The organism is Herbaspirillum sp. Sphag64, from assembly GCF_014192645.1.
Taxonomy (GTDB): domain Bacteria; phylum Pseudomonadota; class Gammaproteobacteria; order Burkholderiales; family Burkholderiaceae_D; genus Herbaspirillum.
Genome location: NZ_JACHYE010000012.1, coordinates 57672 through 114104, shown reverse-complemented (window position 1 = coordinate 114104; position 56433 = coordinate 57672). Strand labels below are relative to the sequence as shown.

The following is a 56433-nucleotide window of genomic DNA, read 5'->3' as shown; positions in this document are numbered from 1 at the left end:
GGATCGTTTGATGGGTAGTGTCGGCTTGTCAGGACGGGCTTTCATTCCCTTGCTGTCGAGTTTTGCCTGTGCGATTCCGGGAGTCATGGCAACGCGTACGATTCAGAATCCACGGGATCGGCTGGCGACCATCATGATTGCGCCGCTGATGACCTGTTCGGCTCGCTTGCCGGTCTATGCGCTCATCATTGCTGCATTCATTCCTAATCGTGATGTGGGGATTTTCAATCTGCAGGGATTGGTTCTGTTTGGCCTGTATCTGCTGGGTATCATTGCTGCGATGGCGGTAGCCTATGTATTCAAGCGGTTGATCACCAAGGATCAGCCGCAGCCATTGATGCTTGAGCTCCCGAACTACCATCTTCCCAACTGGCGCAATCTGGCGCTTGGCTTGTGGGAGCGGGGTCGTATTTTTGTCTCGCGCGTCGGTACCATCATCCTGGCGTTGATGATTATCCTGTGGTTCCTGTCGACCTTTCCTGGTGCGCCAGCAGGGGCGACCGGTCCGGCCATTGAATACAGTCTGGCCGGCAAGATCGGCGCGGCGTTGCAGCCGTTGTTTGCGCCCATCGGCTTCACCTGGGAAATCGTGATTGCACTGATTCCTGGCATGGCTGCCCGTGAGGTCGCTGTTGGGGCGCTGGGCACCGTCTACGCGCTGTCGGCAACTGGCGACGAAGTCTCATCAGCGCTGGGCCCGATGTTGCCACATCTGTGGACCTTGCCAACCGCATTGTCTTTGCTGATGTGGTACGTGTTTGCGCCGCAATGTATTTCAACCTTGTCGATTGTCAAGCGCGAGACCAATTCGTGGACGCCAGCGTTGGTCATGGCGGGCTATATGTTTGCGTTGGCGTATCTGGCCTCGTTTGTGACTTATCAGTTGGCAGTGGCCTTTTTATAAGGAGTAGAACATGCAAGAGATTATTGTCGGTGCAATCGTCCTTTTCGCTTGCTGGGCGGTTCTCAAGCGTTACCTGCCGCGATCGGTCCGTGCTGGACTGACCCAGCGCCTGTCAGATGTCGCGGCCAGACTCGGCTGGCAGCAACTGGCCCAACGCCTGCGCAGCGCCAGCATGACGGTGTCGGCCAAAGGGAGTTGCGGTGGTTGCAGTTCCTGTGATTCAAGCAGTGGCAAAGTCAACAAGGTGTCGAGCGCCAGCATCACACCTGAAGCACTGAAAAATACTATCCGCCGCTAGTTCTTCTTCAGATCGAAGCCCCTGTTACTGGCTTACTTTGCCAGCAAAGGGGTGACGATTCTCTCCAGCCTCTCGACAGTCCAGACAGGATCGTCTTCATTCCAGCCGTTGTCGGCCAGTACCCCATTACGATCAATCGTGAAACTGACCGGAATGCGCCACATGCGTCCATAGTCTCCAGCCCATGGGCTGCCCAGCAAACCAACCGGGAAATTCAGCCGACTCGCAAACCTGCGTACTTCCGGCAAGTTTTCGGCACCATCCAGGCTAAACCCGAGTATCTCCAGACCTTGCTTGCGGTGCCGCGTTAGATACTCGGATAGCAACGGCAACTCTGTCAGGCAGGGACCGCACCAGGTCGCCCAGAAGGTGAGGATGACCACCTTGCCGGTCAGCTCTTTGCTGGAAATGCTAGTGCCGTCAAGCGTATGCAATACCAGCTCAGGTGCAGGTTTACCTACAGCAAGTGCGTTGGCACTGGCGGTATTGCTCCAGCTGCCAAGACCGACACCCGCTGCGAGGCTGAGCGCTGCACGCAGCAATGTACGGCGCTCAGCCGAAGGCGCCACATTGGCGCCCCCATGTAAAAATGATGCTTGCTTAGAACGCATAGCTGGCACCCACGCTGGCACTCCAGCGTGGGAACAGTTGATAGCCAGAAAGCTGACTATAGACGGCCTTCTGAATGAAGGTGTAGACATGTAGCTTGGAGGTTATTGCAAAGGTCGCTCCTGGACTCAGATAGGCAACGGTACCGGCAGTATCGGTGGTATCGGCCAATGCACCCTGATCGGCACTCTTGTGCGTCACATTGATTTGTACCTGGGGCACAAATTTTGGATCTGCTTCATAACGCAGCCCGAAACTGACATTGCTTTGATTGCCCGGACGATAGTCTGCATTGGTCTCATCCAGTTTATGCGCCACTGCCGCCTGGAATTGGCCATTGATAAAGAAATCGAAATTTTGGCTGATCGGTTGATAGTAGTAAGCACCAATGATCAGGTCGGTACTGCCGGTGCCAGGTTGCAGACTGGTATCGAGTGCCTGACTGGCATTCGGGCCGGTAGAAAAAAACACCGGGTGGTGGCCGACAACGGTGCCGTCTGCCGTTTGTCCACCGTAGTTGCCGGTAGGTAGTTTGATACCAAGCTGTACCCCCAGATTATGGGTCGGCAAGAAGCCTTGATAACTGCCAATCAGCTTTATATCGCCAACTCCGGTACTACTGGCGCTGCTCAAATTGTCGCTAGTTAGTGTCGAAACGCCCTGGATACCATACGTCGTATGGCTGCGATCAATGTAGGGAATAATGGAGCTGATATTCCAGTCCGGCGATGGGGTATAGCTGATGCCCAGATTGATGTAGCGATTGATGGTCTTGTGTTCGACTTCCTGCTGCCCATTGTTATCATTGATCGCCGCTGGTACCGTTGCGCCGACTGCACTTGAGCCTGAGCGCAACTGGCTTTGGTTGATGAAGTTATAGTCGAGGTTGATACGCCATCCCGTTTCAGCGGAATAGCCCATTGCAGCATCGCTACTGAGCGAGCAGCCGCAAGTAGCGCATGCATGTGCTGCAGTAGGAACACCGACGCTCAGCGCGAGCGCGAGCGCATAGGGTAGGGATTTTTTTTGTAATGTGATCATTGTGTTACTCCAACCGAGAATACGGGGCTGAGCCCCTATGTTTTCTGCCAATAACGGAATGGACTCGCGCCTTTGAGAGCAAGTCCGGTTTTTTGTCAGAGAACAGCGGGAGGAGCGCGTGGGCGTCTGGAGGGATAGCGCGCTGTGCGCGAACCATGTATCGCCAGCGCAGTAATGGTCAGGGCAATCAGCAAACGCACCAATTGAGGCGCAGTTACCACTGAGGTAGGCAGCGACGTGTAATGATCAAAGAAACTGCAGTAGCCACAGACATCGGTCTGCCCACTGGCGGCCTTGTGCTGGGAGGATTTGTCATCAGTGCCATGCGTATCGCTTTGCACGACACTGGACATTGCCGGATCACCGACCTTCATCCCGCAATACATCATCGACGGTGTTGCGCCATGTGATGCTGCGATCAATTGACTTGCCAGAGGCACGCAAGTGACCAGCAGCATGGCAATCATGCCTAACCATGCTACTAGTCGTTTGCGGGATTCACGCGTCATCATTGGCTGCACTTGGCGGTGTCTGGCGTATTTTCTGGGATGGAAAAGCTGTCGAACGTTGGTCGGGCAGAATGGCCTAAAATCAGTGTCGATGACATCAAAGAATGACCGCAATCAACCTGATGAAAAACAGAAATATCGGCATCAATACATCGCAAGATATTAGCAGTTAAGCGCGTTCTCAGTCTTACGAACAACTGACTCTGACGTCAATCTACCTGCGACATTTTGTCGCAGGTAGATTGATGGGGAGATAGGAGGATTGGAGCAAAAGCGTAGTTTCAGGCTCGATTTGTAAATTGAGTCTGGCGTTGAATTATTTCGGTGCGCTCAGCATACGTTCGACATAACGGGCAATCAGATCGATTTCCAGATTGACCCGACTGTCGACTTTCAGGTGCTTGAGTGTGGTGACTTCAATGGTATGCGGGATCAGATTGATCGAAAATCGGCAACCGGTATCCGTATCTTCAACCCGGTTCACCGTCAATGAGACGCCGTTGACGACAATCGATCCTTTGTAGGCCAGATATTTTCCTAGCGACTTGGGCGCTTCGACCACCAGCTCCCAGGATTCTCCGACCGGCTCAAACTTGCGCACAGTGCCTAGTCCATCGACGTGTCCCGAGACCAGATGACCGCCAAGGCGCTCTGCCAGTGTCAGCGCTTTTTCAAGATTGACTTCGCCGGGCTCCGACAGACCGACCGTCAGGTTCAGGCTCTCACGCGAGACATCAACCGTGAAGCCCTGTGTGTTTTTTTCAACCACCGTCATGCAGGCACCATTGAGCGCAATCGAGTCGCCCAATGCCACATCCGCCATTGGCAGGCCGCCAGCATCAATGTTGAGTCGGACCCCGGCATCGGCGGTGTTGCCCAGAGCGTGAACGGACGTAATACGCCCAATGGCGGCGACGATTCCTGTAAACATGATCAATTCCTAACAATGCATTAACTTAACTGAAGCGTGCAAGGATACGCAAATCTTCGCCGATTTGCTTGACCTGCTGCAGACGCAAGGTAAATTTGCCGGACAAGTCTTCCAATGCCGGCAGTTCGAACATGCTACGGCCATCGCCCAGAAGGCTAGGGGCATAGTACAGCAGCAACTCATCGACACAGGCTTCACGGATCAGCGAGCCACCCAGCTTGGAGCCTGCTTCGATATGTACTTCATTGAGTTGGCGGCGGCCCAGTTCGGCAATCACCGCGGGCAGATCAACTTTATTGTTGGCATTGGGCATGACGATGACTTCTGCACCCTGAGCTTCCAGCGCAGCAATTTTGTCGTGCGCATGCTCGGCAGTAAAAATCCAGGTGCCGCCACCGGTCAGAATATTTGCCTGCGGATCAATCCTCAGCTTGCTGTCGATGACGATACGGCGAGGCTGTCTCGGCGTTGCTACGGCACGTACACTCAGCTGGGGGTTGTCGTCCTTGACGGTTCCAATGCCGGTCAGAATGGCGCAGGCACGGGCACGCCAGAAATGGCCATCGTCGCGTGCAGCGGCACCGGTAATCCATTGACTCTTACCGTTATGCAAAGCCGTTTTTCCATCGAGGCTGGCAGCAGATTTGAGGCGTACCCAAGGCCTCCCGGTGCGCATCCGCTTGAAAAACCCAATGTTCATTTCCTGTGCTTCATCCTGCAGCACACCAGCGCGGACGGCGATATTGGCCGCCTGTAGTTTGGCAAGGCCCTGTCCGGCGACCAGCGGATTAGGATCCATCATCGCCGCAACGACGGTTGTCACGCCAGCCCGGACCAGCGCATCGGCACAGGGTGGGGTGCGACCAAAATGACTGCAGGGCTCTAGCGTGACGTAGACGGTTGCACCGCGCACGTCATGACCGCGTGCGGCGGCGTCATGCAGCGCTTCAATTTCAGCGTGATTACCTCCCGGTGGTTGGGTAAATCCGGCACCAATAACACGTTGTCCTTGCACGATGACACAGCCTACGCGCGGATTCGGGGTTGTGGTGAAGAGACCCCGCTGTGCCTGCTGCAGTGCCAATGCCATGGCCTGCTGATCATTGTCTATATCGCTGTCGTAGAGCGCCGTTGTGGAGGTCGAATCTGTCATGGCTATTCTGTATAGGAGGTATCGTCAGTCTCAGTCACTTCGGCAAATTGGCAACTGTTGTCAGTGGCCGGATTGCACATCCGTGCACGGCCCGCCAGCGTGAGTCTGATCAGCCTGGCCTGGCCGTTCAGGGAAAATTGCCACGAGCCCCACTGCCTGGTCAAGGTGCTGACGTTGGTGCGGGTTCTGCCGCTTGCATTGTAAGCGATGTAGGCGCCGCTCCGGTCGCTCAGGCGAGCGACCAGTTTCAGCGGCAGCTTCAGTGGTGCATGGCTGTGGATCAGTTCGTCATCGCTACCAACGGTATACTTGTCAGCGCCTGACTGACGCACAAAGACCTGCCAGCCGCTTTGCCAGTCGTTGCCATCGCGCGCGGCCAGATCGACGCGGGTGCCGCGTCGCATCGCTTCACTACGTGCCAGATTGAGGGCGAACAGAAAGTCGCCAGCAGCATTGTTGACTTGCTGTGTTTGCAAATAGTGACGAAAGCTTGGCACCCCAGCGGCCAGTAATAGCGCGACGATACTCAGCACGATGAGCAACTCCACCAGCGTCAGACCAGCCGCACCGTTGATATCTGGCTTAATGGCAGACATCAGGTGCCTCACTTAGTGGCTGCCCGGCGGCACGTCGTTCGCCACGGCTATTGAGGCTCAGTACGCCACAGACTTCATCGGTATAGTGCTCATCCACCAGGGAACCACCCGGTCGGGCCGACAAAGTGACACATTGCACCAGGGCCTGATTCGCGCAGGGCGCAGCGCTGATCTGATAGGCGCTGGAGCGCGCATTTTCACCGGAAAACCAGATAAAGTTATGTCCGGTTGCCGTGCTCGGTCCATCGTAGGCGGCATAGCGATTGGTTTGTGTGTAATAGCGTTCCTGTTGCTGCATGGCACGCAGCAGAGCGGTATGCGCCTCGGTGCGTTTGCTCTTGCGCACGGCGCTGCGGTAGGACGGATAGGCGCTCAACGCCAAAATGCCGATGATGCCCAATACGATCATCAACTCGATCAGGGTAAAGCCTCTGCTGTGGCTGGTAGGGCTGGATAAACGATGCTGCTGGAACATGAGGCTAACTCCTATAGGTCGAGATCGGCGATTTCACGCCAACTGAGGCGTCTGTCTGGTCGTAAGCTGTTGTCAGGTGTCGACTGGATTGACTCGATGGTTTGCAGAATCACCCGTTGTTGCCGTTGTGGGCCAAAGCCGATGGCGGTGATACGGTAACGCTGGCGAGGAGCTTGCTCTGGCGATGTATTGATTTCGCCGATCTGCAACAACTCAATCAGATAGCGTGGTGGCTCAGCCACAAGTAACTGTGCGCCGTGGGGAAAGTCGCGACCGGTAAAGCTGCCATAGGCAACAGACAAGCGTGATAAAGCAGCAGTCTTCCACAAGGCAGTGCCATCACTGAAACAGAGACCTGCCGTCTGCTGCGCGCCACATTCTCCTGCCAGCGCGGGGAACGCCTGGCGTGTACCACGACCGGTGTGCAGATCGTGCAGCGCATCTGTCAATGCGGCTTCTGCAGCCTGAAAGGCGAGCAGGCGATCACGCGCATTGCGGCTGGCCTTCTCCTGCATGAGCGTCATATTGGCTGTGGTGGCGCCAAGCAGCATGCAGATAGTCAACAGCATCAGTGTCGTCAACAAGGCACTGCCGCTTTGGTGCAACTGCTTCATGTCGGTAGATTCCGCAATTGAACTGTGCTGCGGAAGATCTTGCGCAGCTTGCGGTGCTGGTCTTTTGCCGTAATCGTAACGATGCCGTCATCATTGTTGTGATAGGTCGAACCAAATAGCGGATAGGTTTCGTTGCTGCCATCGGTAGTGAAATGTTCACCGCGCAGCAGAAGTGCGAATTGCACGGCCACTACCTTCGGCCATTGCTGCGCCGTCAACGCGTATGCCGGGAGAAATTGCGTCAGTTGGCCATCGGTCGAGGCACTAACTTCGTATAGGACGTGGAATGCTTCGACGTTGCGCACGATTGCCGTTGAGTTCCATCCACCAGCCTGAGTTGTATATTTACAGCGTAGTTCTGGCGTGCCAGTGCTATCTGCAGCAATAAAAAAAATACTCCAGCCTTGCTGTGCTGCCAGATTGTTTGGTTTCCCTGGCTGACGCGCGATTGCCTTCACGGCAAACCCAGCGCAGTTGAACAAAGGACTCGCACTGTTACCAAGAAAGCGCACCGCCAGAACATCGCTGGCATGGTTGGCTTGGTTGTTTACGGCCTGTGTGATGCCGGGGCTGGTCACTGGGAGTCGGCTGTTATCCAGTCCGATCACGGCTGGCAACAGCTGCTGTAATTCCTGGACATCCCAGTTTGCTTCATCGTGTGGCACATAGCCGGCCTGACGTAGCGCCTGACTGATGACCTCGGTGGCGTAATGTCCACTATCCTGTATCAGGGCTTGATCGTAGACCGACAAATAGCTGAGTTTGACGGTGCTCAGCAAAGCGGTTGCGGCGAGGGTAACACCTATGCCCAGTGCCATGGCGATCAGTAGTTCGATCAGCGTCAGTCCTTGCTGCTGATGGCGTGGTGTTGGGTTGTCGCGGTCTTGCATCAATTACCCAACACAAAGATCAGACCGGGTACTTCGCTGGAATGAGACCGTGTAGCCCAGCCGATCTTGATGACCAGTGCGCTGCCAGGTTGCTGATCGCAATCCCAACGCGGTGGCGCATCAGTACTCGTGCTTGCCTGGTCGCGGCAGACAGTGGCACGCGCTCGGGGTAAGCGTTGCTGAAGCGTGGTTTGCCAGTCGCTGAGAGTAAAGCTGGCCAGCATCGAAGGGTAGCATGTGGTGTGGTAGCAATCTGTCGCCGTATTTGTATCCGTAGCGCCATCAGCGGTGGTGTCAAATGCGAACAGATAGTCTTCAACAGTATGTTCGTGCATGCGTTCAGCCAGCTCTGTTGCCAGTTGGCTGGCACTCAGGAGAAATCCGCTTTCCTGTGTCATGCGCATCGCATGCATCTGCATCGTGACTATCCCGCTGGCACCGATTGCCAGAATGAGAATGGCTACCAGCACTTCCATCAGAGTGAATCCATCGGCCGGTGACAGATGCTGTGCCTGATGTTGCGCTAATGGGCCTGTTTTGGTGACTTGCATGGTGGTTGATCCGATTGATCCGATTCTGAGGAGGAACAGACAGCAACGTCCAGGCTGGGAGTTCGCCTGTGAGCATTGGAGTGTAGTGGCCCGCCGCAGCGGCTACCATCGGATAGATACGGAAAATCTATGGCACAACCAGAACGGTGTGATCAGGCTTGCGGTGTTGAAGAGTGAGGATCACGACCTGGTGAACACCAGGTCAGATGGAAATGCACTAGCAGAATCATCTTCTGATTCAGACCGAACGGACTTCCGGATGCTGGGTCACGACGTAAGCGATGGTGTCGAATTGTCCAGGGTTGTAAAAAGTGTGAGGCTGGTCAGCATCGAAGAAAATGGCGTCGCCAGTACTGAGGAGCTGACGATGTGAATTCATGCTGATTTCCAGCACACCGTGACTGACGACCAGATTTTTTTGCGTCCCTGGAAGCTGTGCCGCGATACTCTCAGTGGCTTGCGTTGCCAGCGTCAGCGCCTGAAACTCAAAGCGGCGCTCGCCGGCTGGCTGCAGGGCGCGACTACTGAATTGTCCATTGCCACTGACCAGTCGTGGCGATGCATGCAGCGGCAATACGGCATATCCTTGCGGCGCAAAGTCACGCAGAAACGCTGATACCGAGACCTGTAACGCCGCAGCAATCCGCTGCAGTACGCGAATTGTCGGCACACTGCGACCCGATTCGATCTGTGCCAGCATGGCGCGGCTGACGCCGGATTTGCGCGCCAGACCATCCAGCGACAAATGGTGCAAAGCGCGCAGACGCGCCAGATTGTGTGCGACGACATCTTCAATGTCAGACTTGCCTTCAGCTGTGCCAACCGAACGCGATACGACGGCATGCAAATGCGCTGCCGGGACATGCTCACCAGCCGGTTCCACTTCCTGGAAGTCAGTGCGAGCAAGCTGGGTGGCGGTGTGCATGGAAGTCTCCTGAAGGTGGCGCGATGCCAATGACGAAAGTTGGCAGCGTAACATTCAGTACATTAGATCAAAACGAATACTTCATTACATCCTTATGCGGATTCAGAATGATGAATTGGGTTCTTGTAGAAAGGCCGTCTCTTCGGCGCTGGAGGCACGCCCGAGAATCGCATTGCGATGCGGGAAGCGGCCAAAGCGGGAGATGATGGCGTGATGCTGGCGGGCAGCCTCGGCGAACCGGTCAAAAGCCGGCTTGGCGGCAGGGTGCTGCTTGCAACCATCGCGCGCCAGTTGGCGTATCAGCTGCAAGACCTGTTCCTGATCATCAAGATCTTCCGAATGCTCCAGCGGAAGGTAGAAGAACAGGCGTTGCAGCAGTGGCAACTGCTGATCGACACCCATTGCCAGGCCAAGATGACTGCACTGTCGCGCCAGCTCATCGGCGGCAAAGGCCTGTGGGGTGTTGCGAAAGCAATTGCGGGGGAATTGATCGAGCAACAGAATCAACGCTAGCAAGCCATCTGGGGTCTCGCTCCAGTGGTCGAGCTGATTGCCGTACGCCGCTGCCATGGTGGTTTCAAAGCGCGCATGCAGCGCCTGATCGACTTCGGGGTTCTTGCCCCACCACAGGCCGGACTGGCGTTCAGCAACGACTTCCACTGCATCTTCCGGGCCAAACCAGAATGTCAGAACATCGCCGATGCTGGCAATGGGCGCGCTGCTCATCATAGCGTTGTCGCGATCACACGGATGCGAACATCGCCCAGCGTGACGATTTGTCCCGCGGTGATTTTGCAGGTCTTGCGCAACTCGGTCTTGCCATTCACCTTGACCTGGCCGTCGGCCACAATCATTTTTCCGGCGCCGCCGCTGTCGCATATGCCGACCAGTTTGAGCAATTGATTGAGCTCGACGTAGGGGCCTTGCAGTTCAAATTCCAGATGTTGCATGCTTGCTTTCAGTTTTTAGTTCAAGGGACAATCGGTATTCAGGTTCACATCAGGGTGCGTTCGGCTTTGTGTAGCCACAATGCCAGGTTGTTGAGCAGGTCTTCCTGACTGAAGGAACAACTTTCTTCGGTAAACAATCGGCCTGCTTCCAGTCTGGCCAGTAAATCTTCGGCGACTTCGGTGTAGCGCGGCGGCAGGCGGTTCAGCAAGTCTTGTTGCGCGCGCCAGAGGATGCAAAAGCGCGCAATATCGATGTTCTGGTCGCGCAGATCATTGAGGGTGTCGTGCAAGGTCTGAATGCTGGGATGAGACATGGTGTTTGTTGGTAATGATAAATACGAAGAATCAGTCGGCACGAAGCGACGCCTCAGCCGTGACCATACAATGCCGCCGAGACGAACAGAGCAATGACACAACCATAGCCGATGATCCAGGCCAGCGAACGCAAACTGGACAAGTCGCGCAGATACAACATGGTATAGATCAGCCGCACAATGATGAATGTCAATGCCAGCGTATCAATGCGTGTCTGGGCTACACCGGTTTGTTGCGCAACCAGCACTGCTGCAGCGAAGAATGGGAACGCTTCAAAATGGTTGCGATGCGCGTAATCAGCACGTCGCCGCAAGCCAGTCAGACGCTCCATCCAGGCGCGCGGTTCATGATTGTCAAAGTCACGCTTGCCCCATTTCGCCACGGCAACCGTGATGATTGGCAAGAGACCAGCCACCAGAATGCACCAGTAAGCGATTGCCATGTTTTTCCTTTAAGAATGGTTGCGAATAGGGTTTCAGTCCGCGGCAGGCTGGTGCTTGCGAACGTAGCTCCTGCGGCACCCGCATTGTAATAGAGGTGATGCTATCGAGTCTGGATCAGATTGGCACCGTTGATTGTCTCGCCAGCATGGCTTTTTCAATGATCGTGAACGTTTTATAATTGACTTCTCTTTTTACCGTAGCGCAGTGCGCGCATTCCTGTCATGTCCACATCCCCTAATCTGCAAGCTGCGCTGAAACAAAATCAGGCGCCAGCGTTTCACTGGCTTAATCCGTTCAAGCCCACCACGTTTCGTGTGATTGTTGGCTTGGGGCTTGGTGCACTGGTCTTGCTCCTCATTAACACCTTTTCTTCCGAGGCGTTGACAGTAGCGGCCTATGTCTGCGCGCTGGTCACCGCTGCGCTCTCCTATGTACTGGCCGAGGTATTACTGGTAGCGCTGGTCGCGTTGGGGCCTTTTATCGGCTTCGTATTTGGTGTGATTGCTTATTTTACCCACTGATTACGCGCGGATTTTCTTCTCGTCCGGCAATAAAAAGCCCATGACATCACGGTCATGGGCTTTCTTTTTGGGTGTGGAACAGAAGCTGACAGGGTCAGTTTGGTTCACTCATAGGCGGTAGCCAGCTTTTCCGGTAAAGGCACGTGTAGCCACTTCTGCACGATGCGGTTGAGTTCTCCCGATTTCTTTGCCTGAGTCAGGATTTGATTGAGGCGAGCGGCCAGGGCGGTCTCACCCTTGTTGACGCCCACGACACAGCGTGATTCCTGAATCACATATTTGAACACGGGTTTGCGGCTCGGATTTTGTTCGCCCAGCGTAATGGCCACAAAGTCGCCGGTACCAATCAACTTGACCTGTCCGGAAGAATACGCCGAGATCAAGGTGTTGTTATCTTCATAACGCTTGATGACGGTGCTCGGTGGTACGGTCTTGGTCAGCAGAATGTCTTCAAAGGTGCCGCGGGCTACCCCCACGGTTTGTCCTGCCAGGTCCTCCGGTGCACTGACCTTGATATCGGCTGCACCGAAAACGCTATTGTTGTACGGTGCATAGGGTTGAGAAAAATCCATTACCTTTTCACGTTCGGCATTGCGTCCCAGTGTGGAGATCACCAGATCAACCCGGTTTGATTGCAAGTAGGGAATGCGATTGGCGCTGGCGACTGGAACCATTACCAGCTTCAGTCCCAGACTGGCGGCAACCAGCTTTGCCACATCAATATCAAGTCCTTGCAATTGCATGTCGGCATTGACCGAGCCATATGGTGGAAAGTCCTGCGGCACGGCGACGCGCACGGTACCGCTCTTGGTGATATCGGCCAGCGTGTCGGCCTGGGCAGGCATGGAGATCACGGCGGACAAAGCGAGGCTGCAAGTCGCCAGGAAATACGTCAATTTCATTACGGTTCCCCCATATTGCGTTGAAAGAGCAGGATCTTGATTTCACCCTCCTGCGATGCACTGTGAGCATAAGCAAGCGTCATGCCGAGTCATGCTGTGGCCCAGCCTATGCTGGAAGCGTGCCTAAATCAAGTGCATTGAGTGCTACAAATCTGCTCAGCATGCGATGTTTCTTGCAGAATGCGCAGGATCATCTGCGCCAGACGTTCTGCCGTGGCTTGCGAGTCGATATTGGTAAAGCCCAGTAGTAGCGCGGGAGCGGCTGATGTGCCAATAGTGCGCTCCGACAAGGCATTGGCGGCAAGGCCATGGACCCGCATGCACGCTGCAATCGCACGGTCGCTCAGGCCCTTGCGTAAGCGCAGGATCAGATGCATGCCACCCGGTTGTGGCGCGATCTCAAGATAGTTGCCCAGCACCTTGGACAAGCCATTTGCCGTATGCGTGCGACGCTCGCCATAGAGTTTGCGCATGCGTTGCAGGTGTCGCGCAAAGTGGCCTTGTGTCATGAACTGGTGAACGATCTTTTGCGTGAGCAATGGCGCTCCGCTATGTACCTTGCGGGCTGCTGTCTGGAAGGTGGGGACCTGCGATGGTGGTACGACCAGATAGGCCAGGCGCATCCCGGGAAACAGGACTTTACTGAAGGTGCCAGCGTAGAGCACACGTTGTGCGTCATCGAGACTTTTTAGCGCCGGCAGCGGTCGGCTCTGGTAGCGATACTCACCATCGTAATCATCCTCGATGATCCAGGCTTGCTGGCGGATTGCCCATTCCAGTAAATCCAGCCGACGTTGCAGGGACAGTGCCACACACATCGGGCTTTGATGAGCCGGCGTCACAATTGCTGCGCGTGCCGTCGGCGCCAGGGCGATCCCCTGTGCGACCCGGAGACCCTCGTCATCGACTGCAACGGCGACGGCGCGCATGCCGGCATGCGTGAGAACGTGCGCGGTAGCGGGATAACCAGGATCTTCGGTCCAGACCTGATCTTGCGTCTTTAGCAGTGCTGTGCAAAAAAGATGTAGCGTTTCACGGTAGCCAGCTGTGATGAATACCTGTTCAGGTTGACACGTCACACCGCGCGATACCTGCAGATAGGTCGCTATTTCCTGACGCAGTGAGTGTAATCCCTCTACTGGCGGATAGAGCATGTCTTCCTGACCAGTCGCACGTATTACCTGTGCGGCCAGACGGGCCCAGATTTTGCGCGGAAAACTATCCAGCGCTGGCAAGCCCATCTGAAACGGAAGCGTACTACCATTGCTGGCCATTCCCGGCTTGTGTGCTGCATGCTCAGCGAGCATTGACACAGCAGGCACAGTAGACACCGTAGGTGTCTCGCCTCGGGAGCGTGCAGGTAGTTGTAGATTGAGTGAGACGATTGTCCCCGCCGGACCTCGCGTCTGGACATAGCCTTCCGCTTGCAGCAGGCCATAGGCGGCTTCTACCGTGCCACGTGCAATTCCCATTTCCTGCGCCAGCGCGCGCGCCGCAGGAATGCGATCGCCGGGTTTGAGCACTTGTTGCGTAATCGCCAGGCGCAGCCGTGTGTAAATCTGGCGGTATAGTGGTTCGACTGGCGTGTCCGGTGAGTTTGTCTGTGCCGACAATAGCAACGACGGAAGACAGTGAGTAGAGGTGGGCATGGAATGAGGTGATGGACCAGTAGGGATGTTCAATCTTGGCTCTATTTATTATGCCATCGAGCATTTACTCTGCCACGTGCTTCGCGACATTTTCTTGCAATTTTCGCTACAGAAAGACTGATCATGACATCCTCTCAAGTCCCGCCTGCATTGCAGCCTGTCGTCACGCCCCAGCAACTCGAGGCCTGCTATCCCTTGATGCGGGTGTTGCGTCCCCACCTTCAGAGTCAGGACGAGTTCGTCACAAGAATCCAACGCCAACAAGAGGAGGGTTACCATTTACTAACCATTTGCCGGGATCAGGAAGTGCTTGCGCTGGCAGGTTACCGTTTTCAGGAAAACCTGGTGTACGGTAAATTTCTCTACGTTGATGATCTGGTGACGACACCTCAGCAACGTAGCAGCGGCTATGGCGCGCAATTGCTGGCGGCGCTGAACACGGCGGCGCAGCAGGCCGGATGCGCGCGACTGGTGCTGGATACGGGGTTGTCCAATGCGCTGGCACAGCGGTTTTATTTTCGGGAGGGTTTGCTGAGTACGTCGATGCGCTTTGGAAAAGCGATTGAGCCCGGGGTATCTGACTGATACCTCAGGAGCTGGCAGGACAGGTTCAATAACGGCTTGGAGCAATCATCTCGGCATAATCATAGAGTGCGCCAAGGATTTCTTCTCCGCGCTCATCGACCTGGTCAGATAGCGCATCGATTTCTTCAAACATTGCATCAATGGTACGTACGCCGCCTTCTCCTTCGAGCAGGCGCGCCATCCGATGTTCTTCCCAGCGTTGGGTTTCTTCGGCTGACAAGGTCTCCGGGAAATTGCGTGCTCTATAGCGAAACAGCAGTTCCTCCAGGCGCAGGTCATCAAAGCTGATGCTTGCCTGCGCCAGTTCTTGCGGTGTGAGTGCACGTAACTGGGTTAGCTGACGTCGGTCATTGCTACCGATGAATCCACCGTATAAGTCCTCATCAACATCGGGCGTTGCTTCCTTGGGTCGCTGGAATACCTTGCTCCACACATGGCTCAACTCCGGCAGGGTGGCAGCGATGCTGGCATGCTGCGCAGCGATGTCCAAATCCAGCCCGAGCTCCGCGGCACGCGCCGGAGTCAGAGTTTTCAGGCTGGCGATTACCATTGGCGACTTGTTCAGATGAATGGACTTGACCGGCAAGCGCGTGACGCCCTCAGGCAAGGCATCGCTCTTGCTGAACAGGCGCGTGCGGATGGTGTCTGCATCCAGACCTGGCAATTCGCTGGGATCGTAGCGCAGGTCCCAGGCCAGGATTTCGTTTTTGTTGGTCGGATGTACGCCGAGCGGCCACATCACCGCCAGACAGCCCTGTGTGGCGGGGAACATGCCAGACACATGCAGGAAGGGTTTGGCGACAGGCCAGCCGATCTCGCTGGCGACTCTATCCTTCTTGTGTAATGCCAGACAAAAATCAAACAGTCTTGGCTGGCGTTCGCGAATGAGTCTGGCGAAGGCGATCGTTGCCCGTACATCGGAGAGCGCATCATGTGCTGCCTCATGTAGCAAACCGTTGGCCTTGGTCAGATGTTCCAGTTTAAAGCTCGGATTGCCATCTTCCTTCGTCGGCCAATGAATCCCCTCAGGGCGCAAGGCGTAAGTCGTGCGAACGACGTCGAGCAAGTCCCAGCGGCCGCAATTGTTTTGCCATTCGCGCGCATAGGGATCGATCAGATTGCGCCAGAACATGAAGCGGGTAATTTCATCGTCGAAGCGGATGGTGTTGTAACCCACGCCAATGGTCCCCGGCTCGGCCAGCGCCTGTTCGATGGCCGCAGCGAATTGATATTCAGGGATGCCACGTTCCAGACAGACTTGCGGTGTGATGCCGGTGATCAGGCAAGACTGCGGATCCGGCACAAAGTCAGGCGCCGGTTTGCAGTAGATCATGATCGGATCGCCGATTTCATTGAGTTCAGCGTCAGTGCGGATCGCCGCAAACTGGGCAGGCCGATCACGGCGTGCCTGAGCGCCAAAGGTTTCGTAGTCGTGCCAGAGGAAGGTATGTGTGGACATCGCGGAAGTTAAATGGAAGTTTCCGCGATTTTACCCGAGCACTTCCTGTACTGCGGCGTTTGTCAGGAGTGTTGTCAGGCGCGTATTGTTATTGCGCGGTTGGCTTGGTCGGTAGCGTTCTTTTGTAAGCGCTATCAGCCAGGATATTCTGGAGGAATTTTTGCAGATCGCCGCTATGCTGACCGCTACTGGCGGTGCCGCTATAGACAATATTGTCGATGACCCAGCCCCGCGCATCGCGCGTCAGCACGATTCGGTCAATTGATTTGCTGAGAGTGGTTTGTCCAGCATCGCCATAGAGCAGCTCGGTCGAGCAGTTGGCATTATTTTCATCAAACTGGCACATCAGCAGTCGGTAGCTGGTCGCGCCTTTAGGATTGGTCGTAAAAAGATCGCCATCGACCAGTGCGGGAGCGTCTGGGTCTCCTTGCGACTGGCGTGCTTCTTCTGCGACAGAGACATCCTTGAGCAGTTCGAACAGCTGAACCGACATGAAGTTGCGAAACGTGATCAACTGCTTGAGTGTCAAGGCGCCATTAGGACGTGCAGACTGATGTAGCTGATAGAAATTGTTGACCAGATCACGCGCTTCCTGCTCGCTGTTGTCACTGCAGCCAGCGAGCAAGATCAGTACTGCCAGAATTGCTTTTTTGCCAAATCGCACCACGGTCTTGATCTCCCAGATGTTTTTCTTGTCGCCTCGATAACTTTTTTTGTTTGCCGTCCTGCGTTGCCAGACAGCACAGGCGGTGCATTGATGCTTATGCTACCGTAAGCCGGGCAGAGTCTTGAGCTGAGTTTGCTGGGAGAACGCCTGTATTTCTTCGATTTGCAAAGCAGGTTTGGGGTGTCTGCTATTGATAATCGTTGATGACGCTGTTGAGCGTATCAGTCAGATACTCATGTTGTGCAGACTGGTCGTTACCGACAAATTCGATATCATCAATACGCCATTGTTGATTTTCCTTGATCAGCAGCAGTTTATCGGTCCATCGCTCGTCGCTGCCATTTTTTTCATCCGCAGTGGGAGTATGGCGCAGACGCACCAGGCAAGTCGCACGATTTTCCTCGCTTTCACAGCTATCCAGAGAAAACGACGTTGCCCCTTCAAACAGAGAGCTGAACAAGTCACCATCGACCAGCGGTGGAACCGGTGTTTCGGCAGCTGCGTGATAGCGCGCTTCGACATCGGATGCTTTACTCAGTAGCGCAAACAGGGTTTGTGAGAGATACGGTTGTATCTGTTTTAACTCGTCAGGACCCGGAATCCCGTTACTGTGATTCTTGATGTGCTGTTGGTAAAAGCCATTGATGACTTGTTCTTGCTGGCGATTGCCGTTAGGCGTTTCCCCGCAGCCAGTCGCAAACATGGCCGCCGACAGCGCCGCGAGGCAGGTTAGGATTCTCATGCAATATTCATTAAAATCTGGATCAGACAGGATGTGCCATCGAAGCTCGTAATTTGGCTGCGTCGGACACGATTCCTGGTACCACATCGCCAGCAAATTGATCAGGCCAGTTGCACCGGCCCGTCGATCACAGACTCAGTTTGATTCGGTCAGCAGGTTGAAATGTTCTACGTGTGGGGCACTCGCAAAATGCGGCCCGACGATACCACGCCATTCTGCAAAAGCAGGCGATTCACGGAAATCTACCATATGGTTTTCCAGCGTCTCCCAGTAGATCATTAACACGTAGCGTTCAGGTGTCTCGATACCTTTTTGAACCTTGTGACCAATATAACCTTTGGATTTGCTGATCACTTCGGCGATACCGCGCTGGATCGCTGCATCGAATTCTGCCTGTTTGCCCGGGTTGATGCGGATGTCGGCGAGTTCCAGAATCATTTTGATTTTCCTAGGTTGGGTAAGCGAGGCGTAGATTATTACATTTTCCAAATGAGATTGCTCATGCGTGTCTGCTCAAATTGGTGAGTCCGCGCTCGCTGAAAGGGGAAAACGCACCTTCATGGCGCAATCATCGATACCAGCGAATTTTTACGTATGAACAGTGCGTAAAGCAGGGGTATTTCATTGTCATTTTTTCTCTGCCTTACTAAACTAGCCTCCGGTTATCCAACAACAAGACGCGTCAGTGCGACTGGCGACAACAACTGATCGGAAGGAAGTTCATGGCAGGTTCCTATTTTCCCCAATGGCGTTTGCGCACCAGCCTTGCTGATGGCCAGGCACAGGTAATTTCCACGGACGAGCGCCTGCCCGTGCCGCAGACGGTTGCGATGGGTGTGCAACACGTGGTTGCCATGTTTGGCTCTACCGTACTGGCACCGTTGCTGATGGGTTTTGATCCTAATCTGGCGATCCTGATGTCAGGTGTTGGCACCTTATTATTCTTCCTGCTGGTCGGTGGCCGCGTGCCGAGTTATCTCGGTTCAAGCTTTGCGTTCATTGGTCTGGTCATTGCCGTTACCGGCTATGCCGGGCATGGAGCCAATGGCAATCTGGGCGTCGCTCTGGGGGGCATTATTGCCTGTGGCGCGGTCTATACCCTCATTGGTGTACTTGTCAGCGTCATCGGTACACGCTGGATTGAAACCCTGATGCCGCCGGTCGTTACTGGTGCGGTGGTGGCAGTGATTGGGTTGAACCTTGCGCCGATCGCCGTCAAGGGCGTTACCGGCAATACCTTTGATGCCTGGATGTCGCTGGGTACCGTCCTGTGCGTCGGACTGGTCGCGGTTTTCACGCGAGGCATGATGCAGCGCCTGCTGATTCTCATCGGCTTGCTGCTGGCCTATGCGATCTATGCCATTCTCACCAATGGTGCTGGCTTGGGTAAACCGATTGATTTCTCAGGTGTTGTCAACGCTGCCTGGTTCGGTATTCCGAATTTTTCCGCACCGGTGTTCAAGCTGGATGCGATGGCTTTGCTGGCCCCGATCGCCGTCATTCTGGTGGCGGAGAATCTGGGGCATATCAAGGCGGTCAGCGCCATGACGGGGCAGAACCTGGACAAATATATCGGCCGTGCCTTTATCGGTGACGGATTGGCAACTATCCTCTCAGGCAGCGTCGGTGGCACAGGTGTCACGACGTACGCTGAGAATATTGGCGTCATGGCCGTGACCCGTATCTATTCCACGCTGGTGTTTGTCGTTGCTGCCATCATTGCTATTGCACTGGGGTTCTCGCCCAAGTTCGGCGCTGTGATTCTGACGATTCCTGGCGCCGTGCTGGGCGGTGTTTCGATTGTAGTGTTTGGCCTGATTACGATCTCTGGCGCGCGCATCTGGGTCGAGAACAAGGTCAATTTCTCTGACAATACCAATTTGATTGTCGCCGCGGTAACCCTGGTTCTTGGGGCTGGAGACTTCACTCTGAAACTCGGTGGTTTTGCCTTGGGTGGTATTGGGACCGCAACATTTGGCGCGATCATTTTGTACGCATTGTTGCGCAAGAGACAAGCCTAAGTATTCGGGGGGAATGGGCGCAGGAGGTTCCGCCTGCTCCCGGAATTTTGCGTCGTGCTTTTATTTGAGGAAATCGCAGTAAACTTGCCGAATTGCTATTGAGCAATTTTTATTAGCTTACTATAATCCGAAGCTGTGCTGAACGTTGTCTTTCGGCGCCGTTCTATCGCCAGTTTTAAAACCCGGTTGGCCGGGGTCATCTGATCGCATAGTGTCATTCAAATAACTGGAACAACCCGTATGAATATTTCATTGAAATACTGTGCTGTTCTTATTTGTCTGGCAGTGCCTATGCTGACAGCATGTGACAGTTTCAGTGGCAAGAAAGACTATGCCTATTTCCGTCAGCATGTTGACGAGGCCAAGTCTGTGTCCGACGAGTGCCAGCTTAATGGCACTTCCGGCATGGATCAAAAGAAGATCGCGGAGTGCGATGCTGCACGGCAGGCTTACTCGAACCGCAATTTTACTTATTGATAGTCAGTCCCCTGAATTGAACAACGCCCCACTCGATATGATTGGGGCGTTTTTTTTGGCGAGATCAGACGCAAGGCGTCAGAGCCGTCAACTCTACGATTCAATGCTGTCCGATGTAATCGCCTTTGCCGATTTCAACACCGTTATGGCGAAGGATATCGTAGGCGGTCGTGACATGGAAAAAGAAATGTTGCAGGCCGTAATGCAACAGATAGTCTTCTCCAGTGAAACGTTTTTCCTTGGGAGTGCCTGGGCGCAAAACGATTTCACGTTCGCCAGCGCCATTGAATTGTTCCGGCTTGAGGCCATCAATGAATGCCAGGGTGCGATCCAGTCGTGCCTGCAGATCCGAGAAACTGTTTTCGTTGTCGTCATAAGGCGGAACTTCAATCCCTGCCAGTCGAGCAGGCACGCCCTTGGCGAAGTCCGCTGCGATTTGTACCTGACGGATCAGGTGGAACATGTCTGGAAACAATCTTGCCTTGAGAAGGGCATCGGCTTCCAGATGTTTTGCCGTCGCATGCTGTTCGGCTTTGGCGAGGATGGCTTTCAGGCTATGTAATGCTTGCTTGAAGACCGGAACAGAGGCGGTGTAAAAAGAGATGGTCATGGCATTCCTTCCAGATAACAGATAAGGGCGTCTTGTCAGGACGTCGGTTTATTTCTCGTATTCGATTTCCAGCGAACTGAATTTGGAATACAGCCAGAGCCCACAGGCGAACAGCGTGCCGAGGAACCCTGTAAATATCAATGCCAGCATGATGCCGACAAATGGTGAGGCAATCAGGCCCATCAGGCCAGTCAGGTGCTGACCATTCCAGACGATGGTCTGCGCACCGAAAAATGCAAACAGTCCCATCAATACCGAAATCGGTACCATGGAGCAGCCCGAGGCGATTGCCAGAATCTTGTAGACGGTAGCAAACGAAAAACGCCTGATTTCAATTGTTTCAAACATCTTGGTTCCAGATTTCCGAGAATGACCAGTTTGACCGGGACCGATGCTGAGTCGGCCGCCGATTTTGCCTATTATTTTGCTACCCAGCTATCCTTCAGGGTGACAGCGCGGTTGAATACTGGCTTGCCTGGCGTTGAATCCAGACGGTCGGCAACGAAATAACCATGCCGCTCGAATTGATAGATTGCGCCAGCTTCGGCAGTCTTCAGTGTTGGTTCCAGATAGGCATGAATGATTTCCTTGGAGTTGGCATTGAGGGCCAGCTTGAAGTCTTTGCCACCGGCATCGGGATGCGGGTCGCTGAAGAGGCGATCATACAGACGCACCTCGGCGGCCAGTGCATGCTCGGCGCTGACCCAGTGCAAATTGCCTTTGACCTTGTAATTAGCGCTGCCTTCGGTACCGCTCTTGCTATCCGGGAAGTAGTTGCAATGCACGGCAATGATATTGCCGTTTTCATCCTTGTCGCAGCCGGTACATTCAACCACATAGCCATAACGCAGGCGGACCTTGTTACCAGGGAACAGACGGAAATAACCTTTCACGGGGACTTCCATGAAGTCTTCCTGTTCGATCCACAGTGTCTTGGTGATCGGGAACTTGCGATGTTCGCTATCGTGCTGTGGATGTGCTGGTGGATAGACCGGTGCGCTGCACTCAACACTTTCGCCTTCCGGGAAGTTGTCGATAATCAGTTTTAATGGGCGCAGAACAGCGACGGCACGCGGTGCTTTCGGGTCAAGGTCGTCACGCAGGGCACCTTCGAGAATGCTGTAGTCAATCCAGCTATTGTTCTTCGATGCGCCGGTACGATCGCACATCAGGCGGATCGCTTCGGGCGTATAGCCACGACGACGCAGGCCGACAATGGTTGGCATGCGCGGATCATCCCAGCCAGACACAATATTCTCGTCTACCAATTGCTTGAGTTTGCGCTTGCTGGTGATGATGTAGGTGAGATTGAGCCGGGCAAATTCGTATTGATGTGGCAGTGGCTTCTTGAACAATCCCTCGGTGGCGAGGCGCTCCAGAACCCAGTCGTAAAACGGCCGCTGATCCTCGAATTCCAGGGTGCAGATTGAATGGCTGATGTTTTCCAGTGCATCCTCAATCGGGTGTGCGTAGCTGTACATTGGATAGACACACCACTTGTCACCGGTGTTGTGATGCGTGGCATGACGGATACGATAAATCGCCGGATCGCGCAGATTGATGTTGGGACTTGCCATGTCAATCTTGGCGCGCAGGATCAGGCTGCCATCGGGATGCTTGCCATCACGCATTTCTTCGAATAGGCGCAGAGACTCCTCTGCCGGGCGGTTGCGCCACGGTGAGTCAGTACCAGGTTCGGTCAGCGTGCCGCGAGTAGCGCGCATTTCATCAGCGCTTTGCTGATCGACATAAGCATGACCGGAGCGGATCAGTGCTTGCGCACCGGCGTACATCACATCGAAATAATTGCTGGCGTAATAGAGATGCTCATTGCCATTGTGCTGCCAGTCAAAGCCTAGCCATTTGACCGAGTCAATGATGGTATCGACGTATTCCTGATCTTCCTTCTCCGGATTGGTATCGTCAAAACGCAGGTGGCAACGACCGTTGTAGTCGCGTGCCAGACCAAAGTTGATGCAGATCGATTTGGCATGACCAATATGCAGATAGCCGTTAGGCTCAGGCGGAAAACGCGTCACCACTTGCGGTAAGGGCTGGCCCTGGCTGTCGCTGCGGCTGCTGTAGGTTCCAGCAGTCAGATCAGCTTCAATAATGCCGCGCAAGAAATTGGAGGAGGGGGCTGGGATGTGACCGTTTTTCAGTTCGTTGCTCATGGATGACGAATAGATGCTTTTATATATAGACATGCATTTTACCGCAGCAAGCGTCATTGCAAGGCATACCGGGCTGGTCTGTGAGCAGTTGCTACGAAATATTTGATTACACCTGAAACGGCTGGGAATTACCTCGCCCATCGTTTTGACGGCAATCTGTGCTCCATCGTCAAGTCCAAGGAGTACAACATGAAGAAACTGATCAAACTGGCCATCGCTGGTGTTCTGGTCGCAACCACCCTGTCGGCCTGCGTGGTTGTGCCAGCAGGTCCGGGGCCGGGCTACTACCGACCTTACTACGGGGGGTATTACGCCAGGTAAAAAATTTCTTTATGGCAATTGCTTTGGGTGAATAAATCAATAAAATACGCAGTCTCAATCCTTATGGAGGTTTTAAAAAAATGAACAACATCAAACCACGTATCAAACAATTGGCACTGCTGGGCTTGCTGCTGCCGGCTTTCTCAGCAATGACCGCGATGAGTGCTCACGCCGACGAGCCTGGTCGTCATCCGTTCTATGCACATGCAGAGGCGGATTTGCATCAGGCACACTGGCTCATTGAGCATCGCCCGGGCGATAACTGGGAGATGGGGCGCGATGAGCAGCGTGCACTCGAAGAAATTGATCGCGCCTCGCAGATCGTGATGCAACTCGGGCTGGATGTTGGCAAGGATATGTATCACCCAGAGCATAGCGATGCCCATCCGGACCACCGCGGTCGTTTGCACGATGCGCTCGACAGCCTGGGCAAGGCGCATGATGATCTGGCCCATGAAGAAGATGATCCACGGGTACGCGGCATGCAGCGTGACGCCGTGCATCACGTCGACATCGCGATCTCTGCTTTGCATCACGCCATTGAAAGTGCTGGCTACTAACTGTTCCTGGACTTGATGATGTGCCCGCCCCTTAACAGGGCGGGCATTTTTTTGTCTGTATTACTATGCGCGGTCAATGTGCTGACGGTGCGATGTGATTTACATCGGTTTGAGTAAATGCGAAAAAAGCCGACTTACGGTCAGTTTTTCCGTGCGTCCATGTAGATTTACCAAGAGTTTGCCAGTCTCGTCGCGTTGTGCCGATAGGATGGCGCCGGCGCGCACGATGGTGCTGCGATGAATTTGCCAGAATTGATCTGGATCCAGCCGAGCCATTAACTCCTTAAGGCTGCTACGAATGAGAACTTCGTCGTCGGCCGTGACGACATTGATGTATTTGTCAGTTGCCGAAAAATACACGACCTGCTCAATGGGAATGAGCTTGATACGCTTGCCCTGTGTCGCCCGAATCATTTTCAGCGGGGGCTGCGCAATTAGTGCTGCCGGCATGATGACTTCGTTCAACTGACGCAGCTGTACCAACGCTTGCTGCGTGCTTTGATCTGCTTGTTTGGCGATGTCACGGCGATCAATGCGTTCCTGCAAGCGGGTCATCGTTTTGCGCAAGCGCTCCTCATTCACCGGCTTGAGCAGGTAGTCTGTCGCAGCCTGCTCAAACGCGGCGATGGCGTAGTGATCGTAGGCAGTGACAAAAACCAGTAGGGGAAACGGCCTCTCTTCAGGCCAGATGTCGGCCAGTGCGGTGGCCGCATCGAGTCCGCTCTGACCAGGCATTCTGATATCCAGAAACATCACATCGGGCAGCGCTTCGAGTGCCATGGCAACCGTTTCCAGACCATTGGCGGCAATGCCCGTCAGTTCCATCTGTGGCCACAGTTTCTGCAGACTGGTGGCCAAAGCGTTGGCTAGTAGTATTTCATCTTCGGCGATCAGGACGCGAATTGGTTTGTGCGGCAACATGGCGGGGCGGCGCGCGTCTGACTTATGGTCAGTGCATGCGTAACGCTGTCATTGGGATGGTGATCTGCGCGATGGCTCCCTCAGGAATGTTATGCGTGAGGGTCAGTTCCGCCAGATCGCCATATAGGGCGTCCAGACGATTGCGGATATTCGCCAGCCCGAGATGACTGGAATATGGCTTGTTGTAAGCCGCATTGCTTTCCAGACCAAGGCCGGAGTCGATCACACTGAGGATCAGTGTCTCGTGCTGCTGTGAGACGCGTACGGTGCAGTCACCGCCTTCAACTTTTGGTTCGAGTCCGTGGCGGATGGCATTTTCGACCAGCGGCTGCAGCAGCATCGGCGCAATGGGTATGCCCTCGAGTTCCTCTGGTAACTCAAGCGCATAGGTCAGGCGCAATCCCATGCGCAGCGACATCAGACCGAGATAGGCCTTGATCAGTTCGAATTCCTGGCCCAGCGTGGTTTGCTCACTACGTGACGCCGACAGTGTGGCGCGCAGGTACAGGATCAACTGGTCCAGCATATGCTGGGCGCGCAATGGTTCGTGCGAGATCAGGGTTTGCAGGGTTGCCAGGGTGTTGAACAGCATGTGTGGTTCGATCTGCGCCTGCAGCATTTGTAGCTGCGCCAGTACTGCCTGCTTTTCGATGGCAGCATTACGGGCTTTCAGTGATGCCATTTTGCCGCGGTTCCAGAAATACAGGGTGCCGCTGACGCTGGCCAGAAGCGTCAGCACAATGAAGCCGGTAATGTTTTGGCTATGCGTCAGCGAAAGCAAGCTGGTGGGTTGCCCGCGCAGGCTGGAGGCAATGAAGCTGCCAATAAAAAATGATAGCGGTGCAATCACCGCCAGTAATGCCAGCAAGCCGCCCTCATGCGGCTCGTTCGCGCCCCACAGTACTAGCCGCCCACCATCAATGAGCAACATGGCCGTGACACCGATACAGGTTGAAAACAGCAGGTTTTCTCCAAAACTGCCACCGACATGCATCAGATAAGTCACTGCCAGTGCGCATAGCAATGAAATGATGAGCGTGGAGATTAGCCCACGTGGCAGATCCTGTAAAAAGAGTTCTAAACGTGAGGCAGTGGGAGTCATGACTTCTTGTTTCTTCATTCTTATCGGGTCACATGCGCCCGGTTGTGCCGGGACGGTCGCTCGTACGCGGTGAAGCCCGGAAATAGTACCTTGATTCTCGCCAACAAGTCACTGCTTTCTCTGCAAACGCGCACCATCGTTGGCGGATGGTGGGGCGATGTAATGCAATAGAAAAATTTCCGTATGGAAATGGTGAGTTTGCATTGTGATTTGATCGGGCGCCGTTGGGGCTGTTCTACGAAGCGGGCAAGGCTTAGAATGCTGCCACCAAAAATTCTAGAAGGATTGCATCATGTGGCCTTATCCAATCGTTGCCGCACATCGTGCCGGTGGCACTCTGGCACCTGAGAATACGCTGGCGGCGTTCCGTTGCGGGATGGATTATGGTTTTCGGGCGGTCGAATTTGACGTCATGCTGACCGCGGATGAGCAGACCATCCTGATGCACGACGCTCAATTCGGACGCACGTTGCCGGGTGTTGGCAAGGTAGCGGAGCACACGCTGGCACAACTGCAAAAGCTCGATGCCGGTGGTTGGCATAGCCCGGCATTCAAAGGTGAAACAGTCTGTACGTTGGCGCAGGCGTTGCTGTTCTGCAAGGATCATGGAATCTGGATGAACATTGAAATCAAGCCGTCATCCGACGCTGCAGCCGCCCGCACAGGTGACTTGACTGGGGTCGAGGTAGCCGCATTTTTTGCCGATGCTCTGGCCGCATATGTTCCGGGACAGAATGACCGTAGTCTGCCGCTCTTTTCATCATTCTCCTTCGATGCGCTGATGGCGGCAAAAAAGGCCGCACCAGGAATTCCTCGCGGGTTCCTGATGGATCAGGTCACGCCTGACTGGCGTGAGCGCCTGCAGCAACTTGAGGCGGTTGCGCTACATACGAATCATCAGTATCTGACCCCGGCGCTGGTACAAGCTATCAAGCAGGATGGGTACGGTCTGTTCTGCTACACCGTCAATGATCCTGTGCGCGCCATAGAAATCCTTGATTGGGGTGTAGATGGATTTTGTACCGATAGAATTGATTTGATTGGGCCGCAATAGAAAATTGTTCGTTGAAGTACTAAAAACCCCGATAATTCCTGATGCAGGACGGGCCTGATCCCGTTTAAAATGTGTCAACGCGAGCAAAAAGCGTCGCGTTAAATAGGCATAGCGCGTGTGTCAGATCAGCCTGTCGACAGGACAGGACGGAACTGTAAAAATGTCAGCGTATTTGTAATGAACTAACTTGAGAGGAAAACGATGAAACTGAATAAACTGTTGGCAGCTGTGCTTGTCGCCGCTTTCGCGATGCCGGTTCTGGCTCAGAACGCGCCTGCGTCTGCTCCGGCTGCTGATGCTGCACCGGCTGCTACACCCCACGCCAAGCACAAAAAGCACCACAAGCACAAAAAGCATAAGAAGCACCACAAGCATCACGGCAAGAAGAGCGTCGACAAGACCTACCAAGGCGCTTGATGCATTGTCGGTAATGTCGCCTTGCTGCATTGCAGCAGGTGCAACAGACCAAAACCCGTTGGGAGCAATCCGAACGGGTTTTTTTATGCTTGCGCCTGCTCAGCCGCTTGAAGCCCGGCGCAGAGCGTGATTGTGAAGCGGCTTCTCACGTATAATCAACGGTTCGCAACCTTTTTTGCACCGCTTTCTTTATAGTCCTTGAACATGAACTCAGCCGAAATCCGCGATAAGTTTCTGAAATTCTTCGAATCCAAGGGACACACCGTCGTCCGTTCCTCCAGTCTGGTACCGGGCAACGATCCCACTTTGTTGTTCACCAATTCAGGCATGGTGCAGTTCAAGGACGTGTTTCTTGGTACTGACAAGCGCAACTACGTGCGTGCAACGTCTGTACAGCGCTGTCTGCGCGCTGGCGGCAAGCACAACGACCTGGAAAACGTTGGTTATACCGCGCGTCACCATACCTTTTTTGAAATGCTCGGGAATTGGTCGTTTGGAGACTATTTCAAGCGTGATTCGCTCAAATGGGCATGGGAACTGCTGACCAAGGTGTATGGATTGCCTGCCGACAAACTGTGGGCTACCGTCTATGAAACCGACGATGAAGCCTATGACATCTGGGTCAACGAAATCGGTTTGCCTAAAGAACGGGTCGTTCGTATTGGCGATAACAAGGGTGCACCGTACGCCTCTGACAATTTCTGGCAAATGGCCGACACCGGCCCTTGCGGTCCCTGCTCTGAAATTTTCTATGACCACGGTCCGGATGTCTGGGGTGGTCCTCCAGGAAGCCCGGAAGCTGACGGTGATCGCTATATCGAGATCTGGAACAACGTGTTCATGCAGTTCGACCGGCAAATTGACCCGGCCACAGGCGAGGCAACACTAACCCCGCTGCCGGCACCGTGCGTCGACACCGGGATGGGACTGGAGCGTCTGGCCGCGATTCTGCAACATGTTCATAGCAATTACGAAATTGACCTGTTCCAGCGTCTGATCAAGGCCTCCGCTCGAGAAACCAACATCAGTGATCTGACCAATAATTCGCTCAAGGTCATCGCGGACCACATTCGTGCGACCTCGTTCCTGATCGTCGACGGCGTGATCCCTGGCAATGAAGGTCGTGGTTATGTCTTGCGTCGTATTATTCGTCGCGCATTGCGTCATGGCCACAAGTTGGGACAAACGCAGCCATTCTTCTACAAGCTGGTTAAAGATCTGGTCGCTGAAATGGGTGCTGCCTATCCAGAGTTGCCTGAAGCTGCAGCGCGTGTTGAGCAGGTGCTCAAGCAAGAAGAAGAGCGCTTCGGCGAAACGCTGGAGCACGGCATGAAGATTCTTGAGGCCGCCTTGGCCAAGAACGCCAGTAAGCTGGACGGCGAAACCGCCTTTACTCTGTATGACACCTACGGCTTCCCGCTCGACCTGACTGCAGACATCTGCCGTGAGCGCAATGTCGAACTGGATGAGGCAGGTTTCGCTACTGCCATGGAACGCCAAAAAACAACGGCGCGTGCGGCAGGTAAATTCAAGATGGCAACGGCCATTGAGTACAGCGGCGACAAGACACGTTTCGTTGGTTACGACGCACTCACTGAGCAAGCTAAAGTCGTTGCGCTGTATGTTGAAGGCAGTGCCGTCAACAAGATCAATGCCGGACAGGATGCCATCGTGGTTCTCGATACCACACCTTTTTACGCGGAGTCTGGTGGTCAGGCTGGTGATGCCGGTTTGCTGGAGTCGGCAGGCGTGACTTTTGCGGTCGCTGATACACACAAGATTCAACCGGATGTGTTCGGTCATCATGGCACCCTGGTCAAGGGCTCTTTGGCTGTGGGCGATAGCATCTCGGCGCAGGTCAACTCTGAGCAGCGCGCACGTACCATGCGCAATCACTCTGCTACGCACTTGATGCACAAGGCGTTGCGCGAAGTATTGGGTAGTCATGTTGCACAAAAGGGCTCGTTGGTCGATGCCGACAAGACCCGTTTCGACTTTAGCCACAACGCACCGGTAAGTGCTGAAGAAATTCGTCGCGTGGAAGAGATCGTCAATCGTGAAATTCTTGCCAATGCTGCAACTGAAGCCAAGGTCATGGGCTTTGATGATGCCGTCAGTGCAGGTGCGATGGCATTGTTTGGCGAAAAATACGGGGATGAAGTCCGTGTTCTGTCGATTGGTTCGTCACGTGAGCTGTGCGGTGGTACGCACGTATCCCGTACGGGGGATATCGGTCTGTTCAAGATTGTCGCCGAAGGTGGCGTGGCTGCTGGTATTCGCCGGGTTGAGGCAGTGACCGGTGAAGGCGCTCTGGCGCTGGTGCAGGCGCTGAGCAACCGTGTCAACGAAGCGGCCGCAGCGCTCAAGGCACAACCCGAAGAATTGACCCAGCGTATTGTGCAGGTGCAGGATTATGTGAAGGCGCTGGAAAAAGAATTGTCTTCGCTGAAGTCGAAGCTGGCGTCCAGCCAAGGCGATGAGCTGGTATCTCAGGCCGTGGATGTGAACGGTATCAAGGTGCTGGCTGCGACCCTGGAAGGTGCTGACGTTGCTACCTTGCGTGAGACTATGGACAAACTCAAGGATAAGCTGAAAACTGCCGCCATCGTGCTGGCCTCGGTCAAGGATGGCAAGGTTAGCCTGATTGCCGGTGTAACAGCGGATGCAACCGCTAAGGTCAAGGCTGGTGAGCTGGTCAATTTTGTGGCCCAGCAGGTTGGTGGCAAGGGTGGTGGTCGTGCTGATATGGCGCAAGCCGGCGGTACCGATCCAAGCGGCTTGCCGCAAGCGTTGCAAGGCGTTGTTGGCTGGGTCGGCAGCAAGGCTTGAGGCATTCGACGTGAGCGAGTTCAAGTTCTGTCCTGTTTGTGCCGCCAATCTGGTGCTGCGGGCGGACGATGATGATGCGCGCAAGTTCCGGCTGGCTTGTCCTGATGGGCATTGGACCCATTGGGATAATCCCTTGCCGGTACTGGCAGCATTAGTAGAAATCGACGGCAAGATGCTGCTCGCCCGCAATGCCGCCTGGGCGGAAGGGCGGTTTGCGTTGATTACCGGCTTCATGGAGCGCGATGAGACACCTGAACAGGGTATTGCGCGTGAGATTCGTGAAGAAACCAATCTGGAAGCATCTGAAATCAACCTGATTGGCGTGTATGAATTCATGCGCAAGAATGAGCTGATTATCGCCTATCATGTAAAGGCAACGGGTAGCATTCGGCTGTCTCCAGAGTTGCTTGAATATCGTCTGGTGGAACCGCCCGATTTACGGCCTTGGCCGGCAGGAACAGGTTATGCGGTGGCAGACTGGATGAGGCGACAGAATTTGCCTGTCCAGTTTGTCGAGTTCGCCGGATCTTTCACTCCGTTAATTACTCCCGCACAACAGTAGTGCGCGAAATACAACAGAGTATGTTGCGACGCACCAACACGGTTCATGTTGGAGTAGAATTCTCTCGTGCTCACTAGGAAGCGTTGATCAGCGGTATGGTTATTGAATTTGACAGAGAATTGGATGCGCGTGGACTGAACTGTCCGCTGCCGATATTGAAAACCAAGAAGGCGTTGGCCGATATGGTAAGTGGGCAGGTGTTGCGTGTGACGGCAACGGATACTGGTTCGGTGCGTGATTTCCAGGCGTTCGCCAAACAGACCGGAAACGATTTGTTGTCGCAGTCGCAGGAAGATCATGAGTTCATTTTCTTCATGAGGCGCAAGTAGCGTCAGTTTTGCACATTTTTGGTGCGCTCGCGTGTGTCGTAAATATTAAAAAGCCCGCTGTCATCATCCGCGGGCTTTTTTTATTGCAGCAGGGGAATTGCGAATGTTCAGTGACTAGTGCCGTTGAGCTCGGGATGAAAGGAGTCTGCCCGTGCTACAGGCCAATATTTTTCGTAGACCGGATAGCGGTAATTTCCATTCAACAGGTCTCCGGGTTTGAGATAGTCCAGCATATCCGACAATAACTGCACCTGATGATCATTGATGCGGTGGACGATATGGAAAGGCCTCAATGCCGATGTGTGCGGCAAGCCGGCTGCCTGCACCAGTTCCTGCAGCGCATGAAGTGTGCTCTGATGGAATCGATACACGCGTTCTGCTTTGTCTGGGACCACAAGGGCACGAGCGCGGGTGGGATTCTGTGTTGCTACGCCAGTTGGGCAGCGATCAGTGTGGCAACTTTGGGATTGAATACAGCCAAGTGCGAACATGAAGCCACGCGCCGAATTGCACCAGTCGGCACCCAGTGCCAGCGTACGAGCAACATCAAATGCCGTAATGATTTTGCCGCTGGCACCGATTTTCACACGATCCCGGACACCGATGCCGGTCAGTGTGTTGTGCACCATGAGCAAGCCCTCCTGCAGTGGCATGCCAACATGATCCGTGAACTCCAGTGGCGCTGCACCGGTACCACCCTCGGCGCCATCAACTGTAATGAAGTCAGGGACGATGCCTGTTTCCAGAATGGCTTTGGCAATACCGAAGAACTCCCATGGGTGGCCTACACATAATTTGATGCCGGTTGGTTTTCCGCCTGAGAGATTGCGCAGGCGGTCAATGAATTCCAGCAATCCTATCGGTGTTGAAAACGAGGAATGTACTGCTGGTGAAATGCAATCGGTCCCCATAGAAATACCGCGTGTCGCGGCAATCTCAGGGGTGATTTTTGCGGCAGGCAGGACGCCGCCGTGGCCCGGTTTCGCGCCCTGGGAAAGTTTTACTTCAATCATTTTTACTTGCGGTGCTTTGGCTTGCGTCGCAAATTTTTCGGGATCAAAGCTGCCATCAGGATGGCGGCAGCCAAAATATCCAGAAGCAATTTGCCATACCAGGTCTCCTCCGAATTCGCGGTGGTAGGAAGAGATGGAGCCCTCGCCGGTATCGTGTGCGAAATTCCCCTTCCTGGCTCCCTGATTCAATGCGCGAATGGCGTTTGCGGACAACGCGCCAAAACTCATCGCAGATACATTGAAGACCGACATCGCATAAGGCTGCGCGCGGTCAGCGCCCACCGTGATGCGGAAGTCGTGATTGGCAAGTCGTGTAGGTGCCAGCGAATGTCCGATCCATTCATAGCCAGCTATTTTTACATCCAGTTCAGTACCAAAAGGGCGGCTATCCACATCGCCCTTTGCGCGTTGGTACACTACGCTGCGTTTTTTGCGAGTGAATGGTGCGCCATCATTCTCGCCCTCAAAGAAATATTGACGCAGCTCAGGCCGAATAGCTTCCAGCATGAAGCGGAAATGCCCGATCAAGGGATAATTGCGCAGTACGGCGTGCCGCCTCTGCAGGATGTCGCGAATGCCGAGAGTGGTCAGCAGCAGCGGGATCATGCCGCACCACCAGCTCATCTGACCGGCTGCGGCAAGCGTTGCCAGAACCAATGTCAACAATGCCATCATCCAGAAAACCAGGTATCGAGTAGCCCACATCACCGCATCCTCATTATCGTTAGTCAGGGTGTTGCGATTCTACTTCGGCATGTGCGTTGATGTTGAATAAAAAACAGCAGCTTTGTCTTTAGTATTTTGTATTTGTCATGGTTATCTGGAGTTGTCCGGGCAAGGAGCTTGCGCGGACAGAACGAAATGCACGGGGTGGCACCGTTATTGCTAATGATAGGCTTTCTCATCGTTCGACATAGTGCGGAATAGCAATGCCGCTGACGATGATTGCAACGCTATTTGCCATATTGATAATTCCACGTAGCAATATTCTTGTCATCGGTAATGAAAGCCCTCGCCTGTTCAATGTCATCGAACCACTCAGCTGTCATTTCTTCCATTGCCAGGCCGCCACGCCTGCTTGAAACATTGCTATCCAATCTTGATGGCATGGTCTATCGCGGCCGGCTTGATGATGATTGGACGATGGAGTTTGTCAGTGAAGGATGTTCTGCATTGACTGGTTATGAGCCGCAGGCGCTGTTATTCAATCGACGCATCTCCTACGCCCGCATCATCCATGCCGACGACCTTGCCAGGGTAAATGATGTCATCAGGAGTAGCGTTGCGGCCGGCCATCGTTTTGAGCTTGAATATCGGATACTGCGCGCGGATGGGCAGGTGCGTTGGGTCTGGGGGCGAGGGGTCGGGATTGCCGGTGCGGATGGTAAGCTTCAGTGGGTTGAGGCCTATGTGCAGGATGTGACCTCGCGTAAAGAGTCGGATCAGGCATTGCTGGAAGCGGAACGGCGCTATCGAAGCATTTTTGAAAATGCGATTGAAGGTGTGTTCCAGTCCACTGCCGATGGCCGCTATATTGCCGTCAATCCCGCACTGGCAAGAATTTATGGCTATGCGTCGCCACAGGAGTTGATCATTGGGCTGCGCGACATCGAGCATCAACTCTATGTCGATCCTGAGCGCCGTGCAGAATTCATGCGGACGATGGCGGAAGTCGGTAGTGTCTCGAATTTTGAGTCGCGTGTGTATCGACGTGATGGTCAGATTATCTGGATTTCTGAAAATGCTCGTACGGTACGCGACGACGCTGGGACGCTTTTATTTTACGAGGGAACCGTCGAGGCAATCACCGAGCGCAAGTTATATGAAGCCGAGATACGTCATCAAGCCAACCACGATGCGTTGACCGGTTTGCCCAATCGCAGCATGTTGCACAAGCATTTGCGACGTGCGCTGCAGAACCGCGAACAGGGCCGCTCTGGGGCCATGATGGCGGTGGCCTTTGTTGATCTTGATCAGTTCAAATTCATCAACGACAGTCTTGGTCATCTGGTCGGCGATGACTTATTGAAAACCATCGCCCGGCGTCTGGTCTCCTGTGTGCGTGACACTGACATGGTGGCCCGCCAAGGTGGTGATGAGTTCGTTCTGGTGTTGCAGAACCAGGCCGATGAAAGCCGTATTTCCGAGGTGCTGCAGCGCATTCTGGTCACGGTGGCACAGCCTTGGGCTAACGGGGATCGGGAATTTCATATTACCTGCAGCATTGGCGTCAGTCGCTGTCCGACAGATGGCGACGACGTGGAAACCTTGCTCAAGAATGCGGATGCGGCGATGTACCGCGCCAAGGAGCTAGGGCGTAACAATTTCCAGTTTTTTGCAGGCTGGATGGATGTGCAGGCGAGCAAGCGACTGGATTTGCTGGTGAGTTTGCGGCGTGCGGTCGAGCGCGAAGAGTTTTCTCTCTACTATCAGCCTAAGATCAGTATGGCCGATGGACGCCTGATTGGTGCTGAAGCGCTGATTCGCTGGAATACGCCATCCCAGGGAATGATTGCTCCGGATCGCTTTATTCCGCTGGCAGAGGAAACCGGACTCATTGCGCCTATTGGTGAGTGGGTTTTGCGTACCGCCTGTAGTCAAAACAAGGCCTGGCAGAAGGCCGGATTGCCGCCGATGTGCGTCGCCGTCAATTTGTCGCCGCGCCAGCTTGATCGTAATTTGCCCGAGCTGGTCAGTCAGGTCTTGAGTGAAAGTGGTCTGTCTCCTTCTTGGCTGGAGCTGGAAATTACTGAGAACGTGGTCATGAAGGATGCCGGCAAGACTGTCGCCACGCTCAATGCGCTGAAACGACTTGGCGTCCAGATATCGGTTGACGATTTTGGTACTGGGTATTCTAGTTTGAGCTACTTGCGACGCTTTCCCGTGGATGCTTTGAAGATTGACAAGTCATTTGTCCGAGATATTGCGCGTGACAATGATAGCGCTGCCATTGTCAAGGCAGTCATCTCACTTGGGCATATTCTTAATCTGCGCGTCATTGCGGAGGGGGTTGAGGATCAGGAGCAATATAATTATTTATTGCACAACGGTTGTGATCATGTACAAGGCTATTTACTGGGCAAGCCCGTCTCGGTAGAGGAGTTCACGCGTCGTCTTGCTCTGGAGGCGGGGGCGTCGGGCGATGCACGCAATCAAGTGCAGGCTTTGCGCGATCCGGTTTAAATTCTGTGTGAAGCGCGCAACGGAACGACAAACAAAGAAGGCTTTGTGCTACACTCTGCGCAGTACATTTTGCATTTTGCTTGTGGCGCTCCCGAAATGGCGAGGGCCACTCTCAAGGTCAAAAGTTGAAATGGTGCGCGAATCTGGGAACGCAAGATTCTTCCTTCGCAGCCAAGCCTTATTTTCCCGCTCATCTTCAACCTCCTACAAACGAGCGCCGGGAAGCTGCATCAACAGCATCAAAGCATTTTCAGATCAAGTGCCTGTTAGCACTGCTGGTGCTGTGTTGTAACTCAATCCGTGCAGCCGGCTTCGTAGTGGTTAAGCCTCTAAGCTTTTGTTAAACAAGTCGCACAAGAGTCGTACATGAATACTATTGAGGCCAAGAAAGTCCTCGAAACAGCATTGCTGTGTGCTCACGAGCCATTGTCAATCAACGATTTGAAAAAACTCTACGCTTCCGAAGAAGGTGCCGAAAGCGAGATCACCGCCGATGTCATTCGTCAGATGTTGGCGCAGTTGCGAGAAGACTGGGCTGACAAAGGGATTGAAGTGGTCAGCCTGTCGACTGGTTGGCGCTTTCAGAGTCGACCAGAAATGAAGGTCTATCTGGATCGGCTAAACCCGGAGAAGCCGCCCAAATACACGCGCGCCACACTGGAAACCTTGGCAATCATTGCTTACAGGCAACCTGTTACGCGCGGTGATATCGAGGAAATTCGCGGTGTCACAGTCAGTACGCAGACGGTCAAGTTACTGGAAGATCGTAGCTGGATTGAGGTTATTGGTCAACGTGATGTACCTGGGCGGCCAGCCTTGTTCGCCACTACCAAACGTTTTCTTGATGATCTTGGTTTGACATCGCTGGATCAATTGCCGCCGCTGCAGGCCGTGACCAAGGATGTCGCCAGTCCGGGTGCTCTGCTGGAGTTGCAGGCACTGGAGGCGGAAATGCAGGCAAGCCTGCTTGAAGAAGTTGCTCCATCTGATGTTGTTGCTGAGTCAGTATTGCTGGCCGAAAGTGTCAGCCAGGAAGTAGTTGATGAAAATATTGAGAACGACGTGGAAGAAGTTATCTCCAACGTCGCCAAAACGGAACCAGTGCAGGTCGAAACCCCTGCTTCTACGGAATTAATTCACACCAAGGACCTCGCCACCGGTCATGCAGATGACATCGCGTCTGGTCTGAACAACCAAGATTCAAACAATGAAACCATCTAGTTCCAATGACACGCAGTCTGGCGATCTCGCCGGCGTGGCTGACCAAGCCGATGTTGCTGCGGTGAAACCAGTTCGTAAGCGCACCAAAAAAGTGGCGACTGAAGCAACCTCGGCAGAGCCTGTTTCCGCCGAGCTTGAAGCTGCGCCGGTAAAGGTTGTTAAGCCAAGGGCGCCGCGTACCGTCAAGGCTAAGTCTGCCGCAGTGGACGTGGCGCCTTCGGTGTCTGTTGTTACTGCGACTGATGCGCCTGAGTTTGAAGCAGTTGCGACCTCGGAGGCGCCGGTTAAGCGCGCTCCGCGCACCCGCAAGGTCAAGTCCGAAGAATTGATTGCATCGGATCCGGCGCCGGTTGCAGCAATCGATATGCCCAAGGTAATTGTGACCATTGGTGAGGCAGTCACTGCCGCACCGGTATTGTTGGATGCGCCCAGTGATAACGCACAGCGCTCCAAGCCGGCGCGTCGTGGTGTGCGCGGACCGCGTGCATTGCGTAACAATCGTGCGGCGCAGCGCGCTGCCGAAGGCAGTGTGCCGTCGCATCAGGGTGCTGCTCCGGCTGAGCTCGATGGTGCGAGCGATGCCGCAGCACCGATTCCGGTAGCAGACCAGGCGGCGCGTCGCGATGGGCAGGATCGTCAGCGGCAGCAGAAGGGCAAGAAACAGTTTGCCAAGGGTGGCAAGCCAAAGGCGCCCCAATTAGGTTTGCGCGCACAGGATGCCGGTGATGACGTGTTTTCGTTCGTCACCTCGGAAGCCTATGACAAGGAAGATGGCGCACGCGGTGGTGCGCGTGGCCATCAAATGCGCGGTAAGAATGGTCGGCGTGACCTGACATCGGAAGATGATGCGCCCAAGTTGCACAAAATCTTGGCCGACTCTGGTCTGGGTTCGCGTCGTGACATGGAAGAGCTGATCGTTGCGGGTCGGGTCTCTGTCAATGGTGAACCTGCGCATATTGGGCAGCGTATTCTGCCGACCGATCAGGTGCGTATCAATGGAAAGTTGTTGCAGCGCAAGGTCAGCAAGAAGCCGCCGCGTGTGCTGGTCTACCACAAGCCAGCGGGTGAAATTGTGAGCCACAACGATCCAGAAGGACGCGCTTCTGTGTTTGATCGATTGCCCACAATGCGTGCTGCGAAATGGCTGGCTGTTGGGCGTCTCGATTTCAATACTGAAGGTCTGCTGTTGTTTACAACGTCGGGAGACCTGGCCAATCGTCTGATGCATCCGCGTTACAACATTGAGCGTGAATATGCTGTTCGTACCCTCGGGGAGCTCGAAGAAGGTATGCGGCAAAAGTTGTTGCATGGCGTTGAGCTCGATGATGGTATGGCGCAATTTTCCAAGATCGCCGATGGCGGTGGCGAGGGTGTCAACAAATGGTACCGCGTGACGATTGGTGAAGGTCGGAATCGCGAAGTGCGCCGGATGTTTGAGGCCATCGGATTGACTGTGTCGCGCCTGATTCGTACTCGTTATGGTGCATTCACCTTGCCACAGGGTCTCAAGCGTGGTCGCTGGGAAGAGATGGAGGAAAATGCCGTACGTGATTTGTTGACGGCCTGTGGCCTGGAAAAGCAGGCGACGCCAGACTCCTCCGGCAAAGGTAAGCCAGCTCCGCGCGGCAATGGTCAGCCGCGCAGCAATGCCAATGCTAATCCGATGCAGTCGAATGGACCGCGTCGCGATCAGTGGCAAGGTCAGGGGCGGGGTCAAGGTCAGGGGCAAGGACAGGGTTCACGTCAAGGTCAGGGGCAGGGTGGCGGTGGTCGTCAGCCGGGCAAGAGTCGTCAGCCTGATCCGTTGCAAACGGCACTGGGTTTCCCGGATGCTGGTCAGCGCCGCCAAAATCGCCCGCAGCGCAATGGGTTTGCTAACCCCGGACAAGGTGCCGGTTTTGGTGGGTTACCACGTCGTCGCCGTGGATAAGTAATTGATTGTTTTGGCATTTCTTTAATGAAATGTGGCAAAAATTATGGTATGCCCGGCAATCTTGAATTGCTGCGCATACCGTAATCAGTTATAATGCGCAAGTTATCGAAGTTGGTCACGGAAAATCGAGGCCACGCTTGTATTAAATAAACGATAAGAAAGATGGGCGGATGCCCATTTTTTTTTTGCTGAACAAAACGACGTGCTCGCGTCGAAAGTGCGGAGAATTTCCTTGCAATTGCTGGATCTGATTGAAACTACCTTGTCCGGGATGGAGTACGAACTGGTCGACTTCGAGAAAGCGGCGCGTGGTTTGGTGCGCGTGTTTATCGATTTCCCGTTTGAGCATGCTGACAAGGGCCCGATCACAGTCGAGGATTGCGAGAAGGTGACGCATCAGCTGTTGCATGTGTTCACGGTGGAAAACGTGGATTACGAGCGGCTCGAAGTGTCGTCGCCGGGCCTGGATCGTCCTCTGAAAAAGCTCACCGATTATGTGCGCTTTGCAGATCAGGAGGCGATTGTCAAGCTGCGTATGCCGATGCCAGGGGCGGCTAATCGTAAATCCTTCCAAGGTATTTTGCGGGCTCCCGAAGGCGAGATCTTGAAACTGGAATTTGAAGCAAACGATGGGTCGGCTGCAGTGTTGGATTTTACACTCGCCGATGTGGATAAGGCACGCCTGGTGCCGAAAGTGGATTTTAGGAGTCGCAAAGCATGAGTCGCGAAGTTTTATTGTTGGTCGATGCGCTGGCGCGCGAAAAAAATGTCGATAAGGAAGTCGTCTTCGGTGCTCTGGAGCATGCGCTCGCGCAGGCAACCAAGAAGCGCTATGAAGGTGAAGTCGATATTCGCGTATCTATCGATCGTGAAAGCGGCGAGTTTGAATCCTTCCGCCGCTGGCACGTCGTGCCCGACGAAGCGGGCTTGCAATTGCCTGATCAGGAAGTACTGCATTTCGAAGCCAAGGAGCAGATTCCAGATATCGCCGTCGATGAATACATCGAAGAGCCCATCGAATCGGTCGAGTTTGGTCGCCGTTTTGCGCAGGATACCAAGCAAGTTGTCTTGCAACGGATCCGTGATGCCGAGCGTGAGCAGATCCTGGCGGACTTCCTGGAGCGTGGCGATTCACTGGTAACCGGGACCATCAAGCGCATGGAGCGCGGTGATGCGATTGTTGAATCCGGCAAGATCGAAGCACGTTTGCCGCGCGATCAGACTATTCCTAAGGAAAATCTGCGGATTGGCGATCGTGTGCGTGCCTATATTCTGCGCATTGATCGCAACGCACGTGGTCCACAAGTAATTTTGTCGCGTACAGCGCCTGAGTTCATCATGAAGCTGTTCGAGCTGGAAGTGCCGGAAATTGAACAAGGCTCACTGGAAATCAAGTCGGCTGCACGTGATCCAGGTGTACGCGCAAAAATTGCAGTCTACACCAGCGACAAGCGTATTGACCCGATTGGTACCTGCGTCGGCATGCGTGGTTCACGCGTACAGGCAGTGACTGGAGAGTTGGGCGGCGAGCGCGTCGATATCGTGTTGTGGTCGGAAGATCCGGCGCAATTCGTGATCGGCGCACTGGCACCTGCCAACGTCACCTCCATCATGGTCGATGAAGAAAAGCACGCCATGGATGTGGTCGTTGATGAAGAAAACCTGGCGATCGCCATTGGTCGTGGCGGTCAGAACGTGCGTCTGGCCTCCGAGCTGACCAACTGGCAGATCAATATCATGACGGCCGAAGAGTCGGCCGACAAATCGGCGCAGGAAACTGCAGCGATTCGTCTGTTGTTCATGGAAAAGCTTGATGTCGATCAGGAAGTAGCTGACATTTTGGTCGAAGAAGGTTTCGCCAGCCTGGAAGAAATAGCCTACGTCCCGATCAATGAAATGCTCGAAATCGAGTCGTTTGACGAAGATACCGTCAACGAGTTGCGTAACCGTGCCCGTGATGCGCTGGTCACTGAAGCGATTGCTTCAGAAGAAGGCCTCGAGGGTATGGACGAAAGCCTGATCAATTTTGAAGGTATGGATCGCGTCATCGCCGGCAAGCTCGGTCTGGCCGGGATCAAGACAGTGCCAGCGTTTGCTGCACTGGCGTATGACGAGTTTGGTGCCATTCTGGCCTTGTCGGCTGATCGTGCGCGCCAACTGATTGAGAGTGAATTTGAAGATGTGACCGACGATGAAATGAAGCTCATCGATGCGAAATACGACGAGCGTGCCAAGGCATTGCAAGCCAAAGCATGGAGTCTCGCGGAAGCCAAGCAATGAGCTTGATTCCTGGACCCCACATCATCTGCCGAGCCACATAGAAAAGAGGACTGAATGGCAAGTAACAACGTAGCCCAATTTGCCACCGAGCTGAAAATGCCGGCGGACTTGCTACTGACCCAGCTGCGATCTGCCGGAGTGCAAAAAAGCTCCGAGTCCGATCCTTTGTCAAAAGAAGACAAGGACCGTCTGCTGGAGCATCTGCGTCGCGTACGTGGTGCAGCACCAGAAGGCGAAAAAAAGAAAATCACGCTGACACGCAAGGAAACAACCGAAATCAAGCAAGCTGATTCGTCGGGAAAATCCCGTACGATTCAGGTGGAAGTACGCAAGAAGCGTACTTTCATCAAGCGCGACGAAGCAGGTGCTGAAGAGTCATCGGGCAAATCCGATGCGCTTGCACCAGCTCCGATCGATGCTGCAGAAGTCGAGCGTCGTGCTGAAGAAGCGCGTAGTCAGGCCGAATTGATTGCGCGTCAGGAAGCTGAATTGCGCGAGAAGCAAGAGCGTCTGGCGCAGCTGGAAGCGGAAAAAATTGCTCAGGCCAAGGCTGCTGAGGAAGAGGCTCAACGCGCTGCTCAGGAAGCCAAAAAGGCTGCCGAGGAAGAGGCGCGTCAAACTGCTGCCAAGGCGCTTGAGAAAGAAAAAGCGCGTACTGGCACCGTCGAAGGTACTCCTGTCGTAGCACCGGTTGCAGCCCAGTCTGCCGAAGATGCTGCCGAGGAAGAAAAGAAACGTGCCGCAGCGGAAGAAGCCAAGAAAAAGGCGGCTTTGGTTGCTAAGGAAGCCAGCGATCGTGCTGCTGCCGCAGAGCGCGCACGTAAGGCGGTCGAAGATGAAGTGGCGCAGATCAAGGCCATGATGAACGCGCCGCGCCGCGTCATCAAGGCACCTGAGCCTGCACCTGCACCAGCGCCAGCGAAGACTTCTGAAGGTACTTTGCACAAGCCGGCAGACAAGAAGCCAGGCGAGAAAAAGGACGACAAGAAAGCGCCGGCAGCGGTCGACAAGAAGTCGATCAAGTCGGCCAATGTGTCCTCGACATGGCAGGATGATGCAGCCAAGAAGCGTGGCGGTGGCATGAAGACCCGTGGCAACACCAGTGCTGGTGGCCGTGATGGTTGGCGTGCAGGTCCCAAGGGACGTCGTAATTCGCACCACGATGATCACGAAAGTAATTTCCAGGCACCAACCGAAGCCATCATCAAGGATGTGCACGTGCCAGAAACGATTACCGTGGCAGAAATCGCGCACAAGATGTCGGTCAAGGCCTCAGAAGTCATCAAGCATTTGATGAAGCTGGGACAAATGGTCACCATCAATCAGGTGCTGGATCAGGAAACCGCCATGATCGTGGTGGAAGAAATGGGTCATCGCGCTCATGCCGCCAAACTGGATGATCCTGAAGCATTGCTGGAAGAGGGTGTCGAACACGCGGATGCAGAATTGTTGCCGCGCGCGCCGGTTGTTACCGTCATGGGTCACGTTGACCACGGTAAGACCTCGCTGCTGGACTACATTCGTCGTACCAAGGTGGCTTCCGGTGAAGCTGGCGGAATTACTCAGCACATTGGTGCTTACCACGTAGAAACGCCGCGTGGCATGATTACTTTCCTCGATACCCCTGGTCACGAAGCGTTTACTGCAATGCGTGCCCGTGGTGCCAAGGCAACTGACATCGTGATTCTGGTCGTTGCAGCGGACGACGGCGTGATGCCGCAAACCAAGGAGGCGATCGCCCACGCCAAGGCTGGTGGCGTACCGCTGGTGGTGGCAATCAACAAGATTGACAAGCAGGGCGCCAATCTGGATCGCGTGAAGCAGGAACTCGTCGCTGAAGGTGTTGTTCCAGAAGAGTACGGTGGCGAATCGCCATTTATCCCAGTCTCGGCAAAGACTGGTGAGGGTGTTGATACCTTGCTGGAAAATGTTCTGCTGCAAGCGGAAGTGCTGGAACTGACCGCAGCGATTGATGTGCCTGCCAAGGGCCTGGTAATCGAAGCCAAGCTCGACAAGGGCCGTGGTCCGGTGGCGACAATTCTGGTGCAGTCCGGTACGCTCAAGCGTGGAGATGTGGTGCTGGCTGGTTCGGCTTATGGTCGTGTGCGTGCGATGCTCGACGAGAGCGGCAAGAGTATCACTGAAGCTGGTCCATCGATTCCTGTTGAAATTCAGGGTCTCACCGAAGTACCGAGTGCAGGCGAAGAAGTACTGGTCATGAGTGACGAGCGCAAGGCGCGTGAAATTGGTCTGTTCCGTCAAGGCAAGTTCCGTGACGTCAAGCTGGCCAAGCAACAGGCTGCCAAGCTGGAAAACATGTTCGAGCAGATGGCCGAAGGCGAAGTCAAAAACTTGCCAATGATCATCAAGACCGACGTGCAAGGTTCGCAGGAAGCACTGGTGCAATCGTTGCAGAAGCTGTCGAACTCCGAAGTGCGTGTGCAGGTTGTGCACGCGGCGGTGGGTGGTATCAGCGAAAACGACGTCAACCTGGCAGTGGCATCGAAGGCGGTCATCATCGGCTTCAACACCCGCGCAGACGCGTCTGCACGCAAGCTGGCTGAATCCAGTGGTGTTGATATCCGTTACTACAACATCATTTATGATGCGGTAGACGAGGTGAAGGCCGCGATGTCCGGCATGCTGGCGCCAGAGAAACGCGAACAGGCCCTGGGTCTGGTTGAGATTCGTCAGGTATTCCACGTCAGTAAGGTTGGTTCGATCGCTGGTTGCTACGTGCTCGAAGGCCTGGTCAAGCGTGGTTCGTCGGTACGTTTGCTGCGCAACAACGTTGTGTTGTGGACAGGCGAACTGGATTCGCTCAAGCGCTTCAAGGATGACGTCAAGGAAGTCAAGTCTGGCTTCGAATGCGGTCTGTCGTTGAAGAACTACAACGATATCCAGGAAGGCGACCAACTTGAGATCTTCGAAGTTCAGGAAATCGCGCGTACACTGTAATCGCATCTGACAGCCTGGACCAAGCGGTCCGGGCTTGTCGAAGACAAAAAGGGCGGGCGTCTGCGGCAAACCTCGCAGGCATCCGCCCGGTTTCATTTCAGTTTTGATTAAAAAAATGTAGTTCAATGCCGTTTGTGTTCAGGTTTGACGGAACGGCGAGGTAAGTTTCCCAGCATGGCAAAACATAGCAAATCCATTCCCGGGCGCGGCTTGCGCGTCGCCGATCAGATCCAGCGTGATTTATCGGAATTGATCGCGTTCGAGTTGAAAGATCCGCGCGTGGGGATGATCACGATCACCGAAGTGCAAGTGACACCTGACTATGCACATGCAAAAGTCTTTTTTACGACCTTGAAGGATGACAAGCAGGCCATTGCCGATACGCTGGTTGGCTTGTCGAAGGCATCCGGGTTCCTGCGAGGTCAGCTGGGACGCCGCCTGACCATTCATACCTTGCCAGATCTGCATTTTGTGCACGACAACTCGACGGTTCGCGGTATCGAGATGTCACGCCTGATCGACGAGGCCAATGCAACCCGCGCCAAGGATGCGGACGAAGACTGAGTTTCTCAGTTTGTAGCGTTCGTCGTGTGCCTTGCCTGAGTGTGTGCACGGCCACCTCAATTCAGTACTATCCGGACCCACATTCCATGGCGCCATCTGCCTCTTCAATCTCTTCTGACGTGTCTGCTGCGACTGTGCGGCCGGTCCGTGTTCCGCGCGTGTCTGTGCATGGCGTGCTGCTGCTGGACAAGCCGGTCGGCTGGACCAGCAACGATGCGTTGATCAAGGCTAAGCGTTTGCTCAACGCCCAGAAGGCGGGACACACTGGCACGCTCGATCCTTTTGCTACCGGCCTGTTGCCGTTGTGCTTTGGTGAGGCGACCAAGTTTTCCCAGGATTTGCTGGAAGCAGACAAAACCTATGAGGCGGTGGTCCATCTCGGTATCGTGACTAATACTGGCGACACCGAAGGCGAGGTGCTCGATACACGTGAAGTGAGCGTGTCGTTGGCTCAGATTGAGCAGGTGCTACAAGGTTTTCGCGGTGAAATTTCGCAGGTTCCACCGATGCACTCGGCGCTCAAGCGTGATGGTAAGCCGCTCTACGAATACGCACGTGCAGGTATTACGCTCGAACGCGAAGCGCGCCGGGTGACGATTCATCGTCTGGAATTGATCGACTACCAGGCACCCTTGCTGCGTATTCGCGTGCTCTGCAGCAAAGGCACCTATATTCGCGTGCTGGGTGAAGATATTGGAGCCGCCCTCGGTTGTGGCGCCCATTTGCAGCAGTTGCGCCGCACCAGCGTTGGCCCTCTGGAACTCAATGGCAGTGTCACACTGGAGCAGTTTATTGCATTAGAGGATGCACAGCGGTCGCAGGCTTTATTGCCGGTTGATGGCCTGCTGATGAGTTTTCCGGCGGTGCTGCTCAGCGATGCATTGACCGAGCGTTTCCTGCATGGGCAGCGACTGGCATTGAGTAAAGAAGGCGTCGCGCTGCCACAGCAGATCGGGCGCGCGCGGGTATATCAGGAAAGTAACGGACGCCTACTTGGCACAGGATTACTACAGGAATTCGGCATACTGGCGCCGGAACGGCTGATTTCGACATTGTCGAACTAGCGTGTTTGTTGCGAGACCAGCCAGCGTGCAGGAAACGGTCAGCAACTCGTTGAAATTAATAGGCTTTTTTAAATTCGTGCGTCGCAACATGTTATAATGCGCGCCTTCCAGGATTCGGCAGACCAACTCAAATCAATCATGTCAAACAATAAACGCGCTATTCGTAACATCGCCATCATTGCCCACGTTGACCACGGGAAAACTACGCTGGTCGACCAATTGCTCCGTCAGTCCGGTACCTTCCGCGACAACCAACAGGTTGATGCGCGGGTGATGGACTCCAACGATATCGAAAAAGAGCGTGGCATTACCATTCTGTCGAAGAACTGTGCTGTGGAATACAAGGGTACCCACATCAATATCGTCGATACCCCAGGCCACGCCGACTTCGGTGGTGAGGTTGAGCGCGTGCTGTCGATGGTTGACAGCGTGCTGTTACTGGTTGATGCGCAAGAAGGTCCGATGCCGCAGACCCGTTTCGTCACCCGTAAGGCACTGGCCCTGGGTTTGAAGCCAATCGTCGTGGTCAACAAGATCGACCGTGAAAATGCCGATCCGCAAAAGGCCGTCAACGCTACTTTTGAGCTGTTCGACAAGCTCGGTGCAACTGACGAGCAACTTGATTTCCCGATCGTCTACGCGTCCGGTTTCAAGGGTTATGCCGGCCTGGAAGACAGCGTTCGTTCGGGCAACATGGAGCCACTGTTCGACGCCATCCTGGAACACGTTCCAGCGCGCGAAGATGATCCAGATGGTCCATTGCAACTGCAAATCACGTCGCTGGAATACTCTTCCTACGTCGGCAAGATCGGCGTTGGCCGTATCCTGCGTGGTCGCGTCAAGGCATTGCAAGATGTGGTCTGGATGAACGGTCCTGAAGACAAGCCAACCAAGGCTCGTATTAACCAGGTTCTGACTTTCCGCGGTCTGGATCGTGTTCAGGTTGATGAAGCGCTGGCTGGTGACATCGTGCTGATCAACGGTATCGAAGAAATCAGCATCGGTTCCACCATCTGTGCGCCGGATGCGCCAGAAGGCTTGCCGATGCTCAAGATCGACGAACCAACCCTGACCATGAATTTCATGGTCAACAGCTCACCACTGGCTGGCCGCGAAGGCAAATTCGTGACCACCCGTCAGATTCGTGACCGTCTGGATCGCGAACTGAAGTCCAACATGGCGCTGCGCGTGGTGCAGGCAGAAAATGACGACTCGACCTACGAAGTGTCGGGTCGCGGCGAATTGCATCTGACCATTCTGATCGAAAACATGCGTCGTGAAGGCTACGAGCTGGCTGTTTCGCGTCCGCGCGTGGTGTTCAAGATGGTGGATGGTGTCCGTCATGAGCCATACGAAAATCTGACCGTGGATGTGGAAGAAACCAGCCAGGGTGGTGTGATGGAAGAGCTGGGTCGTCGTCGCGGCGATCTGCAAAACATGGAACCGGACGGCAAGGGGCGTGTGCGTCTGGAATATCGTATTCCTGCGCGTGGCCTGATCGGCTTCCAGGGTGAATTCATGACGCTGACACGTGGTACCGGCCTGATGAGCCACGTGTTTGACGAATACGCGCCGGTCGACAACAGTAAGGGTGAACTGGGTGGTCGTCGCAATGGCGTGCTGATTTCGCAAGATGACGGCGCTGCCGTTGCCTATGCGATCTGGAAACTGCAAGATCGCGGCCGTATGTTCGTCAGCCACAATGACCCTGTCTATGAAGGCATGATCATCGGTATTCACTCGCGTGACAACGATCTGGTCGTCAACCCGATCAAGGGCAAGCAATTGACCAACGTGCGTTCATCGGGTACCGATGAAGCGGTTCGCCTGGTGCCACCGATCGAAATGTCGCTGGAGTATGCCGTTGAATTCATTGATGACGACGAACTGGTGGAAGTGACACCGAAGAGCATTCGTTTGCGTAAGCGTTTCCTGAAGGAACATGAGCGCAAGAAGGCATCGCGCGAAGGCTGAGGACGGGAGGTGCTGATATCTGTGTTGTGAATATCTGATATCAGCAAAATAAAGCAGACGCTTATGGTGCGCTGCGATATAGTTACTCCTGTCTCCTCCAATTTCCTCCTAAAGAATTGGATTTAAGCCCGCAACCTTCTGGTGAGCGGGCTTTTTTTTGTTCATTCGTTTCAAGTTCGCTATCGCTGCACAGGCCGCCACAGCGGCTTAGCTCCTGGGCTCTTAAACTGAAACACCTGCTGTTTTCTTGAATCTCGCTGCGCGTTTGCAGAAAGCACCCATATTGTGCACTGCGAAATGACTATTGCTGGTTTGTGGTGCAAAATCAACTCCGTAGTATAAAAATCCTATCTCACAGAGGATAGAGGAGACACCAACCCGCAGCGTGAAAACGTTGCGGGTTTTCTATTTGGGCGCCGTCTGCGCGTACGCTTGTTTCAGTCAGTGCTGGTTTGTCGACACTGGCAATGATCTTACCCAATGCAGTGCTGCTTCTTTTGAAAAATTATGTCGTACGGACCGAGAACAATTAGCGTGGCCCCCATGATGGACTGGACAGACCGTCATTGTCGGCTGTTCCATCGCCAGATTACTCGTCATTCCTGGCTGTATACCGAAATGGTGACGACCGGTGCCCTGTTGTATGGCGATGTTGCGCGCCATCTGGATTTCAATCAGGAAGAGCATCCTGTTGCCTTGCAATTGGGTGGAAGTGAGCCGGAAGAGTTAGCGAAAAGCGCCAAACTGGGCCAGCAGTGGGGCTATGACGAGATCAATCTGAACTGTGGTTGTCCGTCTGAAAGGGTGCAAAAGGGGGCGTTTGGTGCCTGTCTGATGGCGGAGCCAGGTTTGGTGGCGGATTGTGTCAAAGCCATGCGCGATGCGGTCTCCATTGATGTCACCGTCAAACATCGGATCGGGATCGATGATGTCGACTCTTACGACTTCGTGCGTGACTTCGTTGGCATTATTGCAGAGGCCGGATGCGAGACCTTTATCGTGCATGCACGCAATGCCGTTCTCAAAGGCCTGAGTCCCAAGGAAAATCGCGAAATTCCGCCTCTCAAGTATGACTACGCTTATCGTCTCAAGCGTGATTTTCCACAGATGGAAATCCTGATTAACGGCGGCATTAAAACAGCGGCGGAGATCGACCGGCATTTACAGCATGTGGACGGCGTCATGCTCGGTCGAGAGGCCTACCATAACCCCTTCCTCATGGCGGATTTTGATGTGCGCTATTATGGTGCGCTCTCAGATGGACTGCGCCCGACACGCGAAGACGTGATTGATGCCATGGTCTCCTATGCGTGCACTCAACTGGCCTTGCATGGCAATGATGGCAAGGGATTGCGTCTCAATAGCATTACTCGTCACATGTTGGGGCTGATGGCCGGGTTGCCTGGTGCGCGGGCTTTCCGTCAGACGCTGTCGGATTCCAAACGACTGGCGTTGGGTGATCCAGAATTGTTGCGTGAAGCATTGTTGCGCATGCAACACATTGCGGCTGTGCAGGATTGAAGCGGCAGCGTTTGCGACGTCCGAGAGCCAACAAGCCATCAATAATAGTGCGCAAATCCTTTAAAATACGGGCCTGAACAAGGAACTCGCTATGTCTATCGCAACAACAGAAGAAATCGTCGCCGAACTGCGGGCTGGCCGCATGGTGATCCTAGTCGACGAAGAAGATCGGGAAAATGAAGGTGATCTGGTACTGGCTACCGATTTTGTCACGCCAGAGGCCATTAACTTCATGGTCAAGCATGCCCGTGGCCTGGTCTGTCTGACCTTGACCGAAGAGCACTGTGACCAGCTTGACTTGCCGATGATGTCGAGTCGCAATGGTACCCAATTTGGTACCAACTTCACGGTTTCGATCGAAGCCGCTGAAGGTGTTACCACAGGCATTTCGGCGGCCGATCGTGCACGCACCATTCAGGTCGCTGCTGCACCTGGCGCCAGTGCTGCCGACATTGTTCAGCCTGGACATATCTTCCCGCTGCGTGCGCGTAAGGGTGGTGTGCTCATGCGTGCCGGACATACCGAGGCAGGTTGTGATCTGACACAAATGGCGGGGCTGACACCCGCTGCCGTCATTTGCGAGATCCTCAAGGATGATGGCACCATGGCACGTCTGCCAGATTTGCTCGAGTTTGCCGCCGAGCACAAGCTCAAGATCGGTACTATTGCCGATCTCATCCACTATCGCAATCAGCATGAAAGCATCATCGAACGCGTAGCCGAGCGTGAAATGCAGACCGTACACGGTGTTTTCAAGGCCATCGCCTACCGCGACAAGCCAAGCGGTGGCGCCCATCTGGCGCTGGTACATGGCGAGATCAAGCCAGGGGAAGAAACTCTGGTGCGAGTGCATCAGCCGGTCTCGATCATGGACTTGCTGGAATCCCAGGCGACTACCCACTCGTGGAATATTGCTGCGGCAATGGCCGCCATCAAGGCCGCACCCAGCGGCGTGCTGGTGCTGCTCAACTGTGAAGAATCGTCAGAGCAGCTGTTTGCTCAATTTGCCGCGCTAGATAGCGCGCCGACGCCCAAGCCAAGTCGCGCTGAACGGTTGGATCTGCGCACCTATGGTATTGGCTCGCAGATTCTGAAGGATTTGCGCGTCTGCAAGATGCAGTTGTTGGCAAGTCCCCGCAAGATGCCATCGATGGCGGGCTTCAATCTTGAGGTTACCGGATATCGCGCCAAGCCAGATGCATTAATGCCGACGCAGGGATAGCCGCGTATTTTGCGGCACTACAGCGATACATAAAGCTGAATTAGCTGAAAACAGCTCAATAATGCGCGTGCGCTGCTGCACGCGTTACACTGAATTACTCTCATTAAAAGCGCAGGTTTGCGTATAAGGAAAAGCCATGACAATAGGAACATATGAATCGGATTTCACTGGCGAAGGCTTGCGCATCGGTATCGTACAGGCCCGGTTCAATGAGGATGTCTGCCACGGCTTGCTGGCAGCCTGTCTGGCAGAGCTCAAGCATCTTGGTGTACACGATGAAGATATCCTTCATGTGAGCGTGCCGGGCGCGCTGGAGATTCCTCTGGCGTTGCAAAAGATGGCGGAGACCGATCAATTTGACGCCTTGATTGCGCTCGGTGCCGTCATTCGGGGTGAAACCTACCATTTCGAGCTGGTATCCAATGAATCCGGCGCAGGAATTACCCGCGTTGGTCTGGACACCGGTATTCCGATTGCCAATGCCGTTCTCACCACGGAAAACGATGAGCAGGCTGAAGTGCGCATGGCCATCAAGGGTGCTGATGCAGCCCGCGTTGCAGTCGAAATGGCAAATCTGGCACTGGCACTGGAAGAGCTGGGCCAGGCTGCCGAAGACGAATAAGGCTTTTTTGTCCGCTTGCCGTCCTGCCATTGATTGTCTGATTCATTGGTAGGTATGATGGTGCAGGCGGCTTTTCATTTTGTACCGAACCGGTATCTTGTAACTGATCATGACCAATAAAAATCAACACGCCAATCCCAGCAAAAACCGTACTCCGCGCCACCGTGCCCGCGAGTTTGCGTTGCAGGGCCTTTATCAATGGCTGCTCAACAACGAAGATGCCGGTGCGATTGAGGCGCATATCCGGGAAGCACATGGTTTCGATAAAGCCGATGCAGAACATTTTGATGCGCTGTTGTACGGGGCTATCAAGCAGTCTGCTGATTTGCGCAGCGGCCTGGCACCATTGATTGATCGCCCGATTACCGAGCTGTCGCCGGTGGAGCACGCTGCATTATTGATCGGTGCCTTCGAATTGCAGAACCACATTGAAATCCCTTACAAAGTGGTGATCAACGAGGCGGTAGAACTGACCAAGTCGTTCGGCGGTATCGACGGCCACAAGTATGTCAATGGCGTGTTAGACCGCTTTGCTGCCAAAGTACGCGATACTGAGGTAGGCGCCGCACGTCGTTAATTGCAGAGCACCATCTGGCGCACTGGCTGCGCTGTCCGGCACGTAGCTGCTGGCTTGTGCGGGGTGCTGATTGCTTGCGTACCTGTGTAGATTGTTGCCCGGTGCGCTAGATTTTCTTCAACTCCTCTTTCAATCCTTCCTGGGCCCTTCCGATGCATTTGAATGCACTTGCCTCACGTTTGCAAAATATTGCTCCATTTCATGTCATGGAGTTGTCGAAGATGGCAGCGGCGCTGGAGCAGCAGGGGCGCCATATCATCCACATGGGAATTGGTGAGCCAGATTTCACTGCGGTGCCGGCGGTTGTTGCCGCGGCGACAGAAGCGATGTCTGCAGGCAAGATGCAATATACCTCGGCGACCGGTTTGCCGGAGCTCAGAGGGGCGATTTCAGCGCATTATCAGCGGGTATACGGGCTCAATATCTCCCCATCGCGCATTGTGGTCACAGCGGGCGCCTCAGCGGCCCTGTTGCTGGCATGTGCCGCGCTGGTAGAGCCTGGTTCAGAAATATTGATGCCAGACCCCTCATATCCCTGCAATCGGCATTTTGTTGCCGCCTTTGAGGGCCGTGCGCGTCTGATCGAAAGCGGACCCGAGGATCGCTTCCAGTTATCGCCGGAGATGGTGGAACAATATTGGTCAGAAGCAACCCGAGGTGTGTTGCTTGCCTCGCCCTCGAATCCAACAGGGACCTCGATTCTGCCAGCACAATTGCAGAAAATTGTGGAACTTGTTCGGAGCAAGCAGGGCTTCACTATCGTTGATGAAATTTATCAGGGCTTGTCCTATGAGGGTGCGCCATTCTCGGCGTTGTCATTGGGCGAGGATCTCATAGTCATCAACAGCTTTTCCAAGTATTTCAATATGACAGGCTGGCGTCTTGGATGGCTGGTGCTGCCAGAAGTATTGGTGCCGCAGGTCGAAAAGCTGGCGCAAAATCTGTTGATCTGTGCCTCTTCGATTGCACAGCACGCTGCCTTAGCCTGTTTTCATCCCGATTCGATTGCTCTTTACGAGCAGCGCAAGGCAGAATTCAAGCGACGCCGTGATTACATCGTGCCGCAGTTGCAGCGTCTCGGCTTCAAAGTTCCGGTTGTGCCGGATGGTGCTTTCTATGTGTACGCCGATTGTAGTGACATCAGTGACGATGCGGATGAATTGACGATTGATATGCTCAACAAGGTTGGTGTTGTGCTAGTGCCAGGTCTGGATTTTGGGCCTTCCACTGCGCGCCGCTATATCCGCCTTTCCTATGCCACTTCGATGGAAAATCTACAAGAAGCGGTAGCCCGTATCGAGCGCTATCTCGCGCAGCGATGAGTGGCGTCGGTGTCTGTTAGAGATATATGATGCCAAAAAGGAGCCAGTTGGCTCCTTTTTTTGTGTTGGTTGCGAAGTGCAGCTTTACAGCGCAGCGACCTCGGCAGTCGTCACAGATGGCTTAGGACCAGTTGCGTTCGTTGCCGCAGCAACATCAGCTACCGGATTCGGCTTGGTCGGTTGATTGATCTGTGCAGTGGCTGGTGCCAGTGGCCGCGGTTTGATCAGCGCCGTAGTGAAAATAGAGACATTCTTCCCGGTCGCTACTTCCTTGAGGTTTTCGTATTCAGACAGGACCTTAATGCCATAGCCGCCATCGTTTTGCATGTCAGCAGCACCGACGTAGCTCTTCAGGCCAGCTTCAACCGAACCGAAGCGGGTCACGTATTCTTTCAGAATCAACGAGCCAACCTTGATGTTGGCCACCGGATTGAGAGCCGCCTTCACACCGCCCAGTTCCTGAAACTTGTCGTGGTGTACCTTCGACATTACCTGCATCAATCCTTGCGCGCCCATCGGGCTCTCTGCGAATGGATTGAAGCGCGATTCAATCGCCATCACCGCCAGAATCAGCAATGGATCAAGTTTGATTTCACGTGCAGTCAAATAGGCTGCCGAAACCAGCATGTCAGTGGCGTCATTGGCAACGCGATAACGTTTGGCAAGCCAGTTGGTGACCAGCTTTTGCTGACGTGGTGTACCCAGGATCTTGCGTTCTTCTTCGGTCATCGGCGCAGAGGCAACGGCAGAAGCACCTGTTACATTTGCAATGGTTGCCGGGCTTGCACCCACGGCTGCAGCTGCCAGCGGCATCTGCATCAGATTGGCCAGTGGCGAAGGTGCTGGTAGCTCCGCTTCTTCTGTCGGTTCATCCGAGAATGGCGACAGGGCAATGATCTTGTCAGCGAAATCCGGGTGAAAAAACATCAGGCCCAGAACGAACAAGGCAGCGATACCAAGCAAAGTCAGCGCATAGTGCGCTGCAGTAAAGAAACGACCAATCTGGCTAGGGACAGACTTCATCCATGTCGCCGACTGATCAACCATATTGGAGGACGAGCGTAGCTGCGCCTCTATCGGTTGGTTTAACATTGAACCTCCAGAATGTTGCAACTCATATAGAGCAAAACCGGCAAAGAGTGGAAAAACCGGATCACTGACTACACGTATTACAATCAATACATTGCCATCGCAAAGCGTTACGGCAAGCTAACTGTTGTTTGCTGTTTCTGCAGGGCCTTTGGCTCCTGTGCAGTGCAATACAACCTGAATCGGGGGAGAAGGCTGACGCCTTTTGATAACACTCCTTAAAATGCCTATGGGACCCCGCTCCCGTGAGAACCTTGTGAGCATCTCGGGTTCCTGGCCCGGCTCCTTCAATCAAGGTGGGCGAATTGTAGAAGCCACTTTATATCAAGTCAATACTATTAAAACGATTCTATATAACTTTTAAGTATCATATTTGGAGGGGTATCCCGCCAAAAATCAATAGAATCAACCGTTTGCCCGGTGTACCTCATCCAAGGGCTGTAAAAAGAAAACCAGCGAAAAAAAATGAAATACACTGATTTACGCGACTTTATTGCTCAATTGGAACGTATTGGGGAGCTAAAACGTGTTTCCTTCCCGGTATCGTCCCATCTTGAAATGACAGAAATCTGTGATCGCACCTTGCGTGCAGGTGGGCCAGCGATTCTTTTCGAGAATGTCACTGGAAAAAACATGCCTGTACTTGCCAATTTATTTGGTACGCCGCGTCGCGTGGCGTTGGGCATGGGAGCGGAGGACGTCAGTGAATTGCGACGTATTGGTCACGTGCTGGCCAAGCTCAAAGAACCTGAACCACCGAAGGGTTTCAAGGATGTGATGGGGCTCGGTACGCTAGTCAAATCGCTCTGGGACATGGCGCCCAAGGAGCTGCGTTCGGCAGCCTGTCAGGATATTGTCTGGGAGGGTAATGAAGTGGATCTGGATCGCTTGCCGATCCAACATTGCTGGCCGGGTGACGTTGCACCTTTGATTACCTGGGGACTGGTGATCACCAAAGGGCCTTTCAAGAAGCGGCAGAATCTGGGTATCTATCGCCAGCAGGTCATTGCACGCAACAAGGTGATCATGCGCTGGCTGGCGCATCGTGGTGGCGCTCTGGATTTTCGCGAGCACTGTATTCGCAACCCCGGTCAGCCCTATCCGATCGCGGTTGCTCTCGGTGCCGATCCCGCTACTATATTAGGTGCAGTCACGCCGGTGCCTGATAGTCTCTCCGAATATCAGTTCGCCGGGCTGCTGCGCGGCAGTCGTACTGAGCTGATCAAGGCGATTGGCAGCGACTTGCGTGTACCGGCATCGGCCGAGATCGTGCTGGAAGGGCATATCTATCCTGATGCATCGCATCCATCAGGTTATGAGCATGCGCTGGAGGGGCCTTATGGCGACCATACCGGTTACTACAATGAGCAGGACTGGTTCCCGGTATTCACCATTGATCGTATCACCATGCGCCGCGATCCTATCTATCACTCGACCTATACAGGTAAGCCGCCTGACGAACCGGCAATTCTCGGTGTGGCCCTCAATGAAGTCTTTATTCCGCTGCTGCAGAAGCAGTTTTCGGAAATCACTGACTTTTATTTGCCACCAGAAGGGTGTAGTTATCGCATGGCCGTGGTGCAGATGAAGAAAGCCTATGCCGGGCATGCCAAGCGTGTGATGTTTGGTGTCTGGAGCTTCCTGCGGCAGTTCATGTATACCAAGTTCATTGTGGTGGTGGATGAGGATGTTGATATCCGTGACTGGAAGGAAGTGATCTGGGCTATCACGACGCGGGTCGATCCGGTGCGCGATACGGTCATGGTGGATAACACACCAATCGATTATCTCGACTTTGCCTCGCCGATCAGTGGTCTTGGCAGCAAGATGGGCATTGATGCGACCAACAAGTGGCCGGGTGAAACCCAGCGCGAATGGGGGACGACGATTGCCATGACCGACGCCGTCAAGCAGCGGGTCGACCTGATCTGGCCAGAGCTCGGCCTGTAGATGGATTATCGGTAAGTGAACCGGTCCTGTGCCGAGACTTGGCATAGGACCCCTTTATTTCAATGATGGATTTGATGCCGTAGAGTGCACTCTTGTGTGTCAAGATGCGATACAATACGCGCCGGCGGGCCCCTGCGCATTGTGGCATGGGCAACCTGGTCAGGTCGGGAACGAAGCAGCCACATCCATTTCCCGCAAGTGCCGCAGACAAGGCTCGCCTCTTCGTCTTATCGCTTTTCTTCTCCGCAGATATTGCAGGAATTTTGCAATTATCCAGCGCGCCCACGTACCGTAAATCCTATCCGTGTCATCCCTTCGTCACTGGCAGCAAACGCAGTGCCACCATGCATTAGTGCAATTGCCTTGACGATTGCCAGCCCCAGGCCGTGGCCGTGAATGCCGTTGACGTCACGGCGTGCGGTATCGACCCGATAAAAACGATCAAACAGGCGTGGCAGATGGAGCGCATCGATTGGCGCTCCAGGATTGGAAACGGCGACTTGTACCTCTTGTTGTCCGGCGTTGATGCCGATGTCTATCCTGGCCCCGGCCGGGGAGTGCTGAATGGCATTCTGGAGCAGATTGGTGAGTGCTCGGCGGAACAGCGCGGTTTCGATTTGTGAGCTGGCCTCGGTATCGCCGCTGACGCTGACGCTCATATTCATGTCATCGAGCACAAATTCAAAGAACTCAATGGTCTTTTGCACTTCATCGACAATTTTTGCATCAACCAGACTGGTGGCCGCTTCACCCTGATCGCAGCGGGCCAGGAAAAGCATGTCGTTGATGATGGAGCGTAAGCGGTCCAGCTCTTCCAGGTTCGATTGCAGCACG

General features: G+C 54.2%; 57 protein-coding genes and 1 other RNA gene (2 of these 58 running past the window's edge). 29 read left to right on the top strand and 29 right to left on the bottom strand.

Annotation, left to right across the window (positions count from 1 at the left end):
- Positions 1–904, top strand: partial view of a ferrous iron transport protein B gene (gene feoB, locus FHW66_RS17075; protein ID WP_183381023.1) — the 3' end only. Its footprint begins 968 nt before the window's first position; the window shows 904 of its 1872 coding nt (coding positions 969–1872); the start codon falls outside the window, past its left edge; the stop codon is at positions 902–904.
- A gap of 10 nt (positions 905–914) precedes the next feature.
- A complete protein-coding gene (locus FHW66_RS17070) occupies positions 915–1202 on the top strand; it encodes a DUF6587 family protein (protein WP_183381022.1) in 288 nt (95 codons plus the stop codon).
- Positions 1203–1234: 32 nt separating this feature from the next.
- Here the strand turns inward: FHW66_RS17070 and FHW66_RS17065 are convergent, their stop codons facing one another.
- The 15 genes from FHW66_RS17065 to FHW66_RS16995 form a co-directional block, all read right to left on the bottom strand.
- A complete protein-coding gene (locus tag FHW66_RS17065) occupies positions 1235–1813 on the bottom strand; it encodes a peroxiredoxin (protein WP_183381021.1) in 579 nt (192 codons plus the stop codon).
- A complete protein-coding gene (locus FHW66_RS17060; protein WP_183381020.1) occupies positions 1803–2852 on the bottom strand; it encodes a transporter in 1050 nt (349 codons plus the stop codon). Before FHW66_RS17060 ends, FHW66_RS17065 begins: the two co-directional genes overlap by 11 nt.
- Before the next feature lie 95 nt (positions 2853–2947).
- Positions 2948–3364 carry a DUF2946 domain-containing protein gene (locus FHW66_RS17055; RefSeq protein WP_183381019.1) on the bottom strand — a complete coding sequence of 139 codons (417 nt, stop codon included), beginning with the start codon at positions 3362–3364 and terminating at the stop codon, positions 2948–2950.
- A gap of 313 nt (positions 3365–3677) precedes the next feature.
- Complete coding sequence (locus FHW66_RS17050) at positions 3678–4292, bottom strand: riboflavin synthase (protein ID WP_183381018.1); 615 nt, start codon at positions 4290–4292, stop codon at positions 3678–3680.
- Between the two features lie 25 nt (positions 4293–4317).
- Positions 4318–5445, bottom strand: coding sequence for a bifunctional diaminohydroxyphosphoribosylaminopyrimidine deaminase/5-amino-6-(5-phosphoribosylamino)uracil reductase RibD (gene ribD, locus FHW66_RS17045; RefSeq protein ID WP_255459034.1), 1128 nt, complete (start codon positions 5443–5445; stop codon positions 4318–4320).
- Positions 5446–5447: 2 nt separating this feature from the next.
- Positions 5448–6041, bottom strand: coding sequence for a GspH/FimT family pseudopilin (locus tag FHW66_RS17040; RefSeq protein WP_183381017.1), 594 nt, complete (start codon positions 6039–6041; stop codon positions 5448–5450).
- Positions 6028–6516 carry a type IV pilin protein gene (locus tag FHW66_RS17035; RefSeq protein WP_183381016.1) on the bottom strand — a complete coding sequence of 163 codons (489 nt, stop codon included), beginning with the start codon at positions 6514–6516 and terminating at the stop codon, positions 6028–6030. The genes FHW66_RS17040 and FHW66_RS17035 overlap by 14 nt, the downstream gene beginning before the upstream one ends.
- Positions 6517–6527: 11 nt before the next feature.
- A complete protein-coding gene (locus tag FHW66_RS17030; protein WP_183381015.1) occupies positions 6528–7130 on the bottom strand; it encodes a PilX N-terminal domain-containing pilus assembly protein in 603 nt (200 codons plus the stop codon).
- On the bottom strand, positions 7127–8020 hold the full coding sequence (locus tag FHW66_RS17025; RefSeq protein ID WP_183381014.1) for a PilW family protein: 894 nt from the start codon (positions 8018–8020) through the stop codon (positions 7127–7129). Before FHW66_RS17025 ends, FHW66_RS17030 begins: the two co-directional genes overlap by 4 nt.
- Complete coding sequence (gene pilV, locus FHW66_RS17020) at positions 8020–8571, bottom strand: type IV pilus modification protein PilV (protein WP_183381013.1); 552 nt, start codon at positions 8569–8571, stop codon at positions 8020–8022. The genes FHW66_RS17025 and pilV overlap by 1 nt, the downstream gene beginning before the upstream one ends.
- Before the next feature lie 238 nt (positions 8572–8809).
- On the bottom strand, positions 8810–9496 hold the full coding sequence (locus tag FHW66_RS17015; protein ID WP_183381012.1) for a helix-turn-helix domain-containing protein: 687 nt from the start codon (positions 9494–9496) through the stop codon (positions 8810–8812).
- Positions 9497–9598: 102 nt separating this feature from the next.
- The gene (locus FHW66_RS17010) at positions 9599–10225 is read right to left on the bottom strand and encodes a DUF924 family protein (RefSeq protein WP_370543495.1); all 627 of its coding nucleotides are present in this window, start codon (positions 10223–10225) and stop codon (positions 9599–9601) included.
- Positions 10222–10446, bottom strand: a complete 225-nt coding sequence (locus FHW66_RS17005; protein ID WP_183381011.1) for an RNA-binding S4 domain-containing protein — start codon at positions 10444–10446, stop codon at positions 10222–10224. The genes FHW66_RS17010 and FHW66_RS17005 overlap by 4 nt, the downstream gene beginning before the upstream one ends.
- 44 nt (positions 10447–10490) lie before the next feature.
- Positions 10491–10760: a hypothetical protein gene (locus FHW66_RS17000; RefSeq protein WP_183381010.1), complete on the bottom strand. Its 270-nt coding sequence runs from the start codon at positions 10758–10760 to the stop codon at positions 10491–10493.
- A gap of 53 nt (positions 10761–10813) precedes the next feature.
- Entirely contained in the window at positions 10814–11203 is a 390-nt protein-coding gene (locus FHW66_RS16995; RefSeq protein ID WP_183381009.1) for an MAPEG family protein, read from the bottom strand.
- 222 nt (positions 11204–11425) lie between these two features.
- On the opposite strand from FHW66_RS16995, the gene FHW66_RS16990 reads away from it, so the two are divergent.
- A complete protein-coding gene (locus FHW66_RS16990; protein WP_183381008.1) occupies positions 11426–11725 on the top strand; it encodes a hypothetical protein in 300 nt (99 codons plus the stop codon).
- Positions 11726–11829: 104 nt separating this feature from the next.
- Here the strand turns inward: FHW66_RS16990 and FHW66_RS16985 are convergent, their stop codons facing one another.
- Both FHW66_RS16985 and FHW66_RS16980 read right to left on the bottom strand, forming a co-directional pair.
- On the bottom strand, positions 11830–12627 hold the full coding sequence (locus tag FHW66_RS16985) for a transporter substrate-binding domain-containing protein (protein WP_183381007.1): 798 nt from the start codon (positions 12625–12627) through the stop codon (positions 11830–11832).
- A gap of 128 nt (positions 12628–12755) precedes the next feature.
- Positions 12756–14276, bottom strand: a complete 1521-nt coding sequence (locus FHW66_RS16980; protein WP_183381006.1) for a PLP-dependent aminotransferase family protein — start codon at positions 14274–14276, stop codon at positions 12756–12758.
- Between the two features lie 123 nt (positions 14277–14399).
- Here FHW66_RS16980 and FHW66_RS16975 point away from each other — a divergent pair, with 123 nt between their 5' ends.
- On the top strand, positions 14400–14861 hold the full coding sequence (locus FHW66_RS16975) for a GNAT family N-acetyltransferase (protein ID WP_183381005.1): 462 nt from the start codon (positions 14400–14402) through the stop codon (positions 14859–14861).
- A gap of 25 nt (positions 14862–14886) precedes the next feature.
- Here the strand turns inward: FHW66_RS16975 and sbcB are convergent, their stop codons facing one another.
- From sbcB to FHW66_RS16955, 4 genes are all read right to left on the bottom strand, one after another.
- Entirely contained in the window at positions 14887–16320 is a 1434-nt protein-coding gene (sbcB, locus tag FHW66_RS16970) for an exodeoxyribonuclease I (RefSeq protein WP_183381004.1), read from the bottom strand.
- Between the two features lie 88 nt (positions 16321–16408).
- Positions 16409–16987 carry a hypothetical protein gene (locus FHW66_RS16965; RefSeq protein ID WP_370543494.1) on the bottom strand — a complete coding sequence of 193 codons (579 nt, stop codon included), beginning with the start codon at positions 16985–16987 and terminating at the stop codon, positions 16409–16411.
- 187 nt (positions 16988–17174) lie between these two features.
- On the bottom strand, positions 17175–17729 hold the full coding sequence (locus FHW66_RS16960; protein ID WP_183381003.1) for a DUF3828 domain-containing protein: 555 nt from the start codon (positions 17727–17729) through the stop codon (positions 17175–17177).
- 135 nt (positions 17730–17864) lie between these two features.
- Positions 17865–18167: an antibiotic biosynthesis monooxygenase gene (locus tag FHW66_RS16955; RefSeq protein WP_183381002.1), complete on the bottom strand. Its 303-nt coding sequence runs from the start codon at positions 18165–18167 to the stop codon at positions 17865–17867.
- Between the two features lie 284 nt (positions 18168–18451).
- Between FHW66_RS16955 and FHW66_RS16950 the strand changes: the two genes are divergently transcribed.
- Together FHW66_RS16950 and FHW66_RS16945 are read left to right on the top strand one after the other, a co-directional pair.
- Positions 18452–19750 (top strand): solute carrier family 23 protein, encoded by a 1299-nt coding sequence (locus FHW66_RS16950; RefSeq protein WP_183381001.1) that lies wholly within the window; start codon positions 18452–18454, stop codon positions 19748–19750.
- 291 nt (positions 19751–20041) lie between these two features.
- Positions 20042–20227 carry a hypothetical protein gene (locus tag FHW66_RS16945; RefSeq protein WP_255459033.1) on the top strand — a complete coding sequence of 62 codons (186 nt, stop codon included), beginning with the start codon at positions 20042–20044 and terminating at the stop codon, positions 20225–20227.
- A 100-nt stretch (positions 20228–20327) separates the two neighbouring features.
- Here the strand turns inward: FHW66_RS16945 and FHW66_RS16940 are convergent, their stop codons facing one another.
- The 3 genes from FHW66_RS16940 to FHW66_RS16930 form a co-directional block, all read right to left on the bottom strand.
- Positions 20328–20837 carry a DUF1993 family protein gene (locus FHW66_RS16940; RefSeq protein WP_183380999.1) on the bottom strand — a complete coding sequence of 170 codons (510 nt, stop codon included), beginning with the start codon at positions 20835–20837 and terminating at the stop codon, positions 20328–20330.
- A gap of 48 nt (positions 20838–20885) precedes the next feature.
- Positions 20886–21185, bottom strand: coding sequence for a hypothetical protein (locus FHW66_RS16935; RefSeq protein WP_183380998.1), 300 nt, complete (start codon positions 21183–21185; stop codon positions 20886–20888).
- A gap of 71 nt (positions 21186–21256) precedes the next feature.
- Positions 21257–23011: a glutamine--tRNA ligase/YqeY domain fusion protein gene (locus tag FHW66_RS16930; RefSeq protein WP_183381038.1), complete on the bottom strand. Its 1755-nt coding sequence runs from the start codon at positions 23009–23011 to the stop codon at positions 21257–21259.
- 189 nt (positions 23012–23200) lie between these two features.
- Here FHW66_RS16930 and FHW66_RS21025 point away from each other — a divergent pair, with 189 nt between their 5' ends.
- Positions 23201–23332, top strand: coding sequence for a hypothetical protein (locus FHW66_RS21025; protein WP_255459032.1), 132 nt, complete (start codon positions 23201–23203; stop codon positions 23330–23332).
- A gap of 80 nt (positions 23333–23412) precedes the next feature.
- Positions 23413–23892: a hypothetical protein gene (locus tag FHW66_RS16925; protein ID WP_183380997.1), complete on the top strand. Its 480-nt coding sequence runs from the start codon at positions 23413–23415 to the stop codon at positions 23890–23892.
- Between the two features lie 99 nt (positions 23893–23991).
- On the opposite strand, the gene FHW66_RS16920 is transcribed toward FHW66_RS16925, so the two are convergent.
- Positions 23992–24813 carry a LytR/AlgR family response regulator transcription factor gene (locus FHW66_RS16920; RefSeq protein WP_370543493.1) on the bottom strand — a complete coding sequence of 274 codons (822 nt, stop codon included), beginning with the start codon at positions 24811–24813 and terminating at the stop codon, positions 23992–23994.
- A 28-nt stretch (positions 24814–24841) separates the two neighbouring features.
- The gene (locus FHW66_RS16915) at positions 24842–25915 is read right to left on the bottom strand and encodes a sensor histidine kinase (protein ID WP_183380996.1); all 1074 of its coding nucleotides are present in this window, start codon (positions 25913–25915) and stop codon (positions 24842–24844) included.
- A gap of 292 nt (positions 25916–26207) precedes the next feature.
- On the opposite strand from FHW66_RS16915, the gene ugpQ reads away from it, so the two are divergent.
- The 5 genes from ugpQ (at position 26208) to FHW66_RS16890 (ending at position 31106) form a co-directional block, all read left to right on the top strand.
- Positions 26208–26969 (top strand): glycerophosphodiester phosphodiesterase, encoded by a 762-nt coding sequence (gene ugpQ / locus FHW66_RS16910; RefSeq protein ID WP_183380995.1) that lies wholly within the window; start codon positions 26208–26210, stop codon positions 26967–26969.
- A gap of 201 nt (positions 26970–27170) precedes the next feature.
- On the top strand, positions 27171–27386 hold the full coding sequence (locus tag FHW66_RS16905; RefSeq protein ID WP_183380994.1) for a hypothetical protein: 216 nt from the start codon (positions 27171–27173) through the stop codon (positions 27384–27386).
- Between the two features lie 204 nt (positions 27387–27590).
- Positions 27591–30215, top strand: coding sequence for an alanine--tRNA ligase (alaS, locus tag FHW66_RS16900; protein ID WP_183380993.1), 2625 nt, complete (start codon positions 27591–27593; stop codon positions 30213–30215).
- Positions 30216–30225: 10 nt separating this feature from the next.
- Positions 30226–30777 carry an NUDIX domain-containing protein gene (locus FHW66_RS16895; protein ID WP_183380992.1) on the top strand — a complete coding sequence of 184 codons (552 nt, stop codon included), beginning with the start codon at positions 30226–30228 and terminating at the stop codon, positions 30775–30777.
- Between the two features lie 95 nt (positions 30778–30872).
- Positions 30873–31106: a sulfurtransferase TusA family protein gene (locus FHW66_RS16890; RefSeq protein ID WP_183380991.1), complete on the top strand. Its 234-nt coding sequence runs from the start codon at positions 30873–30875 to the stop codon at positions 31104–31106.
- Between the two features lie 107 nt (positions 31107–31213).
- Here FHW66_RS16890 and FHW66_RS16885 read toward each other — a convergent pair whose 3' ends face one another.
- Positions 31214–32824, bottom strand: coding sequence for an FMN-binding glutamate synthase family protein (locus FHW66_RS16885; RefSeq protein ID WP_183380990.1), 1611 nt, complete (start codon positions 32822–32824; stop codon positions 31214–31216).
- Between the two features lie 318 nt (positions 32825–33142).
- On the opposite strand from FHW66_RS16885, the gene FHW66_RS16880 reads away from it, so the two are divergent.
- The 14 genes from FHW66_RS16880 (at position 33143) to FHW66_RS16815 (ending at position 52560) form a co-directional block, all read left to right on the top strand.
- Positions 33143–35302, top strand: coding sequence for a bifunctional diguanylate cyclase/phosphodiesterase (locus tag FHW66_RS16880; RefSeq protein ID WP_255459031.1), 2160 nt, complete (start codon positions 33143–33145; stop codon positions 35300–35302).
- A 366-nt stretch (positions 35303–35668) separates the two neighbouring features.
- The gene (scpB, locus tag FHW66_RS16875; protein WP_183380988.1) at positions 35669–36523 is read left to right on the top strand and encodes an SMC-Scp complex subunit ScpB; all 855 of its coding nucleotides are present in this window, start codon (positions 35669–35671) and stop codon (positions 36521–36523) included.
- On the top strand, positions 36510–38453 hold the full coding sequence (gene rluB, locus FHW66_RS16870; RefSeq protein ID WP_183380987.1) for a 23S rRNA pseudouridine(2605) synthase RluB: 1944 nt from the start codon (positions 36510–36512) through the stop codon (positions 38451–38453). Before scpB ends, rluB begins: the two co-directional genes overlap by 14 nt.
- A 235-nt stretch (positions 38454–38688) precedes the next feature.
- The gene (rimP, locus tag FHW66_RS16865; protein WP_183380986.1) at positions 38689–39177 is read left to right on the top strand and encodes a ribosome maturation factor RimP; all 489 of its coding nucleotides are present in this window, start codon (positions 38689–38691) and stop codon (positions 39175–39177) included.
- Positions 39174–40736, top strand: coding sequence for a transcription termination factor NusA (gene nusA, locus FHW66_RS16860; RefSeq protein ID WP_183380985.1), 1563 nt, complete (start codon positions 39174–39176; stop codon positions 40734–40736). The genes rimP and nusA overlap by 4 nt, the downstream gene beginning before the upstream one ends.
- 54 nt (positions 40737–40790) lie before the next feature.
- Positions 40791–43694, top strand: a complete 2904-nt coding sequence (gene infB, locus FHW66_RS16855; protein ID WP_183380984.1) for a translation initiation factor IF-2 — start codon at positions 40791–40793, stop codon at positions 43692–43694.
- A gap of 174 nt (positions 43695–43868) precedes the next feature.
- Complete coding sequence (rbfA, locus tag FHW66_RS16850) at positions 43869–44258, top strand: 30S ribosome-binding factor RbfA (RefSeq protein ID WP_183380983.1); 390 nt, start codon at positions 43869–43871, stop codon at positions 44256–44258.
- Between the two features lie 86 nt (positions 44259–44344).
- A complete protein-coding gene (truB, locus tag FHW66_RS16845) occupies positions 44345–45322 on the top strand; it encodes a tRNA pseudouridine(55) synthase TruB (protein WP_183380982.1) in 978 nt (325 codons plus the stop codon).
- A gap of 138 nt (positions 45323–45460) precedes the next feature.
- On the top strand, positions 45461–47296 hold the full coding sequence (typA, locus tag FHW66_RS16840; protein WP_183380981.1) for a translational GTPase TypA: 1836 nt from the start codon (positions 45461–45463) through the stop codon (positions 47294–47296).
- A gap of 507 nt (positions 47297–47803) precedes the next feature.
- Positions 47804–48817: a tRNA dihydrouridine(20/20a) synthase DusA gene (dusA, locus tag FHW66_RS16835; protein WP_183380980.1), complete on the top strand. Its 1014-nt coding sequence runs from the start codon at positions 47804–47806 to the stop codon at positions 48815–48817.
- Positions 48818–48908: 91 nt separating this feature from the next.
- The gene (ribBA, locus tag FHW66_RS16830; RefSeq protein ID WP_183380979.1) at positions 48909–50039 is read left to right on the top strand and encodes a bifunctional 3,4-dihydroxy-2-butanone-4-phosphate synthase/GTP cyclohydrolase II; all 1131 of its coding nucleotides are present in this window, start codon (positions 48909–48911) and stop codon (positions 50037–50039) included.
- A 136-nt stretch (positions 50040–50175) separates the two neighbouring features.
- Positions 50176–50661 carry a 6,7-dimethyl-8-ribityllumazine synthase gene (ribH, locus tag FHW66_RS16825; RefSeq protein WP_183380978.1) on the top strand — a complete coding sequence of 162 codons (486 nt, stop codon included), beginning with the start codon at positions 50176–50178 and terminating at the stop codon, positions 50659–50661.
- A gap of 109 nt (positions 50662–50770) precedes the next feature.
- Positions 50771–51238 (top strand): transcription antitermination factor NusB, encoded by a 468-nt coding sequence (nusB, locus tag FHW66_RS16820; protein WP_183380977.1) that lies wholly within the window; start codon positions 50771–50773, stop codon positions 51236–51238.
- A gap of 152 nt (positions 51239–51390) precedes the next feature.
- A complete protein-coding gene (locus FHW66_RS16815) occupies positions 51391–52560 on the top strand; it encodes a pyridoxal phosphate-dependent aminotransferase (RefSeq protein WP_183380976.1) in 1170 nt (389 codons plus the stop codon).
- 84 nt (positions 52561–52644) lie between these two features.
- On the opposite strand, the gene FHW66_RS16810 is transcribed toward FHW66_RS16815, so the two are convergent.
- On the bottom strand, positions 52645–53652 hold the full coding sequence (locus tag FHW66_RS16810) for a transglycosylase SLT domain-containing protein (RefSeq protein WP_183380975.1): 1008 nt from the start codon (positions 53650–53652) through the stop codon (positions 52645–52647).
- Positions 53653–54114: 462 nt separating this feature from the next.
- Here FHW66_RS16810 and ubiD point away from each other — a divergent pair, with 462 nt between their 5' ends.
- A complete protein-coding gene (gene ubiD / locus FHW66_RS16805; RefSeq protein WP_183380974.1) occupies positions 54115–55599 on the top strand; it encodes a 4-hydroxy-3-polyprenylbenzoate decarboxylase in 1485 nt (494 codons plus the stop codon).
- A gap of 123 nt (positions 55600–55722) precedes the next feature.
- Positions 55723–55821, top strand: an RNA gene (gene ffs / locus FHW66_RS16800) — signal recognition particle sRNA small type.
- A gap of 47 nt (positions 55822–55868) precedes the next feature.
- On the opposite strand, the gene FHW66_RS16795 is transcribed toward ffs, so the two are convergent.
- Positions 55869–56433 carry the 3' end of a heavy metal sensor histidine kinase gene (locus FHW66_RS16795; protein WP_183380973.1) on the bottom strand. The gene runs 818 nt beyond the window's last position, so only the last 565 of its 1383 coding nucleotides appear in the window; its start codon lies beyond the right edge, outside the window; the stop codon is at positions 55869–55871.

Excerpts from the sequence above, each read along its gene's own strand:
- FHW66_RS17070 (WP_183381022.1), top strand. The coding sequence starts at position 915 with ATGCAAGAGATTATTGTCGGTGCAATCGTCCTTTTCGCTTGCTGGGCG.
- FHW66_RS17065 (WP_183381021.1), bottom strand. The coding sequence starts at position 1,813 with ATGCGTTCTAAGCAAGCATCATTTTTACATGGGGGCGCCAATGTGGCG.
- FHW66_RS17060 (WP_183381020.1), bottom strand. The coding sequence starts at position 2,852 with ATGATCACATTACAAAAAAAATCCCTACCCTATGCGCTCGCGCTCGCG.
- FHW66_RS17055 (WP_183381019.1), bottom strand. The coding sequence starts at position 3,364 with ATGATGACGCGTGAATCCCGCAAACGACTAGTAGCATGGTTAGGCATG.
- FHW66_RS17050 (WP_183381018.1), bottom strand. The coding sequence starts at position 4,292 with ATGTTTACAGGAATCGTCGCCGCCATTGGGCGTATTACGTCCGTTCAC.
- ribD (WP_255459034.1), bottom strand. The coding sequence starts at position 5,445 with ATGACAGATTCGACCTCCACAACGGCGCTCTACGACAGCGATATAGAC.
- FHW66_RS17040 (WP_183381017.1), bottom strand. The coding sequence starts at position 6,041 with ATGTCTGCCATTAAGCCAGATATCAACGGTGCGGCTGGTCTGACGCTG.
- FHW66_RS17035 (WP_183381016.1), bottom strand. The coding sequence starts at position 6,516 with ATGTTCCAGCAGCATCGTTTATCCAGCCCTACCAGCCACAGCAGAGGC.
- FHW66_RS17030 (WP_183381015.1), bottom strand. The coding sequence starts at position 7,130 with ATGAAGCAGTTGCACCAAAGCGGCAGTGCCTTGTTGACGACACTGATG.
- FHW66_RS17025 (WP_183381014.1), bottom strand. The coding sequence starts at position 8,020 with ATGCAAGACCGCGACAACCCAACACCACGCCATCAGCAGCAAGGACTG.
- pilV (WP_183381013.1), bottom strand. The coding sequence starts at position 8,571 with ATGCAAGTCACCAAAACAGGCCCATTAGCGCAACATCAGGCACAGCAT.
- FHW66_RS17015 (WP_183381012.1), bottom strand. The coding sequence starts at position 9,496 with ATGCACACCGCCACCCAGCTTGCTCGCACTGACTTCCAGGAAGTGGAA.
- FHW66_RS17010 (WP_370543495.1), bottom strand. The coding sequence starts at position 10,225 with ATGATGAGCAGCGCGCCCATTGCCAGCATCGGCGATGTTCTGACATTC.
- FHW66_RS17005 (WP_183381011.1), bottom strand. The coding sequence starts at position 10,446 with ATGCAACATCTGGAATTTGAACTGCAAGGCCCCTACGTCGAGCTCAAT.
- FHW66_RS17000 (WP_183381010.1), bottom strand. The coding sequence starts at position 10,760 with ATGTCTCATCCCAGCATTCAGACCTTGCACGACACCCTCAATGATCTG.
- FHW66_RS16995 (WP_183381009.1), bottom strand. The coding sequence starts at position 11,203 with ATGGCAATCGCTTACTGGTGCATTCTGGTGGCTGGTCTCTTGCCAATC.
- FHW66_RS16990 (WP_183381008.1), top strand. The coding sequence starts at position 11,426 with ATGTCCACATCCCCTAATCTGCAAGCTGCGCTGAAACAAAATCAGGCG.
- FHW66_RS16985 (WP_183381007.1), bottom strand. The coding sequence starts at position 12,627 with ATGAAATTGACGTATTTCCTGGCGACTTGCAGCCTCGCTTTGTCCGCC.
- FHW66_RS16980 (WP_183381006.1), bottom strand. The coding sequence starts at position 14,276 with ATGCCCACCTCTACTCACTGTCTTCCGTCGTTGCTATTGTCGGCACAG.
- FHW66_RS16975 (WP_183381005.1), top strand. The coding sequence starts at position 14,400 with ATGACATCCTCTCAAGTCCCGCCTGCATTGCAGCCTGTCGTCACGCCC.
- sbcB (WP_183381004.1), bottom strand. The coding sequence starts at position 16,320 with ATGTCCACACATACCTTCCTCTGGCACGACTACGAAACCTTTGGCGCT.
- FHW66_RS16960 (WP_183381003.1), bottom strand. The coding sequence starts at position 17,729 with ATGAGAATCCTAACCTGCCTCGCGGCGCTGTCGGCGGCCATGTTTGCG.
- FHW66_RS16955 (WP_183381002.1), bottom strand. The coding sequence starts at position 18,167 with ATGATTCTGGAACTCGCCGACATCCGCATCAACCCGGGCAAACAGGCA.
- FHW66_RS16950 (WP_183381001.1), top strand. The coding sequence starts at position 18,452 with ATGGCAGGTTCCTATTTTCCCCAATGGCGTTTGCGCACCAGCCTTGCT.
- FHW66_RS16945 (WP_255459033.1), top strand. The coding sequence starts at position 20,042 with ATGCTGACAGCATGTGACAGTTTCAGTGGCAAGAAAGACTATGCCTAT.
- FHW66_RS16940 (WP_183380999.1), bottom strand. The coding sequence starts at position 20,837 with ATGACCATCTCTTTTTACACCGCCTCTGTTCCGGTCTTCAAGCAAGCA.
- FHW66_RS16935 (WP_183380998.1), bottom strand. The coding sequence starts at position 21,185 with ATGTTTGAAACAATTGAAATCAGGCGTTTTTCGTTTGCTACCGTCTAC.
- FHW66_RS16930 (WP_183381038.1), bottom strand. The coding sequence starts at position 23,011 with ATGAGCAACGAACTGAAAAACGGTCACATCCCAGCCCCCTCCTCCAAT.
- FHW66_RS21025 (WP_255459032.1), top strand. The coding sequence starts at position 23,201 with ATGAAGAAACTGATCAAACTGGCCATCGCTGGTGTTCTGGTCGCAACC.
- FHW66_RS16925 (WP_183380997.1), top strand. The coding sequence starts at position 23,413 with ATGAACAACATCAAACCACGTATCAAACAATTGGCACTGCTGGGCTTG.
- FHW66_RS16920 (WP_370543493.1), bottom strand. The coding sequence starts at position 24,813 with ATGTTGCCGCACAAACCAATTCGCGTCCTGATCGCCGAAGATGAAATA.
- FHW66_RS16915 (WP_183380996.1), bottom strand. The coding sequence starts at position 25,915 with ATGACTCCCACTGCCTCACGTTTAGAACTCTTTTTACAGGATCTGCCA.
- ugpQ (WP_183380995.1), top strand. The coding sequence starts at position 26,208 with ATGTGGCCTTATCCAATCGTTGCCGCACATCGTGCCGGTGGCACTCTG.
- FHW66_RS16905 (WP_183380994.1), top strand. The coding sequence starts at position 27,171 with ATGAAACTGAATAAACTGTTGGCAGCTGTGCTTGTCGCCGCTTTCGCG.
- alaS (WP_183380993.1), top strand. The coding sequence starts at position 27,591 with ATGAACTCAGCCGAAATCCGCGATAAGTTTCTGAAATTCTTCGAATCC.
- FHW66_RS16890 (WP_183380991.1), top strand. The coding sequence starts at position 30,873 with ATGGTTATTGAATTTGACAGAGAATTGGATGCGCGTGGACTGAACTGT.
- FHW66_RS16885 (WP_183380990.1), bottom strand. The coding sequence starts at position 32,824 with ATGTGGGCTACTCGATACCTGGTTTTCTGGATGATGGCATTGTTGACA.
- FHW66_RS16880 (WP_255459031.1), top strand. The coding sequence starts at position 33,143 with ATGTCATCGAACCACTCAGCTGTCATTTCTTCCATTGCCAGGCCGCCA.
- scpB (WP_183380988.1), top strand. The coding sequence starts at position 35,669 with ATGAATACTATTGAGGCCAAGAAAGTCCTCGAAACAGCATTGCTGTGT.
- rluB (WP_183380987.1), top strand. The coding sequence starts at position 36,510 with ATGAAACCATCTAGTTCCAATGACACGCAGTCTGGCGATCTCGCCGGC.
- nusA (WP_183380985.1), top strand. The coding sequence starts at position 39,174 with ATGAGTCGCGAAGTTTTATTGTTGGTCGATGCGCTGGCGCGCGAAAAA.
- infB (WP_183380984.1), top strand. The coding sequence starts at position 40,791 with ATGGCAAGTAACAACGTAGCCCAATTTGCCACCGAGCTGAAAATGCCG.
- rbfA (WP_183380983.1), top strand. The coding sequence starts at position 43,869 with ATGGCAAAACATAGCAAATCCATTCCCGGGCGCGGCTTGCGCGTCGCC.
- truB (WP_183380982.1), top strand. The coding sequence starts at position 44,345 with ATGGCGCCATCTGCCTCTTCAATCTCTTCTGACGTGTCTGCTGCGACT.
- typA (WP_183380981.1), top strand. The coding sequence starts at position 45,461 with ATGTCAAACAATAAACGCGCTATTCGTAACATCGCCATCATTGCCCAC.
- dusA (WP_183380980.1), top strand. The coding sequence starts at position 47,804 with ATGTCGTACGGACCGAGAACAATTAGCGTGGCCCCCATGATGGACTGG.
- ribBA (WP_183380979.1), top strand. The coding sequence starts at position 48,909 with ATGTCTATCGCAACAACAGAAGAAATCGTCGCCGAACTGCGGGCTGGC.
- ribH (WP_183380978.1), top strand. The coding sequence starts at position 50,176 with ATGACAATAGGAACATATGAATCGGATTTCACTGGCGAAGGCTTGCGC.
- nusB (WP_183380977.1), top strand. The coding sequence starts at position 50,771 with ATGACCAATAAAAATCAACACGCCAATCCCAGCAAAAACCGTACTCCG.
- FHW66_RS16815 (WP_183380976.1), top strand. The coding sequence starts at position 51,391 with ATGCATTTGAATGCACTTGCCTCACGTTTGCAAAATATTGCTCCATTT.
- FHW66_RS16810 (WP_183380975.1), bottom strand. The coding sequence starts at position 53,652 with ATGTTAAACCAACCGATAGAGGCGCAGCTACGCTCGTCCTCCAATATG.
- ubiD (WP_183380974.1), top strand. The coding sequence starts at position 54,115 with ATGAAATACACTGATTTACGCGACTTTATTGCTCAATTGGAACGTATT.